General features: G+C 67.9%; 51 protein-coding genes and 7 pseudogenes (1 of these 58 cut by a window edge). 25 read left to right on the forward strand and 33 right to left on the reverse strand.

Features of this window, described 5'->3' with window-relative positions:
- Window positions 1-1,087 (forward strand): helicase associated domain-containing protein (locus tag OG395_RS55385; RefSeq protein ID WP_327249793.1); only part of this gene is annotated, 1,087 nt, incomplete at its 5' end.
- Between the two features lie 131 nt (window positions 1,088-1,218).
- On the opposite strand, the gene OG395_RS55390 is transcribed toward OG395_RS55385, so the two are convergent.
- Window positions 1,219-1,431, reverse strand: a complete 213-nt coding sequence (locus OG395_RS55390) for a hypothetical protein (RefSeq protein ID WP_327249794.1) — start codon at window positions 1,429-1,431, stop codon at window positions 1,219-1,221.
- Window positions 1,432-2,002: 571 nt separating this feature from the next.
- Between OG395_RS55390 and OG395_RS55395 the strand changes: the two genes are divergently transcribed.
- Together OG395_RS55395 and OG395_RS55400 are read left to right on the forward strand one after the other, a co-directional pair.
- The gene (locus tag OG395_RS55395; RefSeq protein WP_327249795.1) at window positions 2,003-2,305 is read left to right on the forward strand and encodes a hypothetical protein; all 303 of its coding nucleotides are present in this window, start codon (window positions 2,003-2,005) and stop codon (window positions 2,303-2,305) included.
- On the forward strand, window positions 2,298-2,699 hold the full coding sequence (locus OG395_RS55400) for a hypothetical protein (RefSeq protein WP_327249796.1): 402 nt from the start codon (window positions 2,298-2,300) through the stop codon (window positions 2,697-2,699). The genes OG395_RS55395 and OG395_RS55400 overlap by 8 nt, the downstream gene beginning before the upstream one ends.
- 73 nt (window positions 2,700-2,772) lie before the next feature.
- Here the strand turns inward: OG395_RS55400 and OG395_RS55405 are convergent, their stop codons facing one another.
- Window positions 2,773-4,596: a hypothetical protein gene (locus tag OG395_RS55405; protein WP_327249797.1), complete on the reverse strand. Its 1,824-nt coding sequence runs from the start codon at window positions 4,594-4,596 to the stop codon at window positions 2,773-2,775.
- Window positions 4,597-4,932: 336 nt separating this feature from the next.
- Between OG395_RS55405 and OG395_RS55410 the strand changes: the two genes are divergently transcribed.
- Window positions 4,933-6,234, forward strand: coding sequence for a hypothetical protein (locus OG395_RS55410; protein WP_327249798.1), 1,302 nt, complete (start codon window positions 4,933-4,935; stop codon window positions 6,232-6,234).
- Between the two features lie 490 nt (window positions 6,235-6,724).
- Here OG395_RS55410 and OG395_RS55415 read toward each other — a convergent pair whose 3' ends face one another.
- Complete coding sequence (locus OG395_RS55415) at window positions 6,725-8,080, reverse strand: replication-relaxation family protein (RefSeq protein WP_327249799.1); 1,356 nt, start codon at window positions 8,078-8,080, stop codon at window positions 6,725-6,727.
- 363 nt (window positions 8,081-8,443) lie between these two features.
- Between OG395_RS55415 and OG395_RS55420 the strand changes: the two genes are divergently transcribed.
- Window positions 8,444-8,890 (forward strand): hypothetical protein, encoded by a 447-nt coding sequence (locus OG395_RS55420; protein ID WP_327249800.1) that lies wholly within the window; start codon window positions 8,444-8,446, stop codon window positions 8,888-8,890.
- A gap of 248 nt (window positions 8,891-9,138) precedes the next feature.
- Here the strand turns inward: OG395_RS55420 and OG395_RS55425 are convergent, their stop codons facing one another.
- Window positions 9,139-9,717, reverse strand: a complete 579-nt coding sequence (locus OG395_RS55425; protein WP_327249801.1) for a hypothetical protein — start codon at window positions 9,715-9,717, stop codon at window positions 9,139-9,141.
- Window positions 9,718-10,225: 508 nt separating this feature from the next.
- Here OG395_RS55425 and OG395_RS55430 point away from each other — a divergent pair.
- Both OG395_RS55430 and OG395_RS55435 read left to right on the forward strand, forming a co-directional pair.
- On the forward strand, window positions 10,226-11,389 hold the full coding sequence (locus OG395_RS55430) for an ISAs1 family transposase (protein WP_327249802.1): 1,164 nt from the start codon (window positions 10,226-10,228) through the stop codon (window positions 11,387-11,389).
- Window positions 11,390-11,564: 175 nt separating this feature from the next.
- The gene (locus OG395_RS55435; RefSeq protein WP_442818815.1) at window positions 11,565-11,969 is read left to right on the forward strand and encodes a transposase; all 405 of its coding nucleotides are present in this window, start codon (window positions 11,565-11,567) and stop codon (window positions 11,967-11,969) included.
- 28 nt (window positions 11,970-11,997) lie between these two features.
- Here OG395_RS55435 and OG395_RS55440 read toward each other — a convergent pair whose 3' ends face one another.
- Both OG395_RS55440 and OG395_RS55445 read right to left on the reverse strand, forming a co-directional pair.
- Window positions 11,998-13,695: an IS1182 family transposase gene (locus OG395_RS55440; RefSeq protein WP_327249803.1), complete on the reverse strand. Its 1,698-nt coding sequence runs from the start codon at window positions 13,693-13,695 to the stop codon at window positions 11,998-12,000.
- Window positions 13,696-13,791: 96 nt separating this feature from the next.
- Window positions 13,792-14,196 carry a transposase gene (locus OG395_RS55445; protein WP_442818815.1) on the reverse strand — a complete coding sequence of 135 codons (405 nt, stop codon included), beginning with the start codon at window positions 14,194-14,196 and terminating at the stop codon, window positions 13,792-13,794.
- A gap of 304 nt (window positions 14,197-14,500) precedes the next feature.
- Between OG395_RS55445 and OG395_RS55450 the strand changes: the two genes are divergently transcribed.
- Window positions 14,501-15,808: a UDP-glucose dehydrogenase family protein gene (locus tag OG395_RS55450; RefSeq protein WP_327249804.1), complete on the forward strand. Its 1,308-nt coding sequence runs from the start codon at window positions 14,501-14,503 to the stop codon at window positions 15,806-15,808.
- 172 nt (window positions 15,809-15,980) lie between these two features.
- Window positions 15,981-16,501: pseudogene (locus OG395_RS55455) on the forward strand (transposase family protein); the annotation flags it as partial.
- Here the strand turns inward: OG395_RS55455 and OG395_RS55460 are convergent.
- From OG395_RS55460 to OG395_RS55470, 3 genes and pseudogenes are all read right to left on the reverse strand, one after another.
- A pseudogene (locus OG395_RS55460) lies at window positions 16,500-16,752 on the reverse strand (Imm49 family immunity protein); the annotation flags it as partial. The pseudogenes OG395_RS55455 and OG395_RS55460 sit on opposite strands and share 2 nt — an antisense overlap.
- Window positions 16,753-16,788: 36 nt before the next feature.
- Window positions 16,789-17,403 (reverse strand): arsenate reductase/protein-tyrosine-phosphatase family protein, encoded by a 615-nt coding sequence (locus OG395_RS55465; RefSeq protein ID WP_327249805.1) that lies wholly within the window; start codon window positions 17,401-17,403, stop codon window positions 16,789-16,791.
- Window positions 17,400-18,860, reverse strand: a complete 1,461-nt coding sequence (locus OG395_RS55470) for a polysaccharide biosynthesis tyrosine autokinase (protein ID WP_327249806.1) — start codon at window positions 18,858-18,860, stop codon at window positions 17,400-17,402. The genes OG395_RS55465 and OG395_RS55470 overlap by 4 nt, the downstream gene beginning before the upstream one ends.
- A gap of 388 nt (window positions 18,861-19,248) precedes the next feature.
- Between OG395_RS55470 and OG395_RS55475 the strand changes: the two genes are divergently transcribed.
- From OG395_RS55475 to OG395_RS55490, 4 genes are all read left to right on the forward strand, one after another.
- Window positions 19,249-19,863, forward strand: a complete 615-nt coding sequence (locus OG395_RS55475) for a hypothetical protein (protein ID WP_327249807.1) — start codon at window positions 19,249-19,251, stop codon at window positions 19,861-19,863.
- A 62-nt stretch (window positions 19,864-19,925) separates the two neighbouring features.
- Window positions 19,926-21,746 carry a DUF4012 domain-containing protein gene (locus OG395_RS55480; RefSeq protein ID WP_327249808.1) on the forward strand — a complete coding sequence of 607 codons (1,821 nt, stop codon included), beginning with the start codon at window positions 19,926-19,928 and terminating at the stop codon, window positions 21,744-21,746.
- Complete coding sequence (locus OG395_RS55485) at window positions 21,739-21,903, forward strand: hypothetical protein (protein WP_327249809.1); 165 nt, start codon at window positions 21,739-21,741, stop codon at window positions 21,901-21,903. The genes OG395_RS55480 and OG395_RS55485 overlap by 8 nt, the downstream gene beginning before the upstream one ends.
- Window positions 21,897-22,574 (forward strand): glutaminyl-peptide cyclotransferase, encoded by a 678-nt coding sequence (locus tag OG395_RS55490; protein ID WP_327249810.1) that lies wholly within the window; start codon window positions 21,897-21,899, stop codon window positions 22,572-22,574. The genes OG395_RS55485 and OG395_RS55490 overlap by 7 nt, the downstream gene beginning before the upstream one ends.
- Here OG395_RS55490 and OG395_RS55495 read toward each other — a convergent pair.
- The 13 genes from OG395_RS55495 to OG395_RS55555 form a co-directional block, all read right to left on the reverse strand.
- Complete coding sequence (locus OG395_RS55495) at window positions 22,519-23,013, reverse strand: hypothetical protein (protein ID WP_327249811.1); 495 nt, start codon at window positions 23,011-23,013, stop codon at window positions 22,519-22,521. The two genes, OG395_RS55490 and OG395_RS55495, sit on opposite strands and share 56 nt — an antisense overlap.
- 35 nt (window positions 23,014-23,048) lie before the next feature.
- Window positions 23,049-24,344 carry a hypothetical protein gene (locus OG395_RS55500; RefSeq protein ID WP_327249812.1) on the reverse strand — a complete coding sequence of 432 codons (1,296 nt, stop codon included), beginning with the start codon at window positions 24,342-24,344 and terminating at the stop codon, window positions 23,049-23,051.
- Between the two features lie 41 nt (window positions 24,345-24,385).
- Entirely contained in the window at window positions 24,386-25,327 is a 942-nt protein-coding gene (locus OG395_RS55505) for a glycosyltransferase (RefSeq protein ID WP_327249813.1), read from the reverse strand.
- A 94-nt stretch (window positions 25,328-25,421) separates the two neighbouring features.
- Window positions 25,422-26,237, reverse strand: coding sequence for a hypothetical protein (locus tag OG395_RS55510; protein ID WP_327249814.1), 816 nt, complete (start codon window positions 26,235-26,237; stop codon window positions 25,422-25,424).
- Window positions 26,234-26,968, reverse strand: a complete 735-nt coding sequence (locus tag OG395_RS55515; RefSeq protein ID WP_327249815.1) for an acyltransferase — start codon at window positions 26,966-26,968, stop codon at window positions 26,234-26,236. Before OG395_RS55515 ends, OG395_RS55510 begins: the two co-directional genes overlap by 4 nt.
- Before the next feature lie 12 nt (window positions 26,969-26,980).
- Window positions 26,981-28,228 (reverse strand): O-antigen ligase family protein, encoded by a 1,248-nt coding sequence (locus OG395_RS55520; RefSeq protein WP_327249816.1) that lies wholly within the window; start codon window positions 28,226-28,228, stop codon window positions 26,981-26,983.
- The gene (locus OG395_RS55525; protein WP_327249817.1) at window positions 28,225-28,833 is read right to left on the reverse strand and encodes a hypothetical protein; all 609 of its coding nucleotides are present in this window, start codon (window positions 28,831-28,833) and stop codon (window positions 28,225-28,227) included. Before OG395_RS55525 ends, OG395_RS55520 begins: the two co-directional genes overlap by 4 nt.
- A gap of 1 nt (window position 28,834) precedes the next feature.
- Window positions 28,835-30,037, reverse strand: a complete 1,203-nt coding sequence (locus OG395_RS55530; RefSeq protein ID WP_327249818.1) for a glycosyltransferase family 4 protein — start codon at window positions 30,035-30,037, stop codon at window positions 28,835-28,837.
- Between the two features lie 52 nt (window positions 30,038-30,089).
- Entirely contained in the window at window positions 30,090-30,998 is a 909-nt protein-coding gene (locus tag OG395_RS55535; protein WP_327249819.1) for a phosphotransferase, read from the reverse strand.
- 31 nt (window positions 30,999-31,029) lie between these two features.
- Window positions 31,030-32,208, reverse strand: a complete 1,179-nt coding sequence (locus OG395_RS55540; protein ID WP_327249820.1) for a glycosyltransferase family 4 protein — start codon at window positions 32,206-32,208, stop codon at window positions 31,030-31,032.
- A 5-nt stretch (window positions 32,209-32,213) separates the two neighbouring features.
- Window positions 32,214-33,491, reverse strand: a complete 1,278-nt coding sequence (locus OG395_RS55545) for a DUF1972 domain-containing protein (protein WP_327249821.1) — start codon at window positions 33,489-33,491, stop codon at window positions 32,214-32,216.
- A gap of 146 nt (window positions 33,492-33,637) precedes the next feature.
- Window positions 33,638-33,859: a WecB/TagA/CpsF family glycosyltransferase gene (locus OG395_RS55550; RefSeq protein ID WP_327249822.1), complete on the reverse strand. Its 222-nt coding sequence runs from the start codon at window positions 33,857-33,859 to the stop codon at window positions 33,638-33,640.
- A 534-nt stretch (window positions 33,860-34,393) separates the two neighbouring features.
- Complete coding sequence (locus OG395_RS55555) at window positions 34,394-35,392, reverse strand: UDP-glucuronic acid decarboxylase family protein (protein ID WP_327249823.1); 999 nt, start codon at window positions 35,390-35,392, stop codon at window positions 34,394-34,396.
- 212 nt (window positions 35,393-35,604) lie between these two features.
- Between OG395_RS55555 and OG395_RS55560 the strand changes: the two genes are divergently transcribed.
- Window positions 35,605-36,219, forward strand: a complete 615-nt coding sequence (locus tag OG395_RS55560; RefSeq protein ID WP_327250143.1) for a sugar transferase — start codon at window positions 35,605-35,607, stop codon at window positions 36,217-36,219.
- A 31-nt stretch (window positions 36,220-36,250) separates the two neighbouring features.
- Here OG395_RS55560 and OG395_RS55565 read toward each other — a convergent pair whose 3' ends face one another.
- Window positions 36,251-36,532 carry a Tn3 family transposase gene (locus OG395_RS55565; protein ID WP_327250144.1) on the reverse strand — a complete coding sequence of 94 codons (282 nt, stop codon included), beginning with the start codon at window positions 36,530-36,532 and terminating at the stop codon, window positions 36,251-36,253.
- Here OG395_RS55565 and OG395_RS55570 point away from each other — a divergent pair.
- Entirely contained in the window at window positions 36,531-36,689 is a 159-nt protein-coding gene (locus tag OG395_RS55570; RefSeq protein ID WP_327250179.1) for a hypothetical protein, read from the forward strand. The genes OG395_RS55565 and OG395_RS55570 overlap by 2 nt on opposite strands.
- 344 nt (window positions 36,690-37,033) lie before the next feature.
- Here the strand turns inward: OG395_RS55570 and OG395_RS55575 are convergent, their stop codons facing one another.
- Window positions 37,034-37,690, reverse strand: a complete 657-nt coding sequence (locus tag OG395_RS55575) for a hypothetical protein (protein ID WP_327249824.1) — start codon at window positions 37,688-37,690, stop codon at window positions 37,034-37,036.
- Between the two features lie 119 nt (window positions 37,691-37,809).
- On the opposite strand from OG395_RS55575, the pseudogene OG395_RS58965 reads away from it, so the two are divergent.
- Together OG395_RS58965 and OG395_RS58970 are read left to right on the forward strand one after the other, a co-directional pair.
- A pseudogene (locus tag OG395_RS58965) lies at window positions 37,810-37,938 on the forward strand (transposase); the annotation flags it as partial.
- A 227-nt stretch (window positions 37,939-38,165) separates the two neighbouring features.
- Window positions 38,166-38,468, forward strand: a complete 303-nt coding sequence (locus OG395_RS58970) for an IS3 family transposase (protein ID WP_442818816.1) — start codon at window positions 38,166-38,168, stop codon at window positions 38,466-38,468.
- Between the two features lie 216 nt (window positions 38,469-38,684).
- Here OG395_RS58970 and OG395_RS55585 read toward each other — a convergent pair whose 3' ends face one another.
- The 4 genes and pseudogenes from OG395_RS55585 to tap form a co-directional block, all read right to left on the reverse strand.
- A complete protein-coding gene (locus tag OG395_RS55585) occupies window positions 38,685-39,638 on the reverse strand; it encodes a Ppx/GppA phosphatase family protein (protein ID WP_327249826.1) in 954 nt (317 codons plus the stop codon).
- 362 nt (window positions 39,639-40,000) lie between these two features.
- Window positions 40,001-40,598: pseudogene (locus OG395_RS55590) on the reverse strand (IS6 family transposase); the annotation flags it as partial.
- A gap of 221 nt (window positions 40,599-40,819) precedes the next feature.
- Window positions 40,820-41,374 carry a telomere-protecting terminal protein Tpg gene (gene tpg, locus OG395_RS55595; protein WP_327249827.1) on the reverse strand — a complete coding sequence of 185 codons (555 nt, stop codon included), beginning with the start codon at window positions 41,372-41,374 and terminating at the stop codon, window positions 40,820-40,822.
- 9 nt (window positions 41,375-41,383) lie between these two features.
- Complete coding sequence (gene tap / locus OG395_RS55600) at window positions 41,384-43,591, reverse strand: telomere-associated protein Tap (protein WP_327249828.1); 2,208 nt, start codon at window positions 43,589-43,591, stop codon at window positions 41,384-41,386.
- A 184-nt stretch (window positions 43,592-43,775) separates the two neighbouring features.
- Between tap and OG395_RS55605 the strand changes: the two genes are divergently transcribed.
- A complete protein-coding gene (locus tag OG395_RS55605) occupies window positions 43,776-44,066 on the forward strand; it encodes a hypothetical protein (protein ID WP_327249829.1) in 291 nt (96 codons plus the stop codon).
- Window positions 44,067-44,845: 779 nt separating this feature from the next.
- On the opposite strand, the gene OG395_RS55610 is transcribed toward OG395_RS55605, so the two are convergent.
- Complete coding sequence (locus tag OG395_RS55610) at window positions 44,846-45,955, reverse strand: IS30 family transposase (protein ID WP_327249830.1); 1,110 nt, start codon at window positions 45,953-45,955, stop codon at window positions 44,846-44,848.
- A 38-nt stretch (window positions 45,956-45,993) separates the two neighbouring features.
- Between OG395_RS55610 and OG395_RS55615 the strand changes: the two are divergent.
- The 3 genes and pseudogenes from OG395_RS55615 to OG395_RS55625 all read left to right on the forward strand — a co-directional run.
- Window positions 45,994-46,158 (forward strand): annotated as a pseudogene (locus OG395_RS55615) (transposase); the annotation flags it as partial.
- 83 nt (window positions 46,159-46,241) lie between these two features.
- Window positions 46,242-47,576 (forward strand): IS110 family transposase, encoded by a 1,335-nt coding sequence (locus OG395_RS55620; protein ID WP_327249831.1) that lies wholly within the window; start codon window positions 46,242-46,244, stop codon window positions 47,574-47,576.
- A 335-nt stretch (window positions 47,577-47,911) separates the two neighbouring features.
- Window positions 47,912-48,502, forward strand: a pseudogene (locus OG395_RS55625) (IS256 family transposase); the annotation flags it as partial.
- Between the two features lie 406 nt (window positions 48,503-48,908).
- Here the strand turns inward: OG395_RS55625 and OG395_RS55630 are convergent.
- On the reverse strand, window positions 48,909-49,919 hold the full coding sequence (locus tag OG395_RS55630; protein WP_327249832.1) for a GlxA family transcriptional regulator: 1,011 nt from the start codon (window positions 49,917-49,919) through the stop codon (window positions 48,909-48,911).
- A gap of 100 nt (window positions 49,920-50,019) precedes the next feature.
- On the opposite strand from OG395_RS55630, the gene OG395_RS55635 reads away from it, so the two are divergent.
- On the forward strand, window positions 50,020-50,844 hold the full coding sequence (locus OG395_RS55635; protein ID WP_327249833.1) for a dienelactone hydrolase family protein: 825 nt from the start codon (window positions 50,020-50,022) through the stop codon (window positions 50,842-50,844).
- 128 nt (window positions 50,845-50,972) lie between these two features.
- On the opposite strand, the gene OG395_RS55640 is transcribed toward OG395_RS55635, so the two are convergent.
- Window positions 50,973-51,878 (reverse strand): HD domain-containing protein, encoded by a 906-nt coding sequence (locus OG395_RS55640; RefSeq protein WP_327250145.1) that lies wholly within the window; start codon window positions 51,876-51,878, stop codon window positions 50,973-50,975.
- A gap of 288 nt (window positions 51,879-52,166) precedes the next feature.
- Here OG395_RS55640 and OG395_RS55645 point away from each other — a divergent pair, with 288 nt between their 5' ends.
- Together OG395_RS55645 and OG395_RS55650 are read left to right on the forward strand one after the other, a co-directional pair.
- The gene (locus OG395_RS55645; RefSeq protein WP_327249834.1) at window positions 52,167-53,150 is read left to right on the forward strand and encodes a ParA family protein; all 984 of its coding nucleotides are present in this window, start codon (window positions 52,167-52,169) and stop codon (window positions 53,148-53,150) included.
- A 53-nt stretch (window positions 53,151-53,203) separates the two neighbouring features.
- The gene (locus OG395_RS55650; RefSeq protein WP_327249835.1) at window positions 53,204-53,872 is read left to right on the forward strand and encodes a hypothetical protein; all 669 of its coding nucleotides are present in this window, start codon (window positions 53,204-53,206) and stop codon (window positions 53,870-53,872) included.
- Window positions 53,873-53,950: 78 nt separating this feature from the next.
- Here the strand turns inward: OG395_RS55650 and OG395_RS55655 are convergent, their stop codons facing one another.
- Window positions 53,951-54,889: a hypothetical protein gene (locus OG395_RS55655; protein WP_327249836.1), complete on the reverse strand. Its 939-nt coding sequence runs from the start codon at window positions 54,887-54,889 to the stop codon at window positions 53,951-53,953.
- Complete coding sequence (locus tag OG395_RS55660; protein WP_327249837.1) at window positions 54,889-55,821, reverse strand: ParA family protein; 933 nt, start codon at window positions 55,819-55,821, stop codon at window positions 54,889-54,891. The genes OG395_RS55655 and OG395_RS55660 overlap by 1 nt, the downstream gene beginning before the upstream one ends.
- A gap of 839 nt (window positions 55,822-56,660) precedes the next feature.
- Here OG395_RS55660 and OG395_RS55665 point away from each other — a divergent pair.
- Window positions 56,661-57,049, forward strand: a pseudogene (locus OG395_RS55665) (tautomerase enzyme); it runs 40 nt beyond the window's last position.

Raw genomic sequence — 57,049 nt, forward strand, 5'->3', positions numbered from 1 at the left:
AGCTGACGAGCGTGCGGTGGAAATGCTTGCTGTGCCGCAGGAGACCCAGAAGAAGGTCGTTGATCCGTCGCAGTACATCGGTCCGGAGCCGGAAGACGGCCAGGAGGAGTCACGGCTGCTGCTCCGCTTCGCCGCCCCCAGAGACCCCGTCATGATCGCGAAGTGGGTGCGGTTCAACGTCATCAGCACCGAGCGGCAGGACTGGCAGCGCGGCTACGACGCCGCCCGCCGCTACTGGGAGCGGGAAGGTTCGCTGGACGTGCCCTACGAGCACCAGGAAGGTGCGTATCCGCTGGGGAGATGGCTGTCTGACCAGCGGCGGGCGTACCGGGCCGGGACCATGCCCTCCAAACGGGCCGAGGAACTCGAAGAACTCGGGATCGTCTGGGACACCGCCGATGCCCAGTTCGCCGAGAACCTTGCTGCGGCCCGCGCGTACTACGCCGAAGCCGGGACGCTGGCCGCGCCCCGGCACGCGACTGCGCTGGACAAGCCGGTCGGGCAATGGCTCACCAACCTGCGCCGGCCCGGGGGCCTCGGTAAGGATCCCGGGCGGGCGCAGCGGCGAGCCGCGCAGCTCGCCGCGATCGACCCGGACTGGAACCCGGGACAGTTGGGGTGGACCGTCGACTGGCAACGCCACTGGGCCGGACTGCGCGTGCTCCTCGCGGGCAGTGCCGGCCTCGCCGACATCCAGCCCGGCGTCACCCACCACGGCGACGACATCGGACGCTGGCTGATCCGGCAGCGACGGGACTGGGCGCAACTCAACCCGGAACAGCAACACCGCCTGGGCGAGCTGGGCATGAAACCGGCTGCACGGCCCCAGAAGGCCACAGCGCAAACCAACGCGGAGACTGGGGCAGCGAAGAGGTCCGACGCGTTCCAGCGGGGCGTAGCAGCCCTCAGGCAGTACATCCAGCGCGAGGAGAAGACCGTGGTCGGAAGGCAACACGTCGAGGAACTCCCCGACGGCACGACGGTGCGCCTCGGCATCTGGATCGGCAACCAGAAAAACCGACGCGGCAAGCTCAGCGAGCAACAACTCGCAGCCCTCGCCGAACTCGGATACCACTGGGCCGCGTAGATTCCCCTGCGACTGAGCTGCCGCTCTTCGGCGCATGCCCCGAGTCGAGCTCGGATCCCGTTGCCGCCAGCCGTGTCCCAGCTGACCGCTGCGGACAGCTTTCAAGCTCAGCGGTCAACTCACCCGACTGGTCACGCGTGGCGTGAAGCCCCAGCCGCAGCCAGCGTGTTCCTGACTGCGATGACATCGCTTCCGGTGCGCTCAGCGATCCGGGTGACCGGTTCCCCGGACCGGTACGCAGCAGTGATCGCCGCAGTCAGGTTCCGGCGGGCAACCCGCAGCTCCTGCTCCGCGTCGTGCAGCGCCGCGACAGCCGCCTCCAACGTGTTGTCATCGCTCGTCATACCGGACATCGTCTCAGTGGTCTGTCCCGGGCCACGACACCGCGTCGGCCATTGCCGACGCGACACTGGAACCGAGACGGCCGGGCTGGAGTGGGCGTACCAGCTCACCGCGCTCGGATACGACTGGGCAGCCTGATATGCAGCCCGGGTGTGTGGTCGCAGACGCCTACCGTGGTGGTCGCGCTGCAGCAGCAGACGCAACAGGCCGCACGCAGATATACGAACCGGTCAGGCGCCTACCGGGCCACGGCGCGAGCCGGCTTCGTCATCATGGCCTCAGAACAGCGACAGGCCCTCACCGCTGGTGTCCGCGATAACTGGCCGGAACCGGGCGGGGAGGCCGTCCAAGCGGTCGGGTCCGGCCGCGGCGGCAACGGCAGGGGCAGTCTCGGCCAGCCAGGTACCAAACCGCCCGGCGGCGTCCCGGTAGGGGACTCGCGCCAGGACACGGTGCTCGCCGGAAGGGCACAAGTCGACGGCGACAGTGAGCAAGCAGGAACCGGGCGCATTGTGGCTGCCGGTCCGGGAGTGTCATGAATCAGGTGTGGGCCCTCCACGAAGGAGTCACCTGATGAGTACGAGTACTGGTCACCTGATCGAGTCTGCTGGGGGCGTGTCGCTTGCCGAGGCTGGTGAGAGCGCCCAGGGTGCCGACGTGAAGTCGATGCCGGTATCCGTGAACGGTCTATCCGCTGAGTTGCTGGAGGAGCTGGCCGCGCTCGCGGTGGAGCGGACCGCCGAGGGCGGGCTGCGGCTGATGGGCGAGGGCGGGATCCTGCCCGAGCTGGCCCAGCACCTGATGCAGGCCGCGCTGGAGGCCGAGATGGACCAGCATCTGGCCGCCGAGGCCGGACAGGTCGGCGGGCGTGGGTGACCGGCAGGGCAACTTCGGTCTCCCAGCCCCGCAGATGCCCCAGCCCCCGCGGGCGAACCGGGAGCACCCGCTGGGGTGCGGGGCGGGGCGGCGGGCGACGGGCTTCGTCGGCAGGGGTGGCGACTGGCGGAACGCCTCGATCATATCCGTCACCACCAGGGCATGCGCGGCACCGGCTTTCGCCGCATCCCTCGCGGTGCCGCCCATTTCCCGTACCGGCCGCCCCAGCTCGGACGCGGCCGCCGCGAGCCCGGCCGTCGTCAGGTTCCACAAGTCCCGCCGCACCGGCTGCCCGTTCGCCCCCGCACTGGACGTCCTGCCGACCGACTCCATGAGCCCGGCATGCCGCATCCCCATGGCCCATTGCATGACGTTCGAGGGGGGAATTGGCTGACGTTCGACACCCCACCAGCTCGTACCGGCCGTGCGCGGCGATGGCGCTGGCCCGAACGGCAGGCTCCGAACCGTCACGGCCTTCGGGTGCCGAGCCCCTGCAGTGCAAAAATTGAGGCGACGCCCCACGCGAGCCCGGCTACGCCGCAGGCGATACCGCGGGCGGGCGCGGGGGTACCGGCCCACACCATGAGTACGCTGCCGGCGCCCCAGGCGATCCAGGTAAGGCGAGCGCCGAACGTACCGGTCGCAAACGAGATCGCCAGGAGACCTATCCCGCTGGCCAGCCACGTCGTGTAGAGGGTGCCTTCCGTGACAGAGAGACCTGCGGAGTGCGCTTTCAGGTAGGCCCGCACTGGTTCGTCGACGAGCGCCACCATCCCTGCCCCGTCCCACGACGTTCCCTGGAACGTGTGCAGTGTCGCGGTGCCGAGAGATCCCAGCAGAGCGATCACGAACAGTGCGACCGGCGTCAGCATGAGCACCTTTACCCACAGTGCTGCGGGTTTCCATCCCTGTGCGAACGCGGTGCTCAGCTCCTGTCGGCGGTCGGCCAGCCAGTCAGGGTCTGCCAGGGCGATCAGCTGAGTGGGCTTCGGTTTCCCCGGACGGGGAGGAGATGTTGAGAAGTCGGCGGCGAGGTCCCCCAAGACTTGCTGGACCGCCACCGTCACACGGTCGTCTTGCCCGATGACCGTGTACACACCGAGGGCCAGGGTGAGGGGAAACAGCAGCACCAGCCACCATGCGCCCCAGTGCTGTGCCGCTTGCGTGCTCAGGACCGCGCCGACTGCGGTCAGCAAGGCACACAGGCACCGCCCGCCGCGAAGGGCCAGACCACGGGAGCTGAACACCAGGGTCTGCTCCGGCGGCCGTTGCTGGATCAGCGAGCGCAGCAGGGGCCATAGCTTGGCCGCCGGCTCCCATGGGTCTGCCACCAGCAGCAACCCCATCAGCGCGAGCAGAATGGGGATCCCCGAATAGGTCGACGTTGCCTGTGCCAGGGTGCCGGCCACCGTCAGGGTGCACCCCAGAGCGCGCGTCGCCACATAGGTCGCGGTGCGCCACTGCTCCAGCGGCCCCACCGTTCTGGGCCGAGGGACCAGGCTCCATTCCTCGCGGACCTCGTCGCGATGGGCTTGCCCCTCGTCCAGGAAGCCTTGCGCGGCGCTCAGAGCACGAGCGAAGTCGGTCTGGAAGGCTGCCTCTTGGACCTCCTCGGGGCGGGGTGAGGAGACGGTGCCTGGGCTGTCTGAGAACAAGATGTTCACCGTGCTGGCGTTGCGGGCCTGAGCCAGCTGTTCTTCCAACGCATCGCTGCGCCGACGCAGGCGCAGCACCAGAAGTTCGGTCTCGTCGCGTCCCGCCTTGGCACGCTCCAGCTCCCGCTGTGCGGAGGTGAGCTGGGCGGTGAGCTTCTTCAGATCCGACCGGGCCTGGTCACCCGTCTCCTGCTCCACCGTTGCGATCCTCTGGCGCAGATCGCTGCTCAGCAGGCTCAGCGACAGCACCATCCGCTGGCCATCGTCCCGTTCCCGGGTCAGTTCCTCATTGCGCTGGTGAGCCAGCCGCAGCTGCTCCTGTGCCTGAGCAGCTTGCCCTTGTGCGGTCGCCACAACAGTCGCTAAGGACGCGATCTCGCTCCCGGGCGCTGCGGACGCAGTGGGTGTCGCCGGGTTTTTCGCGGCTTTCAGGAGCGTCATGGCCTGCCGCAGGAGTACCTCCTTCTCTCGCGGCGGCGTCGTGGCGCTGACGAACCGGTCCACGAACTCACGCGACGGCGTTTTCTCCCCGCTCAGAATCTGGCCGACGGACGTGCGTGAGTACCGCGTAGGAGTTTCCAAATCCCGGATCTGCATGTCTGCGCGATCCAACACCTCGCGCAGGAACTGCGCCAAGGCACGCCCTTCAGGCGTTTCTGCCTTCAGGTCCCCCCAGCCCCGGCCTTGCTTCCGCTGAGTCACGCGCCCCCACCCTCCAACTTCACGGCCAACTTGCAGGTGGGCCAGCGTAAGGACATCGCAGCCGCCCGCGACAGAGCGCATCCCACCCATTCCAGGGGCGCCCCTCCGCTGCCTGCGCAACCACGAACCCGGCCCCCGGACACGCTGTCCCTGTCAAGCCATGTCCGCACTTCACCTGCACAAACGTGGTGGACAACGTGATGGACAAAGCCTGGTGGGCAAACCTCGAACAACCACGGACCGCCCCGCTCGACTCTGGAGACGACGTTCATGACACACCAGGCCCTCCCCACCCAGCTCTCCGCCACCACCGCCTCCCACCGCCCCTCCGTCCCCACCACCGGCCCCGCCATCCCCGCAAAGCGATCACGCCTCGCCCGCTTCAGCAGCAAACTGCCGCGCATGAGCGAACTCGCCATCGACACCGGCGACGCCGGGCGCGTGATCGACTTACGCCGTGAACCGGACGCAGCCAGCCGGCTCCCCCGCGGCAAAGCCGGAGGCCGCTACCGCTGCTGCGCCTGCGGAGGAACGCTGATATTCAGTGGTCCCGCCACGCCCACATCTGGTTTCACCCCGCGCTTCCGCCACGATGGCAGCACCCCCGGCAGCGACCTGTGCACCGCGCCCGCCCCGCACCAGGCCGACGTCCAGGCCGACCTCACCGTCGTCCTCCACCTCCGCGACCAACTGGTGCACGCACTGCCCGGCGCGAGCATCTGCCTCCAGATCGATCCCCAACTCGCCGGACAGCACTGGCCACTGCCCCCCGCTCTCATCGTCCGCCGCGGCAACGACGTCATCGTCATCGAACGACCCCGACGCCTTCTCACCACCGCTGCCACCGAAGTCCGACTGCGCACCGTGCGCAACCGACACGGCGAGAACGTCAAACACTGGTGGTTCTTCGACCGCGCCGACACCCTGCACTACGACCCGGCCGGCACCGTCAGCGTCCGCCCCCACGGCAAGCCCCTCACCCACGACAAGGTGCGCCCCACCCCCACCCAGCGGCAGATCACCGCCGCGGGCGGCGCGGTCTGCTGGATCACCAAGGACACCGTCCTGTTCCCGTACGGCGGCCACCCCGGCACCTACCCCGTTCAGGAAGGAGAGGACTGGAGCGGGGAGCTGGAATCCTGGTCCCGCGACTGGAAGATCTCCTACCCCTACCCAGCCGACGCCGCCGCCTGGTGGGGCCTGGTCCCAGTGCCGCTCCTCGCCTTCGGCACCCACACAGGCTTCCGTCCCGCCCCGGCCTTCCAGATCATGACCGCGCTCGCAGTCGCCGAACGAGGACGCGAAAAGCACCGTCGCAGCCGCGCCCGCGACAATGCCCAGCGCCCCACCGCCGCCCAGCACCACGCACCCGCATCCCAGGGGAACGAGCAGACATCACCCACAAGGCCACCTGCTGCCCCGGCCGACAGGCCGGAACAGAGTCCAAACCCCACGGCGGCACCGACAGCCGCGCCGATCCCGCCCCAGCCCGCCGGGCCCCCTCTCCGCGTCGCCACACAGCCGTTTCGCTTTCACTGGCGCAGCCTGCTACCCCGACGCTGGCAGCGCTGAACCCCGCAACTCCGACACGAGACGAAGGAACGACGACGTTGCCCCACGTGCACTGGACCGCAGAAGCCCGCGACTACCGGCAGCGGATACATACTCCTTCGAGGCCTACGATCCGGTCTATGAACGAGATACCTCCGTACCGGCGCGGACAACTGGAAGTACCTGAAACTGCGCCCGATCCAGCTGCGGGTCAGCTGGTCAGACGGCAACTACTCCGCCACCATGCCCGGACTCAGCGACCCCAGCTTCGGCCACACTCTCGCTGAAGCTCTCGACAGAGCAGCGGAGATGATCTGCCAGCTGCTCGGCGCTCCCGTTGAAGTCGCCCGAGAACTCACCATCTCCGCTGAACTCGAGGAAAGAGCTGTCCGTCAACTTCGTGGCGCTTGATTCCTCGAGTACGACTACAGCGAGCGTGCGACAGGGTGTACGCCGACAGCTGCGCGGTGCGTCGCTGGACGTCAGCAGCCACCACGCGGGCGTACTGCCGTTACCGCCCTTCGGCACGGGCCTTCAGGCGGGCAAGGATGCCATTTGTGCTGGCCATATCTTCAGCGGCGACGCGCTGCTGCGCCTCTTCACGACGGGTCTGTTCGCAGTCCGGGCACAGACCGCCCTGCATGGGGCGGTAACCGTCGAGGCCCGCCGTGCCGGGCTCGACATCGGCCTGGCAGGACGGACACTCCCAGGTGGCATCCCACTCGGCCGGTTCCTCGCGCCGCCGCTGGTCCTCCACGGCACGGGCCGCTTCCTGCGCCTGGCGGCGCCGGTCCTGGCGGGCGTGGTACTCCTCCTGTGTGCCGTTGTTGGTGAGGGCGTCGGTGATCGGCTGCCAGTCGCTGTGTCCGAACCGCCACCAGACGGGTCCGTGGGGGCCATGGGTGCGTAGCTGGTCGAGGTGGGTGGCGATGACGGGGACCGTGCCGGCGTGGTCCCACCAGCCGTCTTCCTCGGTGTCCCTGAGGGACCAGCCGTGTGGGTTCTGCCAGCGAGGTTGCCAGCAGGTGCAGGACAGGTCGCGAATGGTCTTGATGCGGCTCATCCGGGCCTGTGCGCCAACGTCCTTCGTGAACACCAGCGCGACGGGCGGGAAGCCGCCGCGGCCGGAGTCGTCCCACAGCGTCGACCACAACGGGACGTCACCGCCGTGGTGGTCCTTGACCTGTCGGCCGAAGAAGCGTCGGTACCGGTCGATCTTCGCGGCGACGACCGCTGCGGGCTCGGTGTGGTTGTCGACCTCCACGAACAACACCGGCACCTGATCCTCCGGCGCCGTCAGCACCGCATCCGCACGCAGGCTGCCCCGGGCCGGTGTCGTGAACGTGCCCGCGACCGGAAGCGCGACCTCGGTCTCCCAGCCCCGCAGATGCCCCAGCCCTCGCGGCCGAACGGGCAGCACCCGCCCGGGGACAGGGCGAGTAGTGCGTCGGGCGACGGGCTTCGTCGGCAGCGGCGGGGACTGGCGGAACGCGTCGATCGTGTCCGTCACCGCCAAGGCGTGAGCGGCGCCGGCCTTCGCCGCGTCCCTCGCGGTGCCGCCCATCTCCCGTACCGGCCGCCCCAGCTCGGACGCGGCCGCCGCCAACCCCGCCGTCGTCAGGTTCCACAAGTCCCGCCGCACCGGCCGCCCGTTCGCACCCGGGCTGGACGTGCGGCCGACCGACTCCATGAGGCCGGCGTGACGCAGGTCCTTGCACGCGTTGCGAACCGTCTGCAGATCGGCCGTGCCCGGCAGCACCAACTGCCGCAACTGCTCCGCCGTCGCGACCTTCACCACCCCCAGCGCCAAAAGCACCAGACCCCGCGCCCGAGCCGTCGAGTTGTACGGCCACTCCGCCCTACCCATCCCGCTCCCCATCCCTCGTCCGGCACCGCGGCGGACAGCACGACTGCTCGCCGTGGGGCCGCGTCTTCTCAAGTCCCCTTCACCGACAACAAACAGTCGGTAAAGGGGTATCGGAGCGGCGGGCAAGCCACGAACCGGGCGCTGACCTGCACGGCAACCGGTCACCTCGTCGGTGATCACTGTAGACCAGAGTGTAGGGGTGACTGTAGGGCGAACCGTAGGGAAAAACGCAAGGCACGGCCAAGGCCTCCCCCACTTACCGGTCACTCACAAGGCGGGCACTGCCACCGTGGAACGTCGCTTGCGTCGGGCGGTGCCGGGTCTGGACGCGCGAGATCTGCCGGACCAGGGTGTGTGTGGGGGATGAACGACAACGACCATGCAGATGAGACGCCGCAAGACCGGATCGCGAAGGTCGCGCTCTACCTGGAGTCGGTCAAGGCCCGGATGCCCCCTGAGCAGTTCGAGACGCTGCGCCAGGCCGTTCATGAGATGGCCCACCTGATCGCCGACGGCCACGAGGGCTTCCTGGAAACCGGCGACCGCAAGGACTTCACGGACGACGTCCAGAAAGAGTTCCTCACCGTGATGGCGATCATGACGACCGGTCGTATGGACCACCAGGTCGTGGACATGCCCGGCCCCGACGGCAGCCCCGGCTACGCGGTCGTCACCCAGGAACTCGCCAACGACCCCACAGGACTCGCGGAGCTCCGCGACAAGATCCACCACTGGGCGGCCGAACGCGAAGCCATCGACACCAAGCTGGACGGCATCGCCCGGGCCAGCGGCATCGACACAGACCACTGACACCACCCAGCCTGGGCACCCCGCCCGGCACCGAGAGTGAGTCAGCAGCGCCCAGGCCGACCATGTATGGCGCCAGCCCCTGAAGTTCTCGGAACGGCGCCGTTAGCGAGCGGGCAGCGGGCTGGTGCGGTGATGAATACGCTGGCGTTGCGCGACGAGTGGTCGGCAGACCGACCACCGACAGCCGCACCGCTGACAAAGTCCTCCCGACATGCTGGTCCCGAGGCGGCCGGATATGAGCTGCGACTCTAGGAGCCGTAGTCCGCCTCGGAGACGGGAGCCTTGGGATGCTGCGGCTCCACTTTCTCCGCACCCGTCCAGAGCTTCTCTGAGCTGTCCTTGTATGCCTTGGCGATACTCGGCTCCGGTGTGACCATTGCTGTCTCGTGCCGTCCGACGCCGTTGAGGGACGTGCCGATCAGCTGGACAGACCCGTCCACGGCGATGATGCGACGATCGTGCAGGTTTGTGTCATCGGTCGCTCGCACCTCGACACTGTGGCCGTTGGGCAGCGTGGCGAGTGCGATGGCGATGATCGGCCGCTCCTTGGCGCTGGCTCTCTTGGAGATAAGGATGCGACAGATGGAGGTGGCCTCCAGGATCCACCGCAAGTTCTCGGCCTTGAAGTACGGGTCGACCAGCAGCCCCTCGCCGGCGGCTGCCAGGCGACGGGTGAGCACGGTGTAGACGAGTGGATCGTCAGGGCTCAGTGCAACGTCGTTCACGACTGGCTCGGAAACCGTGTGGAGTTGCTCGTCGGCTCCGCTCAGGCGGAGCACGGCACGCCCCTTGTGGGTGAGCTTCAAGCCCTCAACGGCCTCAGTCACCCACTGGACCTCCAGGAGATACTTTGCCACCCTTTATGCTGGTCTCGACCGAATCATGCCGTCGAAGAGTTCGGAGCGCAAGGAGTTGGCGAACGACTGGTAGACGGCATCTCGCGGCGGAGGCACGATCGCTATCCGGTCGACCTCGTCACGGCTAAGGACGATGCCTTGGGAAGCCATGGCGTCGATGTACCAGAGTGCGCGCAGAACATGATCTGAAATGTGATCCACGCGCTTGAGACTGACAGGTCCAGTCCGCTCTGGTCATCTGAGATTCCGTGGTGGCTCTGTACACGTCGAGGAGCAGCGTTTCTACGGCAGTTCGGGAGGCACTTCGGAGGCCGGCGCCGAGCTGTTGTTCACGACGATGGACAGCACCGCCCACCGCAGGGCTGCCGCAAAGTCCTGCGTGTACGTGTTTCCGCTGGTGAGAGGCCCGTGCCTGGAATGACCGAAGCTCCGTTGGGGTGGGTGACCTCGCAAGTCGCCCTGACCCAACGGAGCTTCGGTGAAACGTCAGTCTGTCACGTCCGTGCCCCGGTCGGAGTCGCTGTCGCTGGTGTCGGCGCAGGTGGCGTTGTGGCAGCGGCTCGGCGAGGTGAGCGATCCGCGCAAGGCACGGGGGCGTCGTTTCCCGTTGTCGGTCCTGCTCGTGATCGCGTTGTGCGCGACGGCGGCGGGTTTCGGGTCCTGGCGGGCAATGGCGCAGTGGGCCGCTGCCGCGGAGCCGCAGGAGAAGTTGCGGCTGGGGCTGGTGCCCGTCGGCGCGTTCGAGCTGGTGAGGGCGCCGGGGGCGGACACGTTGCGGAGGGTGCTGTCGGCGGTGAGGCCGGGTGAGCTGGAGGTTCTCTTGCGGGTGCGGGAGGTGGCCCTGGAAACGGTGGCGGCGGACGGCAAGGCCCTGCGGGGATCACGTCGGGGAACGGAGAGCGCGGTGATGCTGATCGGCGCGATGGCTCAGGACGGCACGCTGGTTGCTCAGCAGCGAGTCGCGGACAAAAGCAACGAGATCCCGGCCCTGACCCCGCTGCTCAGCGTCCTGGACCTGCGGGGTGTGGTGGTCACGGCCGATGCCCTGCACACCCAGGCGGAGACCGCAAAGGTGCTGGTGGAAGAGATGGGCGCGCACTTCGTTCTCACCGTGAAGCGGAACCAGCCGACCTTGTGGGAGACGTGCCGCTCGATCCCGTGGCACGAGGTGACGGCCGTGCACAAGGAGAGCGGGCGAGGGCATGGCCGGCTGGAGACTCGGGTGACCAAGGTGGTGACCTGGGGCGATCTGGCCTTCCCTTATGTGCGGCAGGTCGCCCGTGTCGTCCGACACCGCACCGTGGAGGCGTCGGGGAAACGGACCCGCGAGATCGTCTACCTGATCACCGACCTCACCTCGCAACGGGCGGCTCCCGAGGTCGTCGCGCGGTACGCGAGGGGCCACTGGGGAGTGGAAAACAAGATCCACTATGTGCGGGATGTGACCTTCGGCGAGGACGCCGCGCGGATCCGCACTGGCCACGGCCCGCAAAACGTCTCCACGTTGAGATCGATCACCATCAACTTCCTGCGCTGGACCGGTAGTTCCATCGCCGACGCGCAACGACGCCTCGCACTGGCACCGCACAAGGCCCCACTCGACCTCTTCGGAGTGCCCGCTGACCAGCAGCTTTCCTCATGAAATGCGACTTTACGGCAGCCCTGCGTCTCCTCCACACCCATTGTCAGCGGCGAAATGGGGCCGCCGCGATGACGAGTCCAGCACTTTTGCCTGCCCCTCCCTGTCAGACTCTCGTGAGACATGAGGACAATCGAGTCTTCTGTTGTTAGCAGGGCGAGAACAGGATCTTTCGAACGTGACGCTGAGCAGTGCCGACCTTGAGGCCGGTGTGGCCGATGATGAGGTCGTGGGCAAGAAGAAGCGCGGTCCCCGTGCGGGCGGGCCGAAGCGGCGGTCCTTCACCCCGGAGTACAAGCTTCGGATCGTGGAGGAGTACGAGCGGCTGACCGAACCGGGTGCGAAGGGCGCGCTGCTGCGCCGGGAGGGGCTGTACCACTCGCACATTATCGACTGGCGGACCGCCCGGGACGCCGGCGCGCTGGATGCGCTGACCGCCAAGCCGTCCGGACCGACGGGCAAGAGCGCAGCCGAGAAGGAGGCCGAGCGGCTGCGGGCAGAGAACGAGAAGCTGGCCGCCGAGCTGGCCAAGTCCCAGAGGGCGCTGGCCATCCTGGGAAAAGCACACGAGCTCTTGGCTTGACTCTGTCGGTGATCTTGGATGGTCGAGGTTAGGTGCCGAGGGTGCGCCAGGACTTCGATCGGGGAATTCCCTGCTGGTCCAGGAAGGTCTGGAAGGCGGTCGGCGATCTCGGTGAAGGGGTTTCCTGGGTCACTGACCGAGCGCTGAGTCGTTCGATGTTCACGGCGATGGCTGTGAGTACGTGTTGCATGTGGGCTTTCGGCTGTCCTCGGTAGCGGCAGCGGCGCATGCCGTGTCCGTGGGCAAACTCGTTGATGGTGCCCTCCACGCCGGAGCGGACTGCGTAGCGGGCCTTCCATTCGGGTGTCTGCTGCTCGGTGCGGACGCGGACTTGCAGGTCGCGGAGTTCTCGCGGGGGAAAGCCCACGTTGCGGGCGTTCTCGCGGGAGCTGGTGCACCGGGGGCGGTCCGGACAGGGCTGGCACTGGCTCTTGGCGAACCGCGCCACGATCAGGGGCGCCGCGGTGGGCGAGGAGGTCGGGTAGGGGCCGTGCCAGCCCGCGCTGACCTGGCCCTGGGGGCAGGTGACTTGCCGACGGTCGAAGTCGATGTGGAAGTCGTCCCGGTCGAAGCCCTCGTTCCTGCGGTGCTGGCGGGTGAGGTTGCCCGGTAGCGGCCCGGTGACGGTGACCTGGTGTTCGCGGTCGGCTCGTTCCAGGTGGACCAGGGAGGTGTAGCCGCCGTCGACCAGGTGCTCGGCGGGCAGCAGCCCGCGACGAGCCAGGCGGGTGTGGATGCCGGGCAGGGCCTGGCCGTCGTTGGTGGCGGCCGACGTGGTGGCCACGTCCGTGATCACGTTGACGCTGTCAGAGGCACACGTCTCGGTGAGATGGGCGGCGAAGCCCTTCCAGCGGATGATGTGTCCGTGCCGCACGTAGCGCGCCGTGATGTCGTAGGGAGAGACGATCGCCGAGGAGGAGGGCGGTAGCCCGTCGTCGTCGGTGGTACGCCAGCTCAGACGGCCTGCCGTGTCGCGGTAGTAGTGCTGCACCACGATCTGCCGTAGGGCCTCGGCTTGTGGGCCGGGCCGGTAGGCGGACCCGTCCCGGTGGAGTCGCTCCAGCAGTCGGCAGGCGTCGTTGCCGGCGGCGAGGATCCTGGTCTTGGGCCGGGTGGGGTTCTTGCCCAGGCGGACCGGGCGGCCATAGCGGCGCCCCCAGTCCTCGTCGACCAGGCCGATCAGCAGATGCCCAGCCGTGCGGGCCACTTCTTCAAGCGCGGCACGGACCGCCTCGGTGACCAGTTCCAGCCGGGTCAGGTCGCGCACCGCGGCCAGGACGTGGGTGGAGTCGGTGCACTGCGTGGTGCGCTCGCCCACGAGGCCGGCCTCCTTCAGACGGGCGAGCACCAGATCCAAGAGTCGGTCGGCGCGGTCGTCCTGCGCGACGCGCTCGCGGAAGTCAGCCAGCACGCTGTGGTGGAAGCCGGGATCGTCCAGCTCCATGGCCATGGCGTACTTGAAATCGATGCGGCAGCGGACCGCTTCCGCTGCCTGCCGGTCCGACAGACCAAGCAGGAACTGCAGCACACAGACGGTGGCCAGTTGGGCAGGCGAGAGCCCGGGGCGCCCGTCGCGCGGATACCAGCCGGCGAAGTCCTCGTCGCACCACAACCCGTCCAGCCGGTCTCTGACCCACATCGCCGTCGTACCGGTCGGATTGCTTGCCCGTGCGATCTGCGCGGTCAGAGGCGGGACTTGCTCACCGGAGCGGGGATGGAGCGACAACGGACACCTCGGCAGCTGTATCGGCCTTCGAAACAGCACTGAGCATGCCCGCCGATCATGCTCGCGCACTGGGAAACACCAAGATCACCGACAGAGTCAAGCCAAGAGCTCGTGTGCTTTTCCCAGGATGGCCAGCGCCCTCTGGGACTTGGCCAGCTCGGCGGCCAGCTTCTCGTTCTCTGCCCGCAGCCGCTCGGCCTCCTTCTCGGCTGCGCTCTTGCCCGTCGGTCCGGACGGCTTGGCGGTCAGCGCATCCAGCGCGCCGGCGTCCCGGGCGGTCCGCCAGTCGATAATGTGCGAGTGGTACAGCCCCTCCCGGCGCAGCAGCGCGCCCTTCGCACCCGGTTCGGTCAGCCGCTCGTACTCCTCCACGATCCGAAGCTTGTACTCCGGGGTGAAGGACCGCCGCTTCGGCCCGCCCGCACGGGGACCGCGCTTCTTCTTGCCCACGACCTCATCATCGGCCACACCGGCCTCAAGGTCGGCACTGCTCAGCGTCACGTTCGAAAGATCCTGTTCTCGCCCTGCTAACAACAGAAGACTCGATTGTCCTCATGTCTCACGAGAGTCTGACAGGGAGGGCGGTGTCAACGGCGGTGTGATCTGCTGGTTTTCCGGACGTAGTGGGAGGCTGCCGATGCTCCGATGGCGGCCTCCCGTGCGGCCGAGGCGGTGCGGAAGACCCTGGTAGGCCAGCCGCATGCGGGAGTGTTCAAGTTACGCCTGCGAGGCGGCCACTCGATAGGCTGAACTCACGCGGTAGAGCCTCGTCCCGCGTCTCCACGCTGCTTGAGAATGGAACACGATGGTTCACATGCCGAAACGCAATGTCGCAGTCTTCGGCGCCGGTTACATCGGCCTGGTGACGGGCGCCTGCCTCGCCGAGCTGGGGCACACGGTGACGGTGCGCGACATCCAGCCGGAGCGCATCCGGATCCTGCGTGCGGGCGACATCCCCATCTTCGAGCCTGGCCTCGGCGACATGATCAATCGCAACAAGGAGCGGCTTTCCTTCACTCTCGACGCGGACGAGGCGGTGCGCGACGCCGAGGTGGTGTACGTGTGCGTGGACACCCCGCCGATGGCGTCGGGCGACGCCGACCTGTCCCGCGTGTGGGCCGTGGTCGACGCGTTGAAGGAGTCCGCCCACCTGTCCGCAGTCGTCGTGAAGAGCACCGTGCCGGTCGGCACCGGCACCCGGGTCCGCGCGGCCCTGGACGCGGCCGGCCTGGAGCACGTCGGCTACGCCTCGAACCCCGAGTTCACCGCCGAGGGCACGGCGGTGCAGGACTTCATGCGCCCCGACCGTGTGGTCGTCGGCACGGCGGACGACGCCACAGCCGACCTGCTCACGGAGCTGCACGCGGGTGTGGACGGACCGGTCGAGGTGATGGATGTCGCTTCGGCCGAGATGGTGAAGATGGCGGCGAACGCGCTCCTCGCAACGAAGATCAGCTTCACGAACGAGATCGCGACCATGTGTGAGGCCACCGGCGCCGACATCACCCAGGTGACCAAGGCGATCGGGATGGACCACCGGCTCGGCCCGCACTTCATGAACGCCGGCCTCGGCTACGGCGGCTCGTGCTTCCCGAAGGACAGCCGCGCGCTGCGGGCCATGGCCAGCAACACTGGCTATCCCTTCCAGCTCCTCACCGCAGTGATCGAGGTCAACGAACTCCAGCCGCGACGAGCGATCCAGCGCCTTAAGACCGAACTGGAAGGTCTTCGGGGGAAGCGGATCGCGCTGCTCGGCATGACCTTCAAGGCGGGTACGGACGACATGCGCGAGGCGCCGAGCATCATCATCGCGTCGCGGCTGCTCGCCGAGGGCGCTGAGGTGCGCTGCTGGGATCCGCTGGCGCAGCCGCGCGACGAGGAGCCGTGGTCGTCGACCGAGCGCCGCGCGACGCCGGTCGAGGCGATGGCCGGGGCGGATGCCGCGATCATCGTCACTGAGTGGCCGGAGTTGCGCGAGGTTCCGTGGGGCGAGGCCCTTGCGGGCATGGCCCGTCCGGTCCTGTTCGACGGCCGGAACCTGCTCGACCCGCAGAAGATGAGCAAGCTCGGCTTCACGTACTTGAGCGTGGGGCGCGGGACGACGGCGATCTGAGCGAGGCCGCGAGACGGCGGGCCCCCAGGGGGAGAACCTGGGGGCCCGCCGTCGTGCAGTGCGCCTACCGGGGTGCCTTGATCCCTGAGCGCTCGACCTGCGGGTGTGTCAATTTAACGGATCTGTCTCACTTGCGGTGGTGACGGAGCGCGAATAGCGTCGTTGACATCACGTGTGTGATGTCAACGAGCTTGTGAGCGTGGTGTTTTCGGGGCTGTCCCCCGCTGGTCCTTGAGGACATAGAGGACAAGGGGGAGCGGATCCTGGTGCGGGCTCGGACGCCCTGCCGGACAGTGGCTTGCCCCGGACTGCGGGGCCTGGTCGGGGCGGGTGCACGGATATCACGTAAGGGTCGTCGCGGATGTGCCCGTGGATGCCCGCCGCGTGGTGGTCGAGGTGCGCGTGCGCCGTCTGGTGTGCCCGACTATGGGCTGCCGCCAGACGTTTCGAGAACAGCTTTCCGGGATCCTGGAGCGCTATCAGCGACGCACGTCGCGGCTGTCCTCCCAGGTCGGGGCAGTGGTGCGGGAGTTAGCCGGCCGTGCTGGCGCTCGTGTGCTGTCCATCATCGCGGTGGTCGTCTCACGGCAGACCGCCCTGCGCGCGCTGGTGCGATTGCCGCTGCCCGCCCGGCGGGTGCCGCGGGTGCTGGGGGTGGACGACTTCGCCCTGCGCCGCCGCCACGACTACGCGCGGCCAGAGCGATTGTGCCTACTGGCAGCAGACTCCTGGGGGCCGGATCGGACCCCACGCTCTCCTGGTAATTGATGAGCTGGGCTACCAGGGCCTGTTCGAAGGGCTTCCTGCTCGTCGTCCAGGAGCACGCGCAGCAGTCGCTGATCTGGCGTCAGCGCACCGGCGGTGTCCAACCCTCGGGCAGCGTCCCGGCGCTCCTCGGCATCTGGCTTGCGAAGGGGCACCTTCGGCCAGTCGCGGGGGACGTGCACTTCCTTGCAGTTGAACTCCTCCATGACCTGGATTCAGAGGCTCGTCCCGCCGCCCAGCAGCCGGGCAAGCGTGCTCACCGCCCCGTCGATCTCGCGGGCGCACCCGTACAGCACAGAGTGGGGCCTCCCCCACGGGTCCGCGACGTCGTCCTCAACCGGCGGGAGCGGGGCGGCGGCACCCCGACGACTGGCCGCGGCCGCGACTACGACGTCCAAACCGTCCACGCCCCGCGGGCCTTCCCTGTCCGGTACGCCGTCATGCGCGGTTGCCGCACCTTCCCCGCCCCGCGCTTCGTTGACTCCCCCCACAGCGAGACGCACGAACTCCTTCAGGGTGAAGCAGCGCCGCATCGCCGACGGCGCGAGCCGCACGGCCGCCTCCCGGTGCTCGATGGCGAGCCCGAGGACCAGCGCGGCTTCCTCGACGAGCTGCGCGGTGAGCGGGCGGGCCGCGAAACCGGAGCCGTCACCGCCCAGCTTCTCCAGCACCGCCCTGGTGGAGCTCTCCATGCCTGGCCGGGTCCACGCCTCCGTGCCGGCGCTCTCCGGCCGCGCGGCCGAGCCGGACGGAAGCCTCGCGGCCAGCAGCCGCTCGGCGAGCACCGAGCGGTGCACGTTGCCCGTGCAGACGAACAGGACTCTGGTCATTTCACGCCCGCGCGGCGCGTCCCCGCAGGCCTGACGGCTTCCTTCTGCAAAGAAGCCGACGCACGGGGAGCGGGCAGCTCGCCGTACCGTCCGTAGGTGCCGTAGCGGCTACCCTTGGAGACCGGGGCCATACTGAAGACGGTGCCGAGGACGCGGACGCCCACGCAGTCCAGCGATTCCGCGGCGGTGCGGACCTGGTCCCGGCTGGTCTTCGCGGCGCGGACGACGAGCAGCGCTCCCTGGGCCAGCGAGGCGAGTCCGACCGTGTCGGCGACCGGCAGCAGCGGCGCGGTGTCGAGGATCACGACCTCGTAAGTGTCCGCCAGCTCGCGCAGCACCTCTTCCATTCGCGCCGAGGCGAGCAGCTCGGTGGGATTGGGCGGTACGGCGCCGCTGGCGAGCACCGAGAGCTGGCCGCCGACCTTCTGCATCACGTCCTTGATGCAGGCCTGTCCGATGAGCACCGTGGTCAGACCGGCGTCCTGGACAAGGCCGAAGGCCGGGGCCACGCACGGACGTCGCAGGTCGCCGTCGACCAGACAGGTGGAGACGCCTGCCTCGGCGAGCGACAGGGCGAGGTTCACCGCGGTGTTGGTCTTGCCCTCCCCGGGCACGGAACTCGTCACCACGATAATCCGGGGCCGGTCGTCGACTTGTGAGAACTGCAGGTTGGTGCGCAGCTTGCGGAAGGCCTCGGCGCGCTTGGAGTGGCCCTCGGCGCTGACGAGCGGCTGCCGTGGGGCGTTCCTGTCGAACGGGATGGTGCCGAGCCCCGGCAGCGCGGTGAACTCGCCCAGCGCCTCGCTCGTCTTGAGCGTGGTGTCGAGGGTCTCGCGCAGGGCAACGATTCCGGCACCGAGCAGCAGGCCGCTGAGTGCTCCTGCGGCCAGGTTCAGCAGCGGGCGGGGCGAGACCGGACCGGCGGGGGCTACGGCCTCCTGGGTGACGCCCAGGGAGACGGGCGAGGCACCGTCGCCCGTGCGGCGGCTTCGGGATCGTTCCGAGCCGGGCGCGCGCTTGGGCGCCTCCAGTCGCTCGACGGCTGCGCTGAACCGCTGCGCCACGGCGTTGGCAATGCGCGCCGCACGCGCGGGCTTGGTGTCCCGGACGGTGATGTCGATGAGCACGGTGTTGAGCGGGGCAACGGCGGTGATCCGGGACGCGAGTTCCTCCGGGGTGGTGCGCAGACGCAGCTCCTTCACCACGGGCCGGGTCACCTGGCGGGTGGTCACGATCGCGGCGTACGACTGCACACGTGCCTGCGAGAAGCTTTGCCCCTGGTTCAGCTGGGTGGTGTCCTCACCGGTTCGGGTGGCGACGAAGAGCTGGGTCCTCGCCTCGTAGACGGGTTTGCTCAGGCTCGTCGCGGCGAGTGCCGCCCCGATCGCGAGAACCAGACAGACCACGACGGTCGGCCAGCGTCTGGCAAGAGCCTTCAGAAATCCGTGGAGATCCAAGCTGCACCCCTCATGAGACCGAGGGAACCACCCGAAAAGGGATGTTCTGTTCCCTGTGTAGGCAGCCGACGATAGGGACTCGCACGCCCCAATCGGGGGAGCCACCCCTGCGTCGGCCCGCCAAACGACCCGGGCGACGCACACCGCCCCGCCGGGCTGACGGCGTGGGCCATCAAGAAGCAAGCGCTACACCATCGGGTGACCTCTGGGCGGCGCCACGCCAGTCGGTGACATATGTCCCATTTATTCCATGTATCTAGATGTTGGTATCGCGATCTTGCTTACCGCCGACGTTGCGGCGTGGCCCGGACTGAAGTCGAGGAGAGTGAAGAAGATGATGACATCGCCCAGGTGGCGGGTTGCTCTGGCATCAGCAGCCTCAGCTGCCGTGCTCGTCGCCGCACCGATGGTGGGGGCGCAGACCGCCCACGCACAGCCGCCTTCCCCGTCGTGCTTCGCCTACCCACCGGTGCCCCCGCAGCTCACCCTGAGCAGAACCGTGGTGCCCGCCGGGGGCACGGTGACGTTCAGTGGCAATTGCTTCGCCCCCTTCGAGCTGGTGGTGGCGGAACTGCACTCGCATGGGGTCGTCCTGGGCAAGTTCAGGGCGAACGCAAAGGGCGTTGTCACGGGCAGGGTAACCATCCCGCGGAGGACCAAGCCGGAGTACCACACCTTCGAGTTGGAGGGCCGCAAGACCGGGCTGGAGCTCACCGCCCGCATCAAGGTGCTGCGCGCGAAGCACCGGCACAGTCACCACGAACACGGTCACAGGGGGCCCGAGCAATCCCACTGGTACCACGGATCGAACGGATCCGATCGTTTCGACGGGCAGGGTGGGTCCGGCCCGCACGACTCCGACGGACAGGGGAGATCCGATCATCGCTCGGCCCTGGCTGCCACCGGCAGCGAGCAGGCCCTGGCAGTGTGCGGCATCGCGGCCGGGCTGGTTGCGGCGGGCGGGGGCACGATGCTGACCGTGCGCCGTCGCCGCAGTTCATGACGGAGCAAAACATCGGCTCGACGGAACCACGGCGTCCCGGCCCCGGCCGAGACGCCGTCCGCATGCGCAGGCCCGGCCGCTCACGCGAAGGGGCACCGGGCCGCCGTCGCGTTCTCAAGAACACCCTGCTGGCCGCCGCGGCGCTGCCGCTGGTCGGCGCCGTCTGGATCGGTGTCACAGGGTTGCTCGCCCGTTCGGAGCTGATCGCGGCCCAACGGGACCTCGCCGCACTGCGGCAGTCGGTGACGCCCGCGCCCGGCTCAGCGTCCGGAGCGGCGCCCGCATCCGCCCGGGAACGAGAGCGGAAGGCGCATTCCGCGGCCGCCCACGCCGCGCTGGCGCATCGCCTCACCACCGGCCCGGCCTGGTACCCCGCCTCAGCCCTGCCCTTCCTCGGTCGCCCGGTCAAGACCGTGCGCGGGGCCGCGTACGCGGCCGACCGGCTGGCCGGCGACGTGCTGTCCCCACTGGTGAGAGCCTTGCCACCACCCGCACCGGACAGCCGCGGTGACGGTATGTCCGAGGCCCTGGCGACCTTGCAGAAGCACGCGCCGGAACTCGTCCGGGCCGCCCGCGTCGCGGACGAGGTGCAGGCCGACGTGCACGCTCTGCCCCGGTCCACCTGGCTGCCGACGGCCGACGGGGCCCGTGCCGCGCTGCAACAGCAGCTCGACCGCCTCACCCCCGTCATGACCGACGTCTCCCTGGCTGCCCGCGTCCTGCCGCCCATGCTCGGCACCCAAGGACAACGGCGTTACTTCCTCGCGTTCCAGAACATCGCCGAGGCGCGCGGCACCGGGGGTCTTCCGGGCGCCTTCGCCGTGCTGCGGGCCGACCGGGGCCGGCTGTCCTTCGAGCGGTTCGGTAACAACACGGAGATGGAAACGGCGAAGCCGGACATCGATCTCGGAACCGAGTTCAACGCCCGCTATGCGGGCAGCGACCCCATCCACGTGTGGCCCAACTCCAACATGAGCCCGCACTTCCCCTACGCGGCCCGCATCTGGGCAGCGGCATGGCGCAAGCACACCGGCGAAGGCGTGGACGGGGCGATCGCGGTCGACCCGCTCACGCTGAGCCGTCTCCTGCGCGTCACCGGCCCGGCCCGCATGGCCGACGGCACCGAGCTCACCGCCGACAACGTCGTGGACCTCACCGAACGGGCCAGCTACGCGAAGTACGACGACGTCGCCCGGCGCAAGGCGTTCTTCGTCGACGCCGCCCGCGCAGCCGCCGCACGGCTGATGGGGGCGCTCGACGGCACGCGCAGACTGCCCGCACTGCTCGTCGCCGTGAACGACGTCCAGCGGGACGGACGGCTGAAGGTCTGGAGCGCCCACCCGGCGGAGCAGCGCCTCCTGGAGTCCCGCCCCTACTCGGGCACGCTCCCAAACGCCCCCGGCCCGTTCGCGGGGCTGGTGGTAAACAACGCGGCCGGCGGCAAGCTGGACTACTACCTCGACCGGAGCCTGACCTGGGAAGCGGGCGCCTGCTCCGGCGGCGACCGCACGGTCACCGTGACCATGACCCTGACCAACCGGGCGCCGGCCTCCGGCCTTCCCGACTACGTGACCATGAGGGGGGACTCCCCTCCCTACCGCACCCGGCCGGGTGACAACCGCCTCCTGGTGTCTTACTACGCCGGAGTCGGAGCCACCCTCGCCGACGCAACCCTGGGGGGCCGCCGCGCGCTGCTCGCGTCCGGCGTCGAACGCGGCCACTCCGTGTTCACGCTGGACCTGGAGCTGCCCGCCGGCTCCCGCCGCACCCTGGTGCTGCATCTGCTGGAGCCGCATGCGGACGGAGTCCCGACGCTGCTGCGGCAGTCTCTGGTGACGCCGCTGCGGGCCACGCTCAAGTCAGGAGGTGCCTGCCGTGTCTGAGCGTGTGCGCCTCGCGGCGGGGGCCGCGCTCGGGGTCGCGCTGCTGCTCGCGTCATGCCCCCGGCAGACCACGCCCCCGACGACCCGACAGGTCAAGCCGTGGGTGGGCGGCAGGACGCGGCGCACCGAGGCGAGCAACGGCGGGTCAAAGTGTTAGAGACCCTGCCGCACGACTCGGAGGCATACACCGAGGGCCTGGAGATGGCCGGCAACGTGCTCTACGAAAGCACCGGCCGGTCCGGAGCGTCCTCGGTACGGGCGGGGCCGACGGGCAAACCGCCCAAGGCCCGCGTGGCGCTGCCCGTGCCCTTGTTCGGTGAGGGGGTCACCGTGCTCGGCCGGACCCTGTGGCAGCTCACCTGGCGGAACCGGATCGCCATCGAGCGCGACGCCACGACGCTTGCGGAACTGCGCCGCGTGCCGTATCCGGACGACGGTTGGGGCATGTGCTTCCAGCAGTCGGCGCAGCGGCTTGTGACCAGCGACGGCTCGGCACGGCTGACGTTCCGTGACCCCGTGACGCTCGCGAAGACGGGTGAGGTCACCGTGACCGATGGGGGCCGGCCGGTGACGGGGCTGAACGAACTGGAGTGCGTCGGCCCCGCCGTATACGCGAACGTGTTCCCCACCGACCGGATCGTGCGCATCGATCCCGTCACCAGCGCGGTCACGGCGATCATCGACGCCTCGGGCCTGCTGGCCGCCGACGAAGCCGTCCCGGGATCGACGCTGAACGGGATCGCAGCCGTCCCCGGAACGGACCAGTTCCTGGTCACAGGGAAGTTCTGGCCCCGAATGTTCCGCGTGGTGTTCGTCCCGGCCTCTTGAGGTCCTTCCGGTCGGCGACCTTACGAGCCGGGATCCCGGCCCAGACTTCCCAATCACCGGTCGATTCCAGCAGCACCGCATTGGCGGCGATGATCGTCCCTCGGCCAACCCTTGTCGTTCCGCTGCCTCCGAGAACCTTGGCGCCAGCGCAGAGCAAGGCGTCGTCCTCGACCACGAACCCCTCAAAGTCCGAATCATGCGGAGAACGGAAGACGTCGGCCCGGCCGAGCGTGACCCCATGCCAGATCTGGACCCGATTACCGATGGTCGTCCGGGGGTGGATGACGACTCCGGTCCCTCGATGATGAATCTTCACGTCGTCGCCGAACTTCACCGTCCACGGGATGTCAGCGCCATAGCAGAAGAACATCTCATACACGAAGCGCTTGGGCACAAAGCGGAGCCGCCGCAGAAAAAAAGCAAGCTTGATCCATGCCATGGGAGGAACTCCTTGAGAGCCTGAACGAAAGAGGATTACGGTGCCGGCGCCTCGAACTGTGGCGTGCCAATATCAGCGGTGTTCATTGACTGGATTTCGGCGGTCAGACGCCACTCCCCGACAGCGGCGCGAAAGTGCCGCCACCAGATGACTCCGCCGGTGATGCTTGCGACAGCGAAGCCCGTAGCCGCTCCGGCCGCATCCCACCGGGCCGCGCCCAGAACGCCGCCGACGATCGTGACCGGGATGATGCTGAGCCGAGCCCGAAGACTGCGTCGGGCCGCGCCCAACGCTCGGAGGCCAAGTGTCGCTCCTACGGACACGCCGGTCCCGCACATCATCACGGCGATCTGCGGCAGGATCGACCGTACGCCAGGCCAGTTCTGGCCGAGAAGGCGCTGGCCGATGGAGGCTGGCGTCGCCAGACAAACCAATCCCCAGACGACGCTCAACCCGAGAAGGGCCCAGCTGGCCAAGCGCGCGTTTCTCGTCAGGACGTCCACCGAGAGGCGGGTGTTTCGAACGAACTCGGGGAGCAGAACGACACCAGCGGCCATGAGGATCATGCTGAGCGGCCCGAACACCAGGAGCGCGCCCCGAATGCTGCCAGCTGCCGCCAGACCTGCCGTGGCACCGATGCCGAAGCTGACAAGATGCACGGCACCGGCGGCGGCAACGAACTCGCCGGTGAAGCGCCCGCCGAGGTCGGAGTGCTCGCGTAGCCAACCAGGAAGACTGGACCAAGCCGGAACGAGCCGGGACTGGCGGAGACCGAGGACGGCACCCAGTCCTGCACCGACCCCCCAGGCGACAATCATGATCGGACCCGACCTGGGCAACGCGCCCCCCGCCATCAGCCCGAACAGTCCGACCTGAGCGAGAACCCATACGAAGTCGTTCAGAACCGCTGATCGCACTTGCCCTGAAGCGAAGAAGACGTAACGCCAGGCATCTTGTACGAGAAGTGCGGGAGCCACGACGCCCAGCGCCACCAGGGCCCCGCCGGCAGAGCCGCCGATGAGCAGGCCAGCAGCGAGACAGACACTGCCGAGCAACAAACTCAGCACGGTGACGGACCCGATAGCCCGTCGTGCTCCGGCGTCGAACGCGGCCTGTTCCTGGGCCGTATATCGGATGGCGAGCGGTTCCGTGCAGAGAGCTCGGGACACGCCGAGCAGGAGCAGATATACCGCGAAGGCCAGTGCGAAAGCGCCAAATTCTCCCGGTGCCAACGAGTGAGCGGCCAAGCCACTGACAAAGAAATTACTCGCGCTGGAGAGCGCTTGGTCGAGGAGACCCCAAGCTGCACGAGCCGAGGCGGCTTTCTTCATGCGGGTTTCCTTCGCCGGATGGTGAACGCGGCCTTGGGGACTCAGTTTCCGGCGTGGGCAACGGCACTCGGCGTACGCCGAACCGGAAGGCGCATCGCGATCCGGCGGAGCGTATACGACGGCCTGGCCACCAGGGCGGCAGCGCACAGCGCGGTCGCCCTGACGTACCGCCCTTCCATCACCAGCAGGCCGGCGTCACGAAATCGTCGCGCCGCGCCATCCCGCCGCCGCTGCGCCCTCGTGAGGCGATACGAGGACACGAACGATTCCAGGGCGGGTGCGGGTCGGCCCTCGAGCCGGGCCTCGGCCCGCTTCTCGACGAAGCGCGTGAGCATCTTCATCCTGACGTGATGCCGGGCTGATGCGGAGTTGCTGTGAACGCGGTACGCGCCGAGCGGCCGCATGACCGTGGCAACCGATCCCGCCAACGCCAGCCGCGTCATGAGGTCGAGATCCTCCACGGGCGGAAGTGACTCGTCGAACCCTCCCGCGGCCCGCACGATGTCGGTCCGGGCGATCAGGGAAGAGATCGGGAACGGCATCAACTGACCCAGCTGCAGACGCTCTCGAGAGTCGGCATCCCGAACGTCCTGACCCATCCGGCCAAGCAGGCGGCCGTTCCCGGACAAGTACTGGAAGACCGCGCCCACCGCGACAAGACCGCGGTCACTCCGAAGGACGCTGATCTGCTCGGACAGCTTCGCCGGATACCAGAGATCGTCAGCGTCGAGGAAGGCCACCATCTCGCCCCTGGCGAGGGCGAGACCGCGATTGCGGGCGGCTGCAACTCCGCGGTTAGCGCCTCGGTCGACACGAATACGCTCGTCACCGATGCCTTCGGCGATCGCCGCGCCGCCGTCGGTGGACCCGTCGTCCACCACGATGACTTCGAACTCTTGATGCGTCTGGCTGAGGACGGACGCGAGACAGGCTCCGATGTATTTCTCTGTGTTGTACAGAGGGATGATCACTGATACAAGCATGGTCGCCTCTCGAAGATCAGCACAGATGCCCACATTGTCGGCTGACTCGGCCGTTTTCTTGAGCTACGGGGAAGGCCACCAGGAGCAGGTGGGGTCAGCGAGGCACCGACACCGTCCTGATCACTCGATGCGCCGCCGAGACGTCCGTCAGGAACCGCTCGAGATCGCCCGGCGGGAGGCGACGGCCTCGGTGGAGAGCGAGCTCGGCCACGGGGCACGGGCGGCGTGATCTGAACTCGAGACGCGAGACCAAGTGGACGGGGTGCATCAGGGCCGAGGCCAGGAGCGCCGCGACAAGGGCTCTGGACCGGCGCACTTCGCCCGCCTCCGAGCGGATGTCCGCGACCACCCGACCGGCCCACCGACCGGCGATCTTGGGAAGGAGCACCCGAACGGCGAGATCCACGCCCTCCGGATCCTCACATGCCCCTCGACGGACGGCGGCCAGCTCCCGGTCAGGAATGCGCACATTGCCCTTGTAGTCAAGGCCGTACATCAGAGCCAGGACCACTGTCTGCGCTCCTGGCCGAAGGGTCCGGCCGTAAGGGCCGACTGAGCTCAGCGACGCCAGGTCCTCCGCTCTCGCCCACGGTGCGCCCTTGAGGCTGCTGACTGACAGCAGGTCGACCTCGTCCACGACCGGCAGGCGGTCCGGGTCGACGAGGAGGAGGACGCGGACGTCGGACACATGGTCGCAAGCAACGACCACCGCGTCCGGTCGTGACCCGAGGTACCAGTCGGCAACCGTAGCGGTGACGCCGGCCCAGGAGTGGCGGGGGGCCGCGGCGTCGAGATCGCCTCGTCCGCTCAGGGCACGGTCCAGGTGCTTGAAGACCGTCCAGTTCGGAACACTGGCCGTCAACTCCGCCAGCAACGACTCCCAAGGCAGCGCGTCGAGTTGGAGATTCATAGAGTTCCGCCCTTCTCTCGCATTTTCATGACCTTCGCCGGGACTCCGGCAATGACGCTCATCGGCGGGATCTCACCACGGACGACGCTTCCGGCGGCGATGACACAGCCTCGCCCCACTCGCGCCCCATCGAGGAAGGTGACGTTGGCGCCGACCCAGCAGTCGTCATCGATCGTGATCCCCTCACGGGTCAGACCCTGGTCGCGGATCGGCTGGCTGGGGTCCTTGAAGACGTGGTTCTCCGAATGGAAGCTGACGCGGTTCCCCATGATCACGTCTTCCCCGATCCACACGCCGCCGGCGGCACCGATGAACGAGTGGGAGCCGATGGCCGACCTGGCGCCCATGACACACCTCTCCCCCAGGTCTGTGATGACACCGCTCGTCTCGATGATCGAGTACGGCCCGATGGTCACGTTGTCCCCCAGCACCAGACCCCGACGCGACAGACCATCGAGCACAGCTCCGCGTCCGACCGTCACTCCCTTCCCGACCTTGATCATGCGACGGTTGCGGAAGCTGACACCTCGGCCGACGCACAGCGCGCTCCAGAGCGACTTACGCAAGCCGACGCCACGAATGAGGCCGCGCAGGATGCCCAGGGAGCGACGGCCGCTGATTTCGACGACCGAAGCCACCGGCAGGTCGGGATCGAGCCGGTACTCGGAACCTTTGATCCGGCTGGCGGCGTACTCAGCCACCTTGCGGATCCCAGCGTCAAAACCACTCATGTCAGAACTCTCCTAAGCCAGCCTGGGAACTCTTGGGGTGGGCGCCTCATCCGTCGGGGCGCTCGACCGGGTTGCGCCAAGGGCGACCAGAGCAGGAAGCACCACCGAGACGTCGTTCAGGCTGCTCTCGAAGATCGAGTGCAGGACGACAAAGCCGACGACTCCGACCAGCACCGGGTCGCGAAGCCGCCGAAGCCTGCCATGGCCGGCGGTGAGAAACAGCACGAACCCGACCAGGAGAGCGGCGAGCCCCAGCAGACCGGCCTGTACGAAGGCCGAGACCCACGAGCCATCCAGCGGCTCTTCGGCGGTGAAGGCATGCGGGCTCGGTACGCTCTTGACCGCCATCCCCTTTCCGAACAGGGTCTGCGGGACCGTTCGTTCCACTTCGATGGCGGTCGCCCAGCGTTCGGTCCGTCCGGTGAACGTGATGTCGATGAACTCAGAACCGCGGGCGCTCTCCCGGGTGTAGAGCGAATGCAGAGGGTTCCCAAAAAGGGAGTTGAGCGTGATGAGGAGCACACAGCAGTAGAGGACCGGCACTCCCTTGCCCCGAGTGCTCCTTTGGACCAGCGCCACGCACAAACCGAATGCGGTGGCCAGGATGCTCGTGCGGGATCCGCTCAGGACCACCCCGGCCGTGAGCAGCAGGAGGCTGATGCCCTGCCACCGCACGAGCTTGTCGCCTCTCGCCCACGGAACGAACAGCACGATCATCGCCAGGCCGGCGATCGCACCGACGATGTTCGGATGGGTCGGCGGTAGGAACCCGTACAACCGGCCCGATCTCAGAGGGTTGAAGCCCAACAGCATCGCCAGCAGGGAAGCGCCGACGAACACGGTCCCAGCCCGTGCGTAGATCATGAGGAGGCGCCGGGAGTCCAGCCCGGCGATGACCCAGGCGCTCACGACCAGGAGCACCGAGAACCGAGCCGAGCGGACGAACGAGACATCGAAGTCCGGGCCGAGGAGGCCGCCGGCCGCGGCGATAGCGCAGTAGACCAGCAGCGCCTTCACGGATCTCGGCCAGGCCCTCCGCCTGCGTCCCGCATAAGCGAGCAGGACCGCGAGCGCCAGCAACGGAAACTTCAACAAGGTTGCCGTACCGCCTTCGGCGACGGCAGGCCCGGACCACGGCATGCTGGTGGCGATGGCGATCACCCATGCCAGGGTCAGGCATTTCGTCGACGTCGGGCCTTCTTGGGCGGCATCCGCGCAGTGCGCCCGCCGCATGCCCGACACAGCGAGACCGGTGCTCACGGGATCACGTCCAGAATCTGTTTGGCCAGAACGTCCGGCGAGAGGGTTCCGTCGAGGTGAGCCACGGCGTTCGGAGGGGAGAGCTGACGCCACCGGCCCAGCTCGGCTTCCGCTTCGTCGAGCGTGAGTTCCTGCTTCCGGGCCACGATCACATCGGCGGGGGCATCGAGCACGACGGTCAGGTCCGGGCGAGGTGCCAGCCAGACCGCCAGACGAGCGAGTGTCGAGGGACCGTGGTAAGCCACGCTGACCGGCTGGGCGATGTAGTTGTACATCCAACGGTCGGCGACGACGAGGACATCGGGCCCCCGTAGACCGGCCACATGACGGCGCATGCCCATGACGTAGCCGGCCCAGAATCGGACGAGGTTTCTGCACAGCCGGCCCACGGACAGCACGCGGTGCGAGATGCCGGCCGGAGCCGGCCCGGTCCGCTTCGGTGGCGGGGCGACGGTGGTGGACGGCATGGACGTGGGCGGTGCGGCCGTCGTCGGGATCCAGTGGACATAGGCGAAGCGGCGCCCGCGGGCCCGCGCCGCCCGCTCGAGGGCGCCGGCCACGGTCGTCTTTCCGGCCCCGTCGGGACCGACGAGAGCGACGAACACCTCAGACCGCCCTTCCGGCGAGAACCGAAGAGGAGGCACCGACGGCCATGGCGTACCACCGGTCAAGCAGATCGGGGATCCGTCGGACGCTCCAGCGCTCATCACCGGCGTGCCGGGGACCGACCTGGTTCAGCGCCTGGGCGAGCGACCGGCAGACATCGGCCGACGGGGCGAGCTTGATTCCCTGTCCCGGCTGCACCACCGTTCCGGGGCCGCTGGTGTCGAGGCAAATCACGGGACAACCGGAAGTGACGGCTTCGGCAACCACCCCCGGGGCCGATTCCCGACTGCTGGGAAACAGCAGCGCGTCGGCCTGGTGGAGCGCCTTGAAGACCTCGGACCGGTCCACGACACCGTGGAGCGTGATGCGGTCGTCGACACCGAGCTTGCGAGCGAGGGCCAGGCTGGGCTCGCGCTCGGGACCTCGGCCGTACACGTCGAGGGTCCAGTCGGAGGCGGCCGGCTGCGCCAGGGCGCCAACCGCGGCCCGAAGGCCCTTCGACGGGATCAGGCGACCGATGAAGACGGCTCGCCTGGTCTTGTCACCGAATGACGCCGAGGACCCGACGAGATCCGGCGGCAGATCCACCACGGAATTCTGCTCGACCACGAGGTTCGGGTGGTCCTTGAACCGCCGGGCCACCTCGTTGTTCTGAGCGATGATCACAGTGGCGCGCTCAGCGGTCCACGAGCCGAACGTGCGCGAGCCGACCGTCGTGGTGATCGACCGGAGCGTCTCGGACAGTGCCCACCGAGGACCGTAAGTCTTCCACATCCGGAACGGGAACGAGGTGACGCCAGGCCCGACCGGACCCCACACCGAGGGGAGCCCGCGGATGAACACCATGCCCGACGGCAGCCAGTCGATCGAGAACGTCATGTGATGGGCAATGTCGAAGCGAACGTCCCGGTGAAGACGACGGGCCTCGGCGCGGGCCACCGCCTGCCAGATCAGGTAGTACGGGTACAGCGCCCAGGCGCCTCGCTTCAGCGAACGGACCCAACGAGGGGCATCGACATAGACGGGACGCAGGTTGGGCCGCGGATCTGCCTTGAGGGCGCGCTCGATGGCCGGCCGGCTGCGATGGCGCGTGAGGAGCCACACCTCGTGACGTTCGGCGGCGGCGGAAGCCCACCACCACCCGATGCCGCGCTCGGACGACTCGTCCGGGTCGCAGGAATAAGCCGACATCACAACCTTCATCACGCAAGGTCCTCTCGATCGTTCCGATTGCCTGGGGCTGCGGAGAGCAGGCTCACGTCGCGGCCAGCAAGTCGGAGAGGTTGGCGGCTTGGTCGGCGTGCTTGCGTTCCACCCACGCCGGGACTTCTCCCTCAGCCGCCTTTGCACCACGGTCCAACCAGAAGAGAGCCGCCTCTTCGAGATCGGGACACAACGGCTTGGGGAGGCCACCAGCCAGCTGCCGGCCGTTCGGTGCCGTCATGATGAAGCGGGCGAGATCGGCGTGGGGAGGAGCCCAGCCGCTGCCTTCCCAGTCCAGCAGGTGGATGTCCCCCGTGCGATAGCGCCGGAGGTTCCAATGGGCGAGGTCACCGTGCATTGGGGTCCAATCGGCCGGCACGTCGGCAGGACGCTCCGGTACCCCGAACGCGTCGTCGATGTCGGCGCAGAGATCCATCACGGCGCGGAGGCCCAAGTGGACCGGAACGTGAAGACCGGCCGGCGTGGCGGTGGAGAGCTCCACCGAGAGGCCGTCATGGGAGAACTCCCCCAGCCGCATCGGCCAACGGATGCCCGTTCGGCCCCCTTCGGCCACTCGGGGCGCCAACCGCGGGACGTCCTGGGTCAGGAGCACTCGGGCGAACGCGTGAGGGAGGTCGGCAGGGTCGAGAAACAAGGCGCCGAACTTCACTTGGGGTTGGTCGGCGGGCGGGAGGTGCCAGAGCACCGCACCGGCGGCCGGCCCCCGGGCGTCACGGATGCGGGCCTCGATCGCCGCCCAGCTCTCGAGGGAAATCGGCAGTGGCCACGATCCGGCAGGCCGGAGTCCAAGCGACGGAACGGCACGGACGACGCGGTAGGCCATCCACTGGAGGGCCAGACCCCGACGCCCGTTGGCCGGGCACATCGCGACCATCTGACGCGCCGCCGCCCTGGAGGAAGGATTTCCCACGACGCGGGAGCGCAAGGAGAACTGCTTCATGATTGGAAGCCTCAAATCGGTTGTCCCGGACTTATCGGCGCGTCGGCGACGGCACTTGATGAGCAACTTCCGGGACCGTCCGGGGGCTCACCGCGGCGACCGCTCCGGACATTCCCTGGGCGAATCGGTCCTTCCCGAAACGAGCGCGCACCGCGCGGGCACCTTGGGCGCCCATGACCGCTGCCTTCGCCGGGTCCGAGAGGAGGCGGGCGGCCCCAGCCGCCAACGTGGCCGCATCGCCGGGCGGGAAGAGGAAGCCGTTGACACCGTCCTCCACGATCTCGGGAAGGCCGCCGACGGCGGTCGCCAAGACCGGTCTCCCGGCGGCCAGACCCTCGACCGCCACGTTGCCGAACGACTCGAGGGTGGAGGGGACGAGGACCACGTCGGCCTTGGCGTAGGCGGACGAGGTGTCGGTCTGGTAGCCGCCGAACTCGACGCGATCGACCAGGCCGAGCGAGGCAGCCTGCCTTCTCAGGGCCTCCTCGTACCACTCGTATCCATCGAAGGTGTCCCCGACGAGTTCCAGTACGACGTCATGACCCCACTGAACGAGCAGCGACAGCGCCTTGATGGCCAGATCCTGACCCTTGCGGGGGCTGAGGCGGCCGACGAGCAGCAGACGGCGCGTGCGACCGAAGGCCGGAGGCGCTGGCAGCGTCGCGGGCATGTCGAATCCGTTGTAGACAAGCGACATTCGGGGTCCGGCGCGCGGCAGCCGGCTCCGAACGTAACGTTGCGTGGCCTGCGAGTTGACGACCAGGCGGTCGGCCAGCAAAAGCGGGCTGAGCAGGACGGACGCCAGTGGGCCGGGAAGTTGGTCGAGTTCGTGGACATGGCAGATCACTCCCACCTCGGCCTTCCGGCCGGCGGCCATCCAGTGCGGAAGCGTGATGGTGTTGACGTAGACGACGTCCGGAGCCAGGGAGCGGATGGACGCGGCCAGCCCACGCACCGTCGGCCAGGCTTGGGCGGCGAGGGCGGCCAGCGGCCGGAAAGAGAGCAGTGAGCGTCGCAAAATGGGGAAATCCGCGGTGTGGACCGGGACGGAGTCGGCCTCCAGGTGCTCTGCCAGCCTTCCGTGCCGAGGGAGGATCACCTCAACCGAGGCACCGGACCCACGCAGCGATCGGATCGCGTCGAGGAACACCCGGTCGGAGCCGTACAGGTCCGCCGACGGGTTGACCGCCAGGACCCGTCGGCCACTCACCCCGGTCACCGGACCCGTTCCAGGGTCGCCTCGCGGCCGGCTTCCTTCTCCGCCCACTGCGTCTGAAGCGTGGTCCGTCCCCAACGAGGACTTCGAGCCACCGTCATGAGCAGTCGTTCGTAGGAATCCGCGACCTGCTCGAGGCTGAATCGGCCGTTGGCTCGCTTGACGGCGAGGGCCCGAAGCTCGTCGTCGACGCCGCTCGTGTCATCAAGGCGGCGCATCAAGGCAGGAAGCGTGTGGTCGAAATCGGAGAAGTACTCGCCGGCCTCCCCGAGAGCCTCCCGGTTGAACACGGTATCCAGGGCGATGATGCGTGCACCACACCCCATGGCCTCGAGGAGGGAGGGGTTGATCCCACCGACCGAGTGGGTGTGGAAGTAGGCGCGGGCCAGTCGGACCGTCGTGGCGTAGGCGGCTCGGTCGGTGATGTGACCGCCGAGGATCAGGCGTGAATCCTTGTCGGCGAGCTCACGGAGTTCCCGGGTGACGGGCGAGTCGTAGTTCGCGGCACCAAGAACGACCAACGGCGTGCGCGCACCGCTGGCGAGGTAGCTGCGGGCAACGCGGTGAATGTTGTTCTCGGGGATCAGCCGGCCCGCGATGAGGAAGTAGCCGTAGGGAGACACTCCAAGTGAGTCGAGGGCTTCCAGATGCTCTTCGTGGTCGATCTCCGTCCAGCAGTATGGGATCACGGTCGACTCAGCCTTGAACTGCTGCTCATAGATGTCACGCATGCCGATCCCGTCAGCGATGAGAGCGGAGGCGCTCCAGCGGGCGATACGTGCTGATCCTCGGAAGTAGGCGCGAGCCGTGCGGCCCCATTTGCCACGAAGCCACTCCTGGCCGTCCGTGTTGAGCGCGATGCGCTGCCCGGCAAGCCGGGTGAGGAGGCAGAAGGCGGCGTTGGCCACGTTCACCACCAGGACGACGTCGTGCTGGGCACGACGTGTGGCAAGAGCGGCTAGCGCACCGTGGGAAAGCGTGCTGAGCTGCTTCGAGGCGATGGCGGGCAGAAAGACTTTCTTCACGCCCTGGTATGAAGGAGTCTGCTCGACTTCGCCCGAGCGGCAATACATCGTGACCTGATGCCCGCGCGCTGCCAGTTCGGGCAGGAGCACCGTCAGAAACGTCTCATAGCCGCTGTAGGTCGACGGGATGCCCCTCGCTCCGTAGACGCCCAGATCGAGGTGTTCGGGGACCTGGATATTGCGCATCTCATCAACTCCGTTCTCCTTGTCCGGCGCCTTCGCGGCAGTGGTGTGATGCGCTGGGTCGTGCATGACGCTCCTTGAACAGGCCGGCCGAGTTCTCTCAACATGCGATGGTCAGTGCTGGGGAAAGCGGGGTCGGAGGCCCAGTGTTCGGGTCCGCCTTCAGATGGCCTGTCCGGTGCGACAAGGCACTCAGGCCGACCGGCACCCGAGGCTCATTTCCCGGTGGTTGCGAGCGCACCAGCGGTGCCTCCGCCATCCGCAGCCTGCCGGGCCGGTCCCCACAGGAAACGCGCATGGCCGAACAGGTGGCGCCGCCACAGGCGGTGCGGCTCGCGACCGAGACGGAATGCCCACTCCAGCCCGCTGCGCCGCATCCAGAGCGGTGCCTGCGGCTTGGTGCCAGCGACGAAGTCAAGGGCCGCTCCCGCGGCCACACGGGCAGTTGTGCGTACAGGTCCGCGGATCAGCGATCCTGCTTCGGTGTGCCGAGCCCCACCCAGACGATGTCCGCCGCCGCAGTTCCCGATGCAGCGCGTCCAGCACTTGAGAAGCTAGTGGCGCACATCTCTGTTCTGGCTCCGCTCGAAGACGCACAGAAGGAGGCGGGGCCGTACACCCGCGTGCTCGGCAGGGTCGTACCGCGATGGAGGAGTCGGCCGGAACAGACGGCTGACTGACCGTCGGAAGGTTCAAGGAGGCGAAGCGGAGAAGACTTGCGAGTTCCACGTCTTGGTCCGCGAGGACGAGCGTGTAGGCGCTGGAGAGGCGAACGCCGCTGCCGCGCAGGGTTGGACAGGGTGTCTGGAGCGTCGGTCCGAACCTGGTGTGCTTCGCGGTTCCTATGGGGTGAGCCGCAGGACGTGGTGAGCCGCGCTCTCGCGGGCGTGAGCCGTAATGGGCACCCCCAGACACTCTACCGCGGGGAGCGGCCTGAGCCCTCCCTGCCGACTGGGTGCTCGTCCCGGCGGTCATGAGCGAGCCGAGGCGGTCAGCGGTGACGGTACGGCCAGGATCCTGCTTTCGGTGAAGTCCCCGGAGGCCAGGCGGTGTCGGAAATCGGTGATGGTGTCGCACAGGCCGTGTTCCACCGGAGTCAGGGGCTCCCAGTCCAGTACCTCGCGGGCCATGGTGATGTCCGGGCGGCGACGTTCCGGGTCGTCCTGGGGGCGCGGGATCAGCGTGATCTCAGAGGTGGCCTTGGTCAGCTTGCTGATCCACTGCGCCAGCTCGAGCATGGTGACCTCATGGGGGTTGCCCAGATTGACCGGGCCGCCGTGGTCGCTCGCCAGCATGCGTAGCAACCCGTCGACCAAGTCGTCCACATAACACAGCGACCTGGTCTGGCTGCCGTCACCGGTGACCGTAATCGGCTCTCCCCGCAGTGCCTGGTCGATGAAGGTGGGGATGGCGCGCCCGTCGTCTGCCCGCATCCGCGGGCCGAAGGTGTTGAAGATGCGCACGATCTTGGCATCCACACCGCAGTGTCTGCGGTAGGCCATGGTCAGTGCCTCACCGAAGCGTTTTGCCTCGTCATACACCGAGCGGGGGCCGACGGGGTTGACATGCCCCCAGTAGCTTTCCGGCTGGGGGTGAACCAGCGGGTCGCCGTACGACTCCGAAGTGGAAGTCAGCAGAAAGCGTGCACTCTTCGCGGCGGCCAGGTCCAGGGCGCGCCAGGTGCCGGCCGACCCCACTCGAAGTGTCTCCAGGGGCAGCCTCAGATAGTCCGCGGGCGAGGCGGGAGACGCCAGGTGGAACACGGCGTCCACCTGGCCGGACACGTCCAGGCCCTGGGTGATGTCCCGGCGCATCAACTGGAAGCGGGGGTCGTCCGTGAGGTGTTCCACGTTGTCAGGATCGGAGGTCACGAAGTTGTCCACGCAGACTACGTCGTGGTTCTCGTGGATCAGCCGCTCACACAGGTGGGAACCGATGAAGCCGGCCCCACCCGTCACTACTGCACGCATGCAGGTCCTCTCGGTCGCCCCACGCCAGACTTGACGGGAGCAAGTTGCAGTGTCATTGCCGAAGATCAGTACTCAGTTATGGGTCAATTGAGACATCACGTTGGTTGACATGCCCTTAATTAAGGGTGTTTCACCTTTTCTGTCCAATTCTGCAAAAAGGAGTATGTATGTCGGTATTCATTGAAGAGGGGGCTCGCCATCGGGCGGCCCCGATTGGGCACGCGCGTTGGACAGGCCGAGCGGTCAAACGCACCATCGACCTGGTGGGGGCCGCCATCCTGCTCCTGCTGTTGGCGCCGATCCTCCTGGCGGCCGCCGTTGCCGTGAGGGTCGACACTGCGGGCCCCGTGCTCTTCCGCCAACGGCGAACGGGCTGGCAGGGCGTGGAGTTCCAGGTCCTCAAGCTGCGCACCATGCGAGTCGGATCCGAGACGTTGAGGGAGGCCATGGCGGCCCGCAACCAGTCAGACGGACACCTGTTCAAGATCCATGACGACCCGCGTGTGACCGCGGCTGGACGCTGGTTGCGCCGCTATTCCCTGGATGAGCTGCCGCAGTTGGTCAATGTACTGAAGGGGCAGATGTCCCTGGTCGGTCCTCGACCGCTGCCGGTCGAAGACTCGGCGTTCACCGGGAAGGCACGCCATCGTCTGCAGATGCGGCCGGGGCTCACTGGGCTGTGGCAGATCAGCGGCCGATCCAACCTGGCCTGGGAGGACGCCCTTCGCCTGGACCTGAACTATGTCGACACCTGGTCGCTCAGGCTCGACCTGGTGATCCTCTTCCGGACCCTGCCTGCCGTGCTGCGCGGTGACGGTGCCTACTGAGTGCGCAGGCCCCGACGGAACCCGGGGCGGTTCACTTGGCCTTCAGCGGGGACAGGCGGGCCAGGTGCTCGTCGGCGATGGTGTGGCCGGCACGGTGAAGCTCGGTGACGGCGGCGTCGAGGTAGCGGATGTTCCACAGCGCCACGGCGTTCAGCACGAGGCCGAGGGCGGGCGACGGTTGAATTGCCCGGCGTTTCTGGATCCGCCGGGCCTGCCCCGTCTGTATCGCCCGGCCTGGCCAGGAATGCGTCGAGAAAGGCGAGGACGGCGGCAAGGAGGGCCAGCGGGAGCACGGCCACGACGAGCGGATCATGCCGATCGTGAAGGAGCGCGAGGCAGCCGCGAAAGCCAAAGCGGCGCAGCGGGCGGAAGACCAGCGAACGCTCCGCGGGACCGCGAGCATGGTGCCCGGCTTCCGGCTGCTCAACGTCTCCTGCCCCGCGTGCCAGGCCAGACCCCGCCGTCGGTAGCCCAGCGCGGCGGGCATAACGCAACACGGAAGACTCCTCGGAGGAACGGAGTGTAAGTACGTGAAGTGCGTTATGCCTGAAGATCGAGCATATCGACAAATGGTTGAATATGCGACCTCACCAGTATCAACCCCCATATCCCACCGTGATGCCCGGCTAACCGTTCAGGCAACTGCTGGTCGAACGTGTCTTCTCAGGCCGCCCTACGTCAGCCACTGATCGGAATTGGGTTCGCCTGGCACAACCTCGTCCAGGGCCAGGTCCCGCAGCCGGACCGCGAGCACCACCACGTGAAGATGCGAGGGGGACCAAGTTCCACCCTCGCACGTGGCGTGATGATCCGACTACTTTCTCGTGCAAAGGCACCTTCCGCCCTGTCGGCCGGCGTCGTTCGTCGACTGAGGTCTCGGCCTCGTTATGGTCTCCGCGTTGCTCTTCCGGGCTGTCGCCCGGTTCTTTCTGTTTTGGTCGCGCTCGGCAAGGTAGTCAGCGGCCGCATCCGCAATGTTGTTCTCTTTCTCGGTCCGGTCGCTGCCTGCGGTCACCTTGGCACGTTTCAAAAGCCGACGGACTTGCTTGGAGTCCCGTGCGGCCACTGCCTTGTCAAGGTGGAAGAACAGAAGGCGGCGGCGCGCCTCGGTACTTGGCACAGGCTTCTTGGTCTCCACGGCGGCCCACTGGGACGGGGGCGGCGTGCTGCGCGAACGGACGATTTGCTCGACAGCCAGCGTTGTAAGCCCACGGTCTGTCATCTCGCAGTCGTCCAAGGAGAACCATTCGGTGGTCCGGGCGAATGCCTCGGTGCCGATACGGACCTGACGGGCGGTTCCTACGCTGTCCAGCCGGATGCGGTGGACGTACCAGTGGCGGATCAGCGTGTCCCGGTCCACCGGTACTGACAGCCCGAGCACGGGCTTCAAGCCGTCGTCGTCCCACACGGGCTCCGCCGCCGGGTCCAGGTGCACACGCAGCCCGCGCGCCTTGAACCGGATGTTGACCACGGAGCCGATCGTCGCGCCGTCTGGCCGGGCGAAGTCGAAGTCGGACCCTGACCTCCCGGAGTTTGGACACCGGAGAGACTTGGATCTTGATGGTCCAGGAGAACGGAGTCCCCGTGGGGATGAAGCACTACCCCGCCGAGTTCAAGGCGGACGCTGTTGCGTTGTACCGGTCCCGTCCGGGAGCGACGATCAAGTCGGTCGCCGCCGACCTCGGGGTGAACACCGGGACGCTGCGCAACTGGATCCGGGCCGCCGACGGACGTCGCCCCGGTGCCCACTCCGCACCCGCGGTGGCGCCGCAGCCTGACGGTGACGCGGTTCAGGCGGAGCTGGCGCCGCACGGAAGAGGATCCGGGAGCTCGAGGAGGAGCGGGACATTCTCCGCAAGGCGGCTCGGTATTTCGCAGGGGAGACGCGCTGTGAACCGCTGCCAGTTCATTGACGATCACCAGCGCCGGTTCGGCGTGAAGCGGTGGTGCTCGATCCTGGGGATCGCGCGCTCGAGTTTCTACTACTGGCGCCGCACCGCCCCGGACCGGGCGGCCGCCAGGCCGCCGACGACCGCCTTGCGGCCCGGATACGCGAGGTCCACCGAGACTCCGACTGCACCTACGGCGCCCCGAGGATCACCGCCGAGCTCCGCGACGAGGGCGGCCAGGTGGTCAACCACAAGCGCGTCGCGAGGATCATGCGGACCATCGGCCTGCAACCTTCAAAAGGATCACGGCGGACATGGTCCCAGCCGAGAACGCTCCACCGTCCCGACCTGCGGCGATGACTTTACGAGCCCACAGGATACCCACACCTGTTCACACTGCGCACTCGTCTCCGCCGTCGCCGCTCTCATCGGAGGCATCGTCAACACCGGGGGATCTGAGCCGCGCTCATATCGTCGGGGGCTCGCGAGCGAGGAACTGGATCCCCTTTGACTCATGCCCGATCACGATGGCCACCCTCATAGTGCCGATGTCGACGCTTTCGACGTCCCTTGGGCTCAGCCGACCAGGCGGGAACGGTCGGCTGTGATGTGTGGTGGGCCGAGGTGTTCGAGCAATAGCCCTTCCCGGGTGGACCACGGGCAGATCTCGACGTTCTTGGCCCCGCAGGCTTCCATGAGGGCCTGTGCGATCAGGGCTCCGGCCAGGGACTGTTCCGCGCGGTGCCGGGAGATGCCCGGCAGCTTGGCACGGCTGGACGGTCCCGCGTCGACCAGCAGGGAGACTGACGTGCGCAGTTGGGGTAGCGCCAGCCGCCGTCCGGCTCGCGATGTCTTGCCCTGGGCGGCGGCAAGCCGGGCGAGCTGTTCGAAGGTCTTGGAGCAGGCCAGCACCCGCCCATCTGGTTCGGCCTGCGGCAGACCGGGCACGGCTTCCAGGGATCGATGAAGGTGCTGCCGGATCTCGGCCAGGCGGCGTTGGGATGGCGCTGTGCCGCCGGGAAGCCAGTCCCGGGTGATCCTGCGAGCACCTAGTGGCAGCGAGTGGACGGCGCGGGGCTGGTCTCCGGTGCCGGAGGCGATCTCTACGGTGCCGCCGCCGATGTCCAGGACCAGCAGCTGCCCGGCCGTCGGGCCTACCCACTGGCGGGCGGCCACATAGGCCAGCCGCGCCTCCTCAACGCCGCTCAGCACGCGCAGGCGGGTGCCAGTGGTGCGTGCCACACGCGCGATGATCTCGTCGCGGTTGGGCGCGTCCCGGATGACGGAGGTCGCGAACGCGAACACTTCCGGTCCCCGCGGACGCCGGTCGGCGGCGATGGCCTCGGCCACTGCCCGCTCGACGCTCTTCATGCCGGCCTTGTCCAGCCGCCCCTTGCGGTCGAGTGTCTCGTGCAGTCTCAATCGCACCTTGCGGGAGAACACCGGCTCCAGCACCGTCCCGGGGCGCCGGCGCACCACCGTCAGTAGAGCACTGTGGCACCCGACATCGAGCACACCGGCCTGCCGCATCCCATCTCCTCCCCCTGGCCCCACACTCGGCACCGGCTCCTTCTCCGATCTTCCGGCAGCCCAGACGACGGCGCGACGGGGATTCCGGCCCACCGCGTGAGCATATCGTCACCACTCGTGCACCCTCCGCCCCGGCCCGCAGCGATAGAGCCGTGGACGATCTCACGCCGAATGCGCACGGAGGTCCCGGATCCTCGAACCGAACGGTTTCGCCCACCGTGGCCCTTTCCCACGCTGGCCCTGTCAGCGCCGGTTGGGCAGCACCGTCACCCCGGACACTCCGGCGGGCACTGTCACGTTGGTGAGGGTGGGGTGTCTGATGATGTGTCGGGGTATGGGGCGGCCTCGGGCTTCGGTCTGGGTCAGGCTGTTGTGGGCAGGGCGGCGCGGCCGGTGATCTGGTCCCAGATCGTGAATCGGGCGCTCCTCTCGGTGCGGTACTCGGTGGCGGTCATCAGGTGGCGGCGGGGGCGGAGGTGGAGTGAGGCCGCTGCACGCGGAACAGGAACCGCTGGGCTCCGCCGACCGGGCGGAAGCCCTTCAGGGCGCGTTCGCGCTGACGGGTGGGCTGGGGGGAGTTCTCGGCCCGGTTGTTCAGGCCCTGGTGGGAGCGGTGCTCCACCGACGGCATCGCCTCGCGGTGGGCGGCGCCGTAGGAGCGGAGCTGGCCGGTGACGATCGCTTGGGGCACCGACGGGGTGGCCTTCATCAGCTTCCCGAAGAATCGCTGGGCCGCGGCCTTGTCACGGCGGTGCGGCACGAGGAGGTCCGGCACGGTGCCGTCGGTGTCCACCGCCCGCCACCGGTGCTTCCGCTCACCGTTGATCTTCACGAGGACCTCGTCCGGGTGCCATGTGTCCCCCGGGTGTCGGCGGCGCAGCGCGTTGGGTAAGCGCGCCCGAACTTCGGGCACCACCGCCGGACGGTCGCGTGGGAGACGACCACGCCGCGCTCCAGCACCCCGGGCCGCTTCGCACTTCGGGGCGGGTTCTTCGAGCGATCCGCCGAAGTGTGCGCGGGAGACCCCGGACAGGGCAGGATGGGAACAGGCCGCACGGGCCCAGGTAAGCGTCACAACTTACCCAACCCGTACGGTCCTTCTCATGTCACGTTCTGCCGCCGTGACACCTACCGTGCTTCGGCGCGCCTCGATCGCGGTACCGGTCCGACGGAGGTGTGGATCAGAAATCGAGCTCGACGTAGTCGATGTCGGTGAACTCGACCTGAAGGCCTTCGGCGCGGCGGCCGCGGTCCTTGAAGTACTGCTCCTGGAGTCCTTCGGCGATGACGGCCTGGAGTTGCTGGTCGGTGGCGCCGGCGGCTTGTGCGTCGAAGAGGCGGGCGGCGTACTGGGGTGGGAGGTGCTGGGTGATGAGCCGGATGCGTCCGTCGTCGGTGGTGCCCGGTGCGGCGGTGAACCCGAACCGTGCGCGGGTCTCGACGACGATGCCGGTGGAGGTGGCGGCCTGCTTCTTCGCCTTCTCCTTGACCTGCGGCTGCCACCGGATGCGGACCTGATCGGCGAGCCGGGCCGCGAGGTCGGCGTGCGGCTTCTTGAACTGGTCCCTGACGTACCGTTCGACCGTGCGCTGGGAAATGCCCAGCAGTTCGGCCACGGCTCTGGTGCCCTTGTACTGCTTCACCAGAAACCGCATCTGCGCCGGTGCCCCCTTGGGGATGGGGCGGGTGGCCGTGCCGGCGGTGGCTTTGTCGAGGCTGTCGGCGAGGATGCCCACCGAGTGCTCCTACTCTCCGTCGATCGCGGCGTCGGTGCCCTTGACGTGCCGGGCGGGGTTGTGACCTTCGTCGAGCATCTGAACGGCCCACAAGAGTTCCTGGGTGCCCTCGTGCTTGACCATGCCGGGGCTGACGCCGAGCCGGAACGTGCCCGGGGCCGGCTTCCCGTCGGCGGTGTGCGGCAGGACGTCCAGCGGGGAGGGACCGTCGGAGAGGTAGACGGCGCAGTCCGACAGGATCGCGATCGGCAGCAGCGCGTCCTCGCCGAGCATCACGTGCCCGGTAGGGGCCGGAGCCTGCTGGGTGGCCAGCGCCGTCTTCAGCAGTTTGCGGTGCATGTTGACGCGGGCGGCGGAGATGACGGCGGCACGGATGTCGGGGCGCCACGTGGGGCGCTCCAGCGCCGGCCACCGCTCGCCGAACTTGTACCCGGTTCCCTGGGGGCGCTCGCGCAGCTTGCCGATGCCGCCCTTGACGGTGGACTTGATCGCGGACAGGACCGCGGCCATGCGGGGATCGGTCTGCTTGTGGGTCTCCATGGCAGTCAGGAACTCTGCTTCGGTCATGCCGGTGACGACGCCAAGGTCGGCCATCGTCTGCTTGTACGCCTCGGCCAGGTGCTTGTACCAGGGATCCAGATACGCGCCGGACTCCGTGCGGACCCACGCTTCCAGCGGCCGCAATGTGACTGGCAGCTGGTAGGTGTCGATGAGTTCGGCGGCGTAGGCGACGGTCGGTGTCGCGTACCAGGCCGGCCCCTCGGGGCGGGTGCCGTGCGGAGTGAACGGACTGGGCAGGCGCGGGTCCAGCTCGATGCCGGACAGATCGACGAGCCAGCTGCCCGGCGTCTTCTTGTCGAACACCGGCCGGGTTACATGGACCGGTGCGCCCAGACCGACGACGAGCCGGTTCGCGGCGGCGAGGAACGCCGTGTTCACGTCGATACCGACCGCGAAGCTGCGGGTGCACTCAGCGTCCGTGAGCAGTTGCGGGTCACGCGTCCACTCGTACGCCTCCTCGTCCAGGACCTCCCCCGGAGTGCGTTGATGGGTGCGCGGGTAGAGAGCAGCAACGGCCGGGTGCTCGTCCGGGGCTTCCACCGGCGCCGGGTCAACCGGGTAGGTGAGCGAGCCAGGCAGCGGCCCGGACACCCAGCTGCCGGTGTCCTCGTTCCGTACAGCGCGGGTCGGCGGGCGCAGCGCGGTCATCGTCTCCAGGCCGGAAACGGCGGTGGAGCCGCGGGGGGTGATGACCCGCATCGCGTACGTGCCGAGTACATCGGCGATACCGGCGGGGTCCAGCTGATCGGTGTGCCCCCAGGAGCGGGCGTCGAGTGCACCCCAGGGCAGGACCGCGAACTGCACACACTGGCGGTGCCCGCCGGTGGCGGGGCGGTAGATCCGCGCCCAGGGGCCGAAGTCACGCCGGGTCAGCTTCCAGTTCGCCTTGGTGATCTGCTTGACGACCTTGTGGTCCTCGGGCAGCCGCAGGCCGCGCCGGTCCTCCAGACGCTCGGGCAGACCGAGCAGTTCGGCGGCCGCGCCGGTCAGAACGATCAGAGGGTCGGCATCCTTGCCGAACGGGTGCAGGCGCGGCGCACCCAGGTGCGCTTCGGTCAGCGTCCAGTCGACCAGCGCGGGAATCGTTGTGGCGAGACAGTCCAGGACCAGTCCGCCGACGCAGTACAGCGAGCCGTCGCCGTCCAGCACACCGAGCGGACCGTGCGCGAACCGCGGGTCAGTCAACGCGGCGGAAGAGGAACGGGGCGCGGTCTTCTTAAGGGCGGGACGCCGTATCGCGGGAGGTGCCGCCGGGGGCGCTGATCGCACTGGGGTCTTCCGGTAGTTGGACGACGCCAGGGCCCGCGAAGCCACGGGGGCGGGTTCGAAGGTGGCCTCGGGCGCGCCGGGCACCCGCGGCACCGATGCCGTGGGGGGCGGCACGGGGGTCGCGTCGGATGCGGACTCTGCGGTGGCGGCCGGGTAAAGCTCGGCAAGCTGGGCCAGCAGGCGTGCGTATGCCTCGCGCTGGGGCGGGCGCGGGTCCGTCTTCCCGTTCTCCCAGGACACCACCGTCGCACGGCGGACCTTCAATGCGTTGGCCACCTGCTCCTGCGTCAAACCGTGCGCTTTGCGCAACCGTTCCCGTTCGGCGGGCGCGGGCAGTGGAGACGCGGACGCGATCAACGCGTCGACCGCGTCAAACAACTCAGACATGACACCTCCTCCCTCCAGCATAGCGGCTACCGCACATTATGCGCACTTTCAGCGCTCAATATACGTACGCATGCACGGCTACGCCGGACTGCCTCTCGATGCTGCGCCCGTATCCCCCCGTCCCACAACAGCAAGGCGACAAGAGTGACCGGCGCGCGCTGCTGCGCCCGATTAGGGTGCGGTGGTGTTCTCTCACGCCACCGCCCCGCCTTCCCTGACTGTGCCGGAGGCCCCGTTCCTGCTCGCCGAACTCACGCGCTTCACCGGACGCCAGGCCCGTCTCAGCGTCCACGCGTCGCAGTGCCCGGTGGTCCCGGAGAACGGCAAGGTCGTGGCCAGCATCGGCTCACGGGCGTCACTGGCCCATGACGTGGGTGAGCAGCTGAGCCCCAGCCCGCAGTACAAGACCGAGTTCTTCTACACCATGGACGATGCCACCGCCCAGCGGTGGAAGGAGGCCCGCGCTCCGGAGTGAACGGCGTGGGCCGCGCTCGCCCGTGACCGGACGGCCGACCCTGTCACCATTGCCGCCCTGAACAGCGAGCACACCAGCATCCGCCTGAACCTGCTGCGCCGCTTCAACGACGTCGCCCACAACCGCATCTGACACCAGACGAATCGGCCCCACCAGCGGGGCCAATTTGCGTTCTGCGGCCAGCGCCCGCACGCGGCAGGCAAGAGCCCCGCCGACGGGGGACGCGGCGGGGCCGCTATCAGTGTGACAGGCGAGCGCGCGAACGGGTCTGCACCGCGCCGCGCGCCGTGCGCTGCCGAACGCGGCAGGCCGGGCGAGCAGCCGGGCCGAGAAACGGCAGGTCGGGCCGGCGGGCGAGGGGCCAAAGGCGGGGAGGCCTGCACGCAGGAGGTGGAGCGAAGGGACGAACGACAGAGCGAGCAGGCCGCGTCGGCCGTCAGAACACAAAGCCTCTTCCTCCGGCTATCGCGGAGAAAGACACCTCAAGCTCGTGAGGAGAAACGCTTCACCGGGCGGCAGCTCATCCACCGAGGATCCCGAACCCGACGGACCTGTGAGGGCAGAACGTGCGAGGACCGGCCGGCACCCAGCGCCACCGGTCTTTCCACAGACCTCGCACGGTCGGAGGTGTCGTAGGGGTCACCACGGCACCGACCGGACCACACACGTCCTGCCCGAGCGAACGCCGCCCCGGGCACATCAGAGATCCAGAACCTCTAACGGTGTCGTGCGCGACTGAGGTTGGGGCGTGTTGGCCTGGCGGGTTGGCTGATGGGTGATTACCGCTCTGCGGTGCGGTCGGAGACGAGGCCGGCGATGGCCAGATGGGTCTCGGTGTAGTACTCACGGCGGCCGAGGTACCGCTGGAGGGGCCTCCACTGCTTGTGCTCGGCGTTGGCGTGCTCGACGCATATCCGCTCCGAGGATTGCTTCTTGCGGGCCTCCTCCCAGACGGTCACCTCCGCGGCCGACGCGTCCTTGGCGGGCTTCTTCGGCGGCGCCTGGACCTGGCCGGGAAACCGTTTGGCCAGGCCCCGGTATCCGGCGTCGGCGGTCTGGGCGACGAGCGCATCGCGGACCTGCGGAGCTTTCCAGCCGCCTGGCAGGTGGATGAGCCGGACGTAGCGGCTGGCGCGGTCGACCAGTGTGCCAATCGCGGACCCCTGGCCCTTGCCGACGAGCAGGTCGCCCTCCCAGTGGCCGGCACGCTGCCGGTCCTCGGCCTCCCGGGGGCGGGTGTGGACCGGTCGCATGTTCGGGATGGCGTTCTTGGAGGGTATGCCGCGGCGCTGCTTCTTGCGGCGGGTGCGCCGAGTACGCAGCCGGGCGGTGCGCTTGTCCAGCAGCCCGTTGTAGAGGGCGCGGTAGATGGTCTCCGGGCAGGCGTTCATTTCAGGCAGGCCGGGGCTGGTCCGGGCGAGGTGACGGGTGATCTGCTGCGGCGACCAGTGCTGCTTCAGCTTGTCGTTGACGAGGTTGCGCAGCTCGGGGCTGGCCCGGAGTTTCTCCGGTTTCGGGCGGGCCCGGCGCAGGATGGCCTGGTTGTGGGACCGCCACGGGTTGTAGCGGCCCTCGGCGCCCCGGCCGCGGGAGATCTCCCGGTAGACGGTGGAACGGTGCTTTCCGATCTCCTCGGAGATTTGTGGGACCGTACGGCCGGCGAGCAGCCCTTCGGCGATCGTGATGCGGTCGTCCTGGGTGAGGTAGCGGTCGTCGATGGGCTTGTCGGGCAGGAGCATGCGTCCAGCTTTGATGAACCACAGCGAGCCCGCGCTGGTGGATACGCCCACTCGGCGGGCAGCGGCTGCCCCTTTCAGGCCACCTCTACGCAGTTCGAAGTACTCCTTCGGCACCGACAGCGGCAGACGGTTCGGCGGATACTTCGGCACGGGACGGACTCCTTCCATGGGTCGCAACCACCGATGGAAACCGCCCGGTTTACCCGGTCCTGTTCATTGACTGCGTGCACGTGAAGCTGCGCGACGGGAAGGTGGCCAACAGGCCGATCTACGTGGTCCTGGCGGTCACCGTCGAGGGTACCCGCGAGATCCTCGGGCTGTGGGCCGGCGACGGCGGCGAGGGCGCCAAGTACTCATAGTAGGCCTCGGGTTGGGGAGACGCCCCCCTGCGGAGGGGGTGGCGGATGTCGTCCCCGAGAACCTGAGGAGGCGTGTGATGACGGAATTTGTCGGTGGCCGGTCGCAGGCCGAGTACATGGCCCGAGTGCGGGACCTTCCGCAGAGGAAGTGCCTGGTCGTTGCCGTGGATGTCGGCAAACACAGCGCGATGGGCCTGATCGCTGATCACTGCGGGCAGATCTTCGGTGACCCGGTCGACTTCGCACTGACCCTGCCGGGGGCCACAGCCCTTGAACAGGCCGTCCGTTCGGCGGTCCACCACAGTGACGCGGCCAGCGTCCGGATCGGGATCGAAGCCGCGGGCCATTACCACCGGGCACTCGCCGCCCACCTGCGCGACCGGGGATTCGACGTCGTCGAGCTGAACCCGTACCAGGTCAAGCTGGCTCGGGGGCAGATGGGCCAGGCTCGGGTCAAGACTGATTTACGGGACTGCATGGCCATGATCGAGCTGCTCGTGCGCGGGCAGGGCTGGCCGCTGCGCGCAAGTGAAGAGGCCACGGCCGAACAGCGGGCCTGGGTGGCCCATCGTCGGCGCAAACTGCACGCCGCGAAGGCGCTGTGCGCTCAGATCCACGCCCTCGCGGACACCGCTGTCCCCGGCCTGACCGGCTGCTTCACCACCGGACTGGAGTCTCCGACCCTGCGCATGCTCCTGGCCACCCTGCCCGATCCGGGACGCATCGCCGCCCTCGACGTCACGGCCCTGGTCGGGCACGCGGCGGACCATGGCAGGCGAATGCTGCGACCGAAAGCGTCCCAGGTCATCACCGCTGCACGCGAGGCGATGTGCGTGCCCGAGGCCGACCGTGCGATCGCCGCCCGTCTGCTGACCGGCGAGATGGCCGAGTACGAGACCCTGCTTGCAGACCTCGGTGCGGCCGACCGGGAACTGGCCGGCCTGCTACAACACACCCCGGCCGGTGTCCTGCTGTCTGTCCCCGGGGTCGGCCCCGTGACGGCCTCCTATTACGGTGCCGCGCTCGGTGATCCGCACCGGTTCAGCAGCGCGGACGCGGCATGGCGATACGCCGGACTCGCCCCCACCAGCTACGAATCCGCCGGACACCGCGGGTCGGCCAGGATCAACAAGATCGGCTCGGTCGAGCTGCGTCAGGCGGTCATCACCCTCGGCGTGTGCGTCGCCCAGCACCATCCAGACTTCGCCGCCTACAAGCAGCGTCTGCGCGAGGCAGGGAAGAAACCCATGGTGGCGTCCATTGCCACCGCCCACCGCGTGCACCGCCTCACGTTCGCGCTGATGCGCTCCCAACAGCCCTACGACGCCGAGCGCTGGACTGCGGCCGTCACCGCCGGCCGGGCACGGAACCGGCCCGTCACGGCCTCCGCACAGGTGACCCGCACGACGTGACCGGCCCCGCGCGGCCACGATAGCCGCAGCTCACCGGGGCTACCAGGACTCCTCGCGAGCCTGCTCGCGAGGCGCGGGCGGCACCGGCCGGAATGACGTCGTCAAGTATCAGCGGCCCGTCCTTGGGACCGCGCAGCCAGCAAGACGTCCGGCCGGTCCCGCCACCGCGAGCGCGCACAACAGCCTGCAGCACGACTGCGACTACATGAGTAGGCGCCGCCCGGGAACGTCGTCCGCACCGCATGATCTACCTATACCGAAGATCGACAACCTGCCTTGCTCGGCGGGCCGATTCGCCATGCCCGCAAGGGACTTGACAAGCTCTCCAGAACAGCTGGCTCCAGGTGCTGACCGAGATCAAGAACCGCGGCACCGAAGACGTCTGCATGGTCGTCTGCGACGGCCTCAAGGGTCTCCCGGACGCGATCGGGGCGGTCTGGCCGCAGGCGATCACGCAGACTTGTGTCGTTCACCTGCTGCGGGCGTCGTTCCGTTACGCGGCCCGGCAGGACTGGGACAAGATCTCGAAGGCGCTCAAGCCGGTCTACACGGCCCCGACCGAGGACGCCGCCACGGAACGGTTCCTGGAGTTCAGTGACGTCTGGGGCGGGAAGTATCCAGCGATCGTGAGGCTGTGGGAGAACGCCTGGGCCGAGTTCGTGCCATTTCTCCAATTCGACACCGAAATAAGGCGAGTTGTGTGCACGACGAACGCCATCGAGTCGGTCAACGCGCGCATCCGCAAGGCCGTCCGCTCCCGCGGACATTTCCCGAACGAGCAGGCAGCGATCAAGTGCGTCTACATGGCCGTCATGAGCCTGGACCCGACGGGGCAGGGTCGCAAACGCTGGTCACAGCGATGGAAGGCCGCACTCAACGCCTTCGAGATCACCTTCGACGGGCGGCTCTCCGCCGCCCGCCGCTGACCCACTAACAACTCCAGAACCACCGTTAACTTTACAGACCCGATTGACAAGCAAGCAGTGAAGGTGCGTGAGTGGATGGAACGGACGGCCGCCGATGCAGGCTCATGAGGTCCGGCGCAGCCGGCCAGACAGTCTGAGGAAATGACACCGATCTGAGACAGTCGCCTGCCGACACGTCGTGAGACTGGAGGGGAACGTCCAGGTCATAGCGTCGGCGCATGACATCGGAAGTGAGAACCTACAGCAAATGTGGTCGGGTAGGTGCGGCGCATTACTGCGCCGCACCCCCCTCAGAACCGGACGTGCACCTCACGATGCATCCGGCTCAAGCGGGCCACGGCTCGCGAGCTAGTACTGCAACCGTGCTTGGCCCGGCCTTGAGGGTTTGTTGCGTCGCGGGCGGGTGTCACGTCTCCGTTCGTCGGGTTGACCCGTGGTGGTCGCCGCGGCAATGGAATACCGCGCGGTACTCCCTCGGCCGCTGGCCCATGTGTCTGGCAAAGATGCCGCTGAACGTCCCGGGGTCGCGGTACCCGACATCGGCGGCGATGCTTGCGATGGTCCTGTCAGTCGTCTCCAGAAGGTGTCTGGCGCGACGTACCCGGACCGTCTGCAGGTACGCGAGCGGCGTCTCGCCGGCTTCGTCGCCGAAGCGACGGAGCATGGTTCTCGTGCTTACGTGGAACTCCTGGGCGAGGGTGGGCAGGTCATAGCGAGCACTGAGGTTCTGGTCGAGCCACCGCTTGACGCTGAGCGAGAAGTCCCTGCCCACAGTGGGTATGAGAGCGGAGTCGACATAGGGAGCCTGCGTGGAACGTGCATCGTCGACAAGCGCGATACGCGCGGTGCTACGGGCGACACGGGGGCCGTCGTGCTCGCGGATGAACTGCAGCGCGAAGTCGTACATGGCACTGAAGGCCGCTGTGGTCGTCACGCCCCGGTCGGTCACGACCAAGCTCTCCGGGCGGAGGCGCACGTCGGCGTACCGGCGGGCGAAGCGATCCACGAACAACCAGGACGTGGTCGCTTCGCGCCCGCCGAGCAGCCCGGCTTCAGCGACCAGGAAGGCGCCCACGCAGATCGATACGACAGCGGCCCCCGAGGCCGCCTGCGATCGAATCGACGCTACTTCCGGTCCCAGGTTTGCGAGTGCCGCGTCGAGATCGAGCGTGGGCGAAAGCTCGAAGCCCGGCACGATCAGGACGTCTACGGGGCGAACCGCCGAGACGTCGAGGACCGAGCCGCCGGACGCCATCACACGCCGCCGGGGCGAGACGACCGACACCTCGTAGGCCGGCTGGACCGACCCTTGCGCCGCGGCAACGTGAGTTGCCATGGTCAGGAGGTCGGGGACTCCGAATACCTCCGACGCAAAGCAGCCAGGATAGGCCAGCACACCAATGCGCAGCGGACTCATGCGGCCCCTCCAGCACCTTTGAACGGGTGGCGATATTACCGGGATACGTGGCGATGCCGCCGCTTCTCAGGGAGGGCGGCCACTCGTCATCATCTCGGTCATGACAATCACGCGAGGTCAGAGCGACCCCTTGGACGACTTCTCACGGAGAGCCGTCAGCGTCGATGACGTCGGCAAGACCGTGTACGTTGCCGGGTCAGGACCGGCAGTCATCCTCATGCCCGAGATGCCGGGTATCAGCCCCGACGTCGCGCGGTTCGCGCGTTGGGTGCGCGATGCCGGCTTCTGCGTGTACTTGCCCTCTCTTTTCGGCGTCGACGGTGCCTATCCGGTCACCGAGGCACGGGAGACCATCGTTCGACGCGCGTGCGTCAGCGCCGAGTTCCGAGCGTTTGCCGGTGGCGGCACCAGCCCCGTCGTCACATGGCTGCGCGGCCTCGCTCGCCTGGCGCACGCCGAGCGTGGCGGGCCTGGCGTCGGCGCCGTCGGTCTGTGTTTTACCGGCAACTTCGCCTTGACCATGGCGCTCGAACCCGCTGTCATCGCACCAGTGGTCAACCATCCGTCGCTTCCGCTGGACGACCCCGGCGGCCTGGAGATCAGCGACGAAGACGCTGCTGCCGTGGCTGAACGCGTAGCGCGAGACGGATTGAAGGTTCTCGCCTACCGCTTCGACAACGACAGGTGGTGCACTGGCCAGCGGTTCGCGGCTTACCGAGCACTGCTCGGGGACGCATTCGACAGCCGCGTACTCAAAGCCGAGGCGGCGAACACGAACCCTCCGCCTTTCTTCCGTGATGTCGTCGGTTGCGCCCACAGCGTCGTCACGGCACACCTCGTCGACCAGGACGGTCACCCCACCATGCAGGCCCGGAACGAGATCATCGCCTTCCTGGCCGAGCGGCTCGGAGCGCGGCCGGAATGAGCCCTTGGCACTCCGACACCTGGTGATGCGACGGACCGCCGCCGCTTCCCGATGCGATCTGGCCGTCGACCTGGGGGCACTCGTGACCGCCCTCGGCGCCGCGAGTGGCGCAGGCCGCTCAGACTTCCCTACGTTCTTCTCCAGGACTGGGCGAGCCCTTCGTATGGTTGGCCCACCCAGGGGTGTCGGGTGTGGCTTTCAAACTTCTGCCGCTTGTGGCTTCCATCGGTTGACCGCCCGACGCCCCACGACGACTCGGCTGCTGTCGGTGCGGCCAACAGCAACAGACCTGGCCCACGCTGCGCGACCAGACCCGGCAGGTTCTCCACGAGATCCCTCTGCAGCCTGTTCGGTGCGAACGGGAACATCGCCTCGAACGCGCCCGTATCGAACCGTGCCCGGCCGAGCCGGGCAGGCAGCACGCACGAGACCAGGTGCCACTGCCCGCGCCCAATGCACATCAAGATCCGCAGGTGTCCCTCGCCAGCCCTCCGAACGGCGTAATCGCCTCCACCCGACTGGCCAACCAGTCCCCCACCACCACCAAACCCGACACCCACACTGAGTTCGGCCGGCAGCCCCCGCTGCGGAACAGCCGCAGCGCAGGTCACGCGCCGCAACTCAGCGAAATGAACCCGCCGCTGCGCAGCCCACCCCTCCTCCCCCAGGCCAGGCTGATACGCACTCGCACACCCCAACTGCCCCGGCTTCAAAACCTCGCCGAACGCGTCATGGTGCCCACCCAGCAACTGCGCCGTCTGATGACTCACCGACCGTCGCAGCAGCCGCCGGTCCCCCGGATAACCGGCCTCCTCGAACAATTCGACCAACGCCCAGTGCGTCGCCTTCTCATGCCGGAACACCTGCTCCCCCATCGCGCCGCGGGCAAACCGGTAGACCGGATCGCTGCATAACCCTGCGAAAAGCTCGGACACCTGCGCCTGGAACGGCGGTGTGATCTTCCCCAGGTCATGCAGTCCGGCCCAGAACGCCACCACCGAAGCGGCAGGGGTGCGGTGGGGCGCAGTCGCGATGCGGTCGGGCTTCCGCCAGCCGTGTAGGCCACGTTGAGCAACTCCCCAATTGGGGAGTCGTTAAGGCCGCTATATAGCGTGCTAGTCGTATCGCTACGAGTTGCCCCAGAAGTCGTGTTCGGTGTCGTTCGCATTATGTCGGCGGTTGCGATGTTGGACGGTGCGGCCAGCCGGGTGGATGGCCGCACCGCCGCGCTTCTCGACTCGCGTGTCCTATGCGCCGGACCTCGCACCCCCCATACCGTCGATGATCACATGATGTCCATTTTGTGACTGGAGGTGATCTCTGTGCCCACCGATGTCGTCTCGCTCCAGGCCATTGGTCTGACCGAGGTGAAACGCGCACTACAGCGCCGCCTTCAACTCGTGGCGGAAGGCGTGCATCAGACCAAGGTCTTCGTGGTCGTCAACGGCAAGGGCGGAGTCGGCAAAAGCTCCCTGTCCGCAGCCCTGGCCGCCGCCTGGGCTGCTATCGGGCTGCGAGTCCTGCTCATCGAAATGGACGAGCAGGGCAACAACGGCGAGGACCTCGGAACCACCGGAACCGTACTCGCAGATGACGGCGTAGCTCAGGCCGCCGCCATCCTCGATGGCAAGCCGCTCACCCCGACCGGCGAGGCACGCCCGGGGCTGTTTGTCGTGCCGGGCGGAGCTGTCCTCGAGGACGTCATCGAAGAGTTGTACTGCCAGCGGCGTCTCGCCTCACGTTGCGAAAGCCCTGAGGACCAGTCCGCATGGATGGGTATGTACACCGCGGCAATCGATGCTGTCCGCGACGTCTACGACGTGATCGTCCTCGATGTAGCACCCGGCTCGGAACCCCTGCAACTCCAGGCCCTCACTGCAGGGGACTTCGTGCTGGTCCCCTCCAAGTCCGACCCGTCCTCACGCAAGGGACTGCGTACCGTGGCCCGACGCTTCGGCCAAGCCCGCGCTCTCAACCCCATGCTCCGCTTGCTGGGTGTCGTCATCTTCGGCACCAATGCCAGCGCGACGAACGTCCAGACCAAGATCAAGGAGCAGTTGGAGGAAGACCTTAATGGCGCGGCTCCTGTTTTTGCCCAGACAATCCGCCACGTCGAGGCAGCGGCCGTCGCCTGCCGAGTGGCCGGACGGGTTGCCCACGAGATGCGGAGCAGTACCGCGATCGAACCCAGTGTCCGACGGTCCATGAAGGCGCTGGCAGGGGACTACCAGTCACTGGCCATCGAGATCATGCAGGCGAAGACCGCGCTTGACCGCGGCACCCGAACGGAAAGCGAAGCGGCATGAGCGACGTGACCAGCACGCCCTCGAAACGGGGCGGCCTTCCCGATGATGACGGCTTGGAGGCCTTCGCTGCAGCGGCTGGCACCGCCTTCAGCCCGCAGCCCAACCGCCGACGGGCCCCCATCCCGGATCCGCCCGCCACCGAGGCCGCTCCCGCACCGTTGGCACCCACCCACGCAGATCCCGAGCCAACTCTGCCCGCACGTGCCGAACCGGACAACGCGCGGCGTACGGAATCGGCGGTCGTCGTCGAAGTCAGGATGCCAACGGGGGAGAGGGGGCAGGAGGCAGGCCAGTGCACGATCATGGTCAGCTCCGACGTGCGTAAGCGGTTCGCGCATTACCAGCTCACGCAGAAGCTGAAGACCAGCCACGAGCCCACGAACGCTGTGGTGGTGCGTCGCGCTGTTCTCCACGCCAAGAGCCAGGACCTGTTTGCGGCCCTGCGCGAGGAACTGCGCCACCGTCGCCAGCCCGTCCAGGAGGAAGATCTCGACCCGGACGGGCTGTTCGGTGATGTGCCTGCCCGGCGCACGGCACGAGGATCGGTCAAGGACAGCCGTCAGCAGAGCTTCCGACCATCCACCCGCGAACTCGCGGTCATCGACGCTCTCGCTGCGGCGTACGCGTTCCCGAACCGGTCTGACTTTCTCAACAGTGTTCTGGACGCATTCTTGCCGGACTTGCCCGACGGTCCCCGCAAGCGAGGGCACAACCAGGCGTGAAGAAGCGGTCGGCGCGCGGCCACAACGAAAGGGGAGCGACCCCGCAAGCAGGCCACCCCCTTCTTCTGCTGTGTGCTGTCAGCGAGTTGTCTTCCGCATAGCGATCACCCGCTCGATCTTGCCGAGCGCGGCCGCGATCTCCGCCACCATCAGCATTGCGGCCTCTGGGTGCTCGTCGATCGCGCGCCGCACCACCGGGCGGCTGATGCCCTTCGCAGCGTCTTTGAGATGGCCGAGTGTCTGCATGAGCCGGCGAACGTCCTCCGATTCGGTCGGGTCGGGCGTCCTGTCGGCCTGCCCCTCGGTCGCGTCCGCCGGCTCGGCGGACCGGCCCGGCTCGCCGCCGCCGTCCACCGCTCCGTTGCTGGACTCGGTCGCCTGGGCCAGTGGCGCGGGCTCAAGGATGTTACGGACCACGCGGGCAACATCTGCGGGAGACTGGCCTGAAGAACTGGCGGGCAGCCGGCTCACCACGTCCTTCAGGGCACTGCTCGTTACGCGTGCTCCCGCCCGTGCCAGGGCGTCGTAGACCGCTACTGCGGCATCCTCGCCGTGGCTCTTGGCCACGGGAGTCAGTTCCCGGACCTGGGATTCCCGCGGACGCCACCCCAGGCCTGCAAGAGTTTCTCCTATCCGCCACTCGGACATCAGCCGCTGAGCGTGGGACTCGGAGATCTCCCAGTTGATCCAGACGTATTCGGCGAAGTTCGGAACCCCAGAGTTGCGATGAAGGTTGCCGGTCTTCATCGTTTCCAGGGACTTGCCAGCAATCCAGAAGGCCTTGTGGAGATTGTCGACGCCTGCTTTGCACGCCTCGAAGGTCTGCTGCTCCTGGAGCGTAAGTTCGCCGTCGCCGGCGGGCGGGCGGGGGAGTGGGATCGACTCCAGGGTGGTGCCGACGGGCGCCTTGATGACGACACTGGCGTCCCGGACTACGGCAGGATAGCCACCTCCCATGAGTCCGGTGCCTACGGTCTGCGCCTTTCCCGGCTCGTCGTCGCTGAACAGGTCGCCCATCAGGCCGTTGCCTTCCTACAGTGCTCATAGATTTCGGTGGTCAAGGACCGCATGTCATCCGCCAGGCCGACGATGGCCTCCGGTACGACGTCCGCGACCTTCGCGCGGCCGGCAGCTACGTCGTAGCCGCGGGCGCTCGTGGGGAGGAGTTCGGCGTACTCCGAGAACAGCAGACCCTTTTTGCGTGCGTTCCGGGCGGGCTTTTCCCGATAGCCGACCACGGTGGAGAGGATCGGGGTCGAGCTGCCAAGGACTTCCCGGATGTCTTCCTTCACCTCGGCGTGCATTGACGTGGCAGTCGGGTTCGAGGCGTAGAGGAAGGCGCCTCCCACCCGCAGGTGCGGGTTGATCTGACGGCGCACCATCTTGAAGTTCCGGCTGATGCGCTCCATGCCCAAAATGGAGGAATCATCCGAACGCGTGGGCACCACCAGAACGCGGGCCGCGGCGATGGCCAGCTGTTCCAGGGAGTCGTTCTCCGGGGCGCTGTCGATGACGATCTGGTCGTACCAGCCGGAGATCGGCGCCAGTGAGCGCGTCAGGGCGAGGGCGACGCCGGCGCCTTCGGTCATCATCCGGTGCATCAGCAGCTGGATCAGCTCGCCGACTGCTTCACCGCCTGGCACCACGTCAAGGTTGGGGCGCACTTCACGTACAGGCAGCAGCGGGATCCGCTCATAGACGGAGCGATACAAGCCTTGGCCGTTTATGACTGACGGGCCATCCGGGTGAATGCCCTTACCGAACCTCTTGATGCCGAGATCGTCATCGTCTTGGCTCGTCACGCAGATCAGCAGGGTGCGCCGACCCTCTGCTGCCGAGGCTGCCGCCAGATGTGCGGCGATGGTGCTCTTGCCCACGCCACCTTTGCCAGTGCCGACGATGACGCTGTTCGTTGGCGGGTCGATCAGTTCCACGGGATCGTTGAGCACCGGAACCGGCCTCCTTGCGTACCCCTCTTGCCGCGTCCGGAGTGGCGCCGCAACCGGCATCCTGGCACACCGCCCTCGGTCCATGGACCAATACCAGAGGAACTCCCCAATTGGGGAGTTTGAGGCACGGCCCAGTTCTCCCAAGTGCATCGCCAGCCGAGCAAGTCCGCAAGGTTGAGCGAGAGCCATCCCGACACCGAGAGGCGCTGCCGTTCCGGGGCCGCTGCTGCGATCAGCCGGGATGACGGAGAGATAGCCATGCCGGCGATTGTCGCCATCACCGGCACGGAATCGAGAGGCACCCCGTGCTCGGGACGCCGGGTCGGCCTTCAGCGAGACGAGCAACCACGTCGTGTCGTCAGGCTTCATCGAGACCAGTCGAACGGTGATGAGACGGAACGATGCATTGGGTTAAATCGGAAGTTGCGCGCGAAGCCGTTGAAAAGCGACCCATAGAATGGCACCTTACGCGCCCGATCTCGAAGTAGTCGATATGACGCAGTGCCGCCGCTCCTGGTAGGCCGTCAGGGAGCCGTACAGCCGTTTTCCCTGCCACCGAAACGGCGCCGAGGACTCCAAACGGTTGATGAAGCTGATCTACCGCACGCTTCTGCGGTCGATCTACGCCGACAAGGAGATCGCGGACGAGAGCATCCGCTCCAGCGGCCTGAACTGGACCGCGGTCTAGAGGCAATTAGGTGCGCGCGGACGGCCTCTGCACGCGCGCGTCGGCGGCCGTGATCGGCGCGGCCAGGGAAGCGGGTGTCTCCCGCCTGGACCCGACCTGGCTGACGCACGGCCCCGCCAAGGGCGCCTACAGCGCGGACGACCGGCTGCCGATGAGGGGCAACCCGACGATGACGCTGACAGACGCGGTCCTCGTGCCCGAGGTCGGACAGTTCGCCCCGGCCGCGCGGGTCGGGTTCCAGGTGCACTTCGTCGAGCGTGAGCCCGACATGATGGCCATCGGCGGACGGCTCCTTGCGGACGCCGGTCGGGACCTCGACATCATGGTCATCGACGTGGCGGTGATGGGCGGGGAGTGGCGGCAGGAGGTCCGGACCGAGGTCATCGAGCGCGTCCTGGCCGCGATGGCCGACGCCTGCGGTCTCGCCCAGCCGTCGCCGACCTGGTGGGTCAACTTCCGCGTGATCGACGAGGGCAGCTGAGGTTCGAGCGGCGGCGTGCTGTCCATCCTCCCCCTCCTCGAGAGCGGCGTGTTCACCGA

This window comes from Streptomyces sp. NBC_01320, assembly GCF_035974375.1.
Classification (GTDB): Bacteria; Actinomycetota; Actinomycetes; order Streptomycetales; family Streptomycetaceae; genus Streptomyces; species Streptomyces yanii.

Excerpts from the sequence above, each read along its gene's own strand:
- OG395_RS55555 (WP_327249823.1), bottom strand. The coding sequence starts at position 35,392 with ATGCGTGCAGTAGTGACGGGTGGGGCCGGCTTCATCGGTTCCCACCTG.
- OG395_RS55630 (WP_327249832.1), bottom strand. The coding sequence starts at position 49,919 with ATGAGTCCGCTGCGCATTGGTGTGCTGGCCTATCCTGGCTGCTTTGCG.
- OG395_RS55450 (WP_327249804.1), top strand. The coding sequence starts at position 14,501 with ATGGTTCACATGCCGAAACGCAATGTCGCAGTCTTCGGCGCCGGTTAC.
- OG395_RS55655 (WP_327249836.1), bottom strand. The coding sequence starts at position 54,889 with ATGGGCGACCTGTTCAGCGACGACGAGCCGGGAAAGGCGCAGACCGTA.
- OG395_RS55415 (WP_327249799.1), bottom strand. The coding sequence starts at position 8,080 with ATGGGTAGGGCGGAGTGGCCGTACAACTCGACGGCTCGGGCGCGGGGT.
- OG395_RS55535 (WP_327249819.1), bottom strand. The coding sequence starts at position 30,998 with ATGAAGCAGTTCTCCTTGCGCTCCCGCGTCGTGGGAAATCCTTCCTCC.
- OG395_RS55465 (WP_327249805.1), bottom strand. The coding sequence starts at position 17,403 with ATGACCAGAGTCCTGTTCGTCTGCACGGGCAACGTGCACCGCTCGGTG.
- OG395_RS55570 (WP_327250179.1), top strand. The coding sequence starts at position 36,531 with ATGCCGATCGTGAAGGAGCGCGAGGCAGCCGCGAAAGCCAAAGCGGCG.
- OG395_RS55565 (WP_327250144.1), bottom strand. The coding sequence starts at position 36,532 with ATGATCCGCTCGTCGTGGCCGTGCTCCCGCTGGCCCTCCTTGCCGCCG.
- OG395_RS55585 (WP_327249826.1), bottom strand. The coding sequence starts at position 39,638 with ATGCGGCAGGCCGGTGTGCTCGATGTCGGGTGCCACAGTGCTCTACTG.
- OG395_RS55420 (WP_327249800.1), top strand. The coding sequence starts at position 8,444 with ATGAACGACAACGACCATGCAGATGAGACGCCGCAAGACCGGATCGCG.
- OG395_RS55635 (WP_327249833.1), top strand. The coding sequence starts at position 50,020 with ATGACAATCACGCGAGGTCAGAGCGACCCCTTGGACGACTTCTCACGG.
- tap (WP_327249828.1), bottom strand. The coding sequence starts at position 43,591 with ATGTCTGAGTTGTTTGACGCGGTCGACGCGTTGATCGCGTCCGCGTCT.
- OG395_RS55410 (WP_327249798.1), top strand. The coding sequence starts at position 4,933 with ATGACACACCAGGCCCTCCCCACCCAGCTCTCCGCCACCACCGCCTCC.
- OG395_RS55495 (WP_327249811.1), bottom strand. The coding sequence starts at position 23,013 with ATGGCATGGATCAAGCTTGCTTTTTTTCTGCGGCGGCTCCGCTTTGTG.
- OG395_RS55515 (WP_327249815.1), bottom strand. The coding sequence starts at position 26,968 with ATGAGTGGTTTTGACGCTGGGATCCGCAAGGTGGCTGAGTACGCCGCC.
- OG395_RS55505 (WP_327249813.1), bottom strand. The coding sequence starts at position 25,327 with ATGCTTGTATCAGTGATCATCCCTCTGTACAACACAGAGAAATACATC.
- OG395_RS55530 (WP_327249818.1), bottom strand. The coding sequence starts at position 30,037 with ATGAAGGTTGTGATGTCGGCTTATTCCTGCGACCCGGACGAGTCGTCC.
- OG395_RS55545 (WP_327249821.1), bottom strand. The coding sequence starts at position 33,491 with ATGCACGACCCAGCGCATCACACCACTGCCGCGAAGGCGCCGGACAAG.
- OG395_RS55390 (WP_327249794.1), bottom strand. The coding sequence starts at position 1,431 with ATGACGAGCGATGACAACACGTTGGAGGCGGCTGTCGCGGCGCTGCAC.
- OG395_RS55500 (WP_327249812.1), bottom strand. The coding sequence starts at position 24,344 with ATGAAGAAAGCCGCCTCGGCTCGTGCAGCTTGGGGTCTCCTCGACCAA.
- OG395_RS55395 (WP_327249795.1), top strand. The coding sequence starts at position 2,003 with ATGAGTACGAGTACTGGTCACCTGATCGAGTCTGCTGGGGGCGTGTCG.
- OG395_RS55510 (WP_327249814.1), bottom strand. The coding sequence starts at position 26,237 with ATGAATCTCCAACTCGACGCGCTGCCTTGGGAGTCGTTGCTGGCGGAG.
- OG395_RS55620 (WP_327249831.1), top strand. The coding sequence starts at position 46,242 with ATGACGGAATTTGTCGGTGGCCGGTCGCAGGCCGAGTACATGGCCCGA.
- OG395_RS55480 (WP_327249808.1), top strand. The coding sequence starts at position 19,926 with ATGCGCAGGCCCGGCCGCTCACGCGAAGGGGCACCGGGCCGCCGTCGC.